The sequence below is a fragment of the Bradyrhizobium denitrificans genome (assembly GCF_013179005.1).
GTDB lineage: Bacteria > Pseudomonadota > Alphaproteobacteria > Rhizobiales > Xanthobacteraceae > Bradyrhizobium > Bradyrhizobium denitrificans.
In genome coordinates this window covers 1-57671 of the sequence record NZ_JABFDP010000040.1, presented here as the reverse complement: position 1 = coordinate 57671, position 57671 = coordinate 1, and the positions used below count along the sequence as shown (strand labels likewise).

Annotated in this window: 47 protein-coding genes and 2 pseudogenes (1 of these 49 running past the window's edge); 27 read left to right on the top strand and 22 right to left on the bottom strand. The window is 65.3% G+C overall.

Annotated elements, in window-relative coordinates:
* From HL671_RS33610 to HL671_RS33600, 3 genes are all read left to right on the top strand, one after another.
* Positions 1-352: the final stretch of a LysR family transcriptional regulator gene (locus tag HL671_RS33610; RefSeq protein WP_172242564.1), read on the top strand. Its footprint begins 611 nt before the window's first position; only the last 352 of its 963 coding nucleotides appear in the window; the start codon falls outside the window, past its left edge; it ends in the stop codon at positions 350-352.
* Positions 349-1599: a Zn-dependent hydrolase gene (locus tag HL671_RS33605; protein ID WP_012043029.1), complete on the top strand. Its 1251-nt coding sequence runs from the start codon at positions 349-351 to the stop codon at positions 1597-1599. Before HL671_RS33610 ends, HL671_RS33605 begins: the two co-directional genes overlap by 4 nt.
* Positions 1600-1821: 222 nt before the next feature.
* Complete coding sequence (locus tag HL671_RS33600) at positions 1822-2733, top strand: NAD(P)-dependent oxidoreductase (RefSeq protein WP_172242561.1); 912 nt, start codon at positions 1822-1824, stop codon at positions 2731-2733.
* A gap of 259 nt (positions 2734-2992) precedes the next feature.
* On the opposite strand, the gene HL671_RS33595 is transcribed toward HL671_RS33600, so the two are convergent.
* The gene (locus HL671_RS33595; RefSeq protein WP_041750617.1) at positions 2993-4066 is read right to left on the bottom strand and encodes a tartrate dehydrogenase; all 1074 of its coding nucleotides are present in this window, start codon (positions 4064-4066) and stop codon (positions 2993-2995) included.
* Positions 4067-4223: 157 nt separating this feature from the next.
* Here HL671_RS33595 and HL671_RS33590 point away from each other — a divergent pair, with 157 nt between their 5' ends.
* From HL671_RS33590 to HL671_RS33565, 6 genes and pseudogenes are all read left to right on the top strand, one after another.
* Positions 4224-5000, top strand: coding sequence for an SDR family oxidoreductase (locus HL671_RS33590; protein WP_172242558.1), 777 nt, complete (start codon positions 4224-4226; stop codon positions 4998-5000).
* Between the two features lie 79 nt (positions 5001-5079).
* Complete coding sequence (locus HL671_RS33585) at positions 5080-6501, top strand: amidase (RefSeq protein ID WP_172242555.1); 1422 nt, start codon at positions 5080-5082, stop codon at positions 6499-6501.
* A 446-nt stretch (positions 6502-6947) separates the two neighbouring features.
* A complete protein-coding gene (locus HL671_RS33580) occupies positions 6948-8270 on the top strand; it encodes an MFS transporter (protein WP_172242552.1) in 1323 nt (440 codons plus the stop codon).
* A gap of 41 nt (positions 8271-8311) precedes the next feature.
* Positions 8312-8975: pseudogene (locus tag HL671_RS33575) on the top strand (sulfite oxidase-like oxidoreductase).
* A gap of 444 nt (positions 8976-9419) precedes the next feature.
* Positions 9420-9785 carry a hypothetical protein gene (locus HL671_RS33570; RefSeq protein ID WP_012043022.1) on the top strand — a complete coding sequence of 122 codons (366 nt, stop codon included), beginning with the start codon at positions 9420-9422 and terminating at the stop codon, positions 9783-9785.
* A gap of 308 nt (positions 9786-10093) precedes the next feature.
* Entirely contained in the window at positions 10094-11311 is a 1218-nt protein-coding gene (locus tag HL671_RS33565; RefSeq protein ID WP_172242549.1) for a bifunctional alpha/beta hydrolase/OsmC family protein, read from the top strand.
* Positions 11312-11423: 112 nt separating this feature from the next.
* On the opposite strand, the gene HL671_RS33560 is transcribed toward HL671_RS33565, so the two are convergent.
* Positions 11424-12500, bottom strand: a complete 1077-nt coding sequence (locus HL671_RS33560; protein ID WP_172242546.1) for a YeeE/YedE family protein — start codon at positions 12498-12500, stop codon at positions 11424-11426.
* Between the two features lie 206 nt (positions 12501-12706).
* Here HL671_RS33560 and paaI point away from each other — a divergent pair, with 206 nt between their 5' ends.
* Positions 12707-13165, top strand: a complete 459-nt coding sequence (paaI, locus tag HL671_RS33555; RefSeq protein WP_172242543.1) for a hydroxyphenylacetyl-CoA thioesterase PaaI — start codon at positions 12707-12709, stop codon at positions 13163-13165.
* A gap of 44 nt (positions 13166-13209) precedes the next feature.
* Positions 13210-14538: a phenylacetate--CoA ligase PaaK gene (paaK, locus tag HL671_RS33550; RefSeq protein ID WP_172242540.1), complete on the top strand. Its 1329-nt coding sequence runs from the start codon at positions 13210-13212 to the stop codon at positions 14536-14538.
* A gap of 180 nt (positions 14539-14718) precedes the next feature.
* On the opposite strand, the gene paaE is transcribed toward paaK, so the two are convergent.
* The 8 genes from paaE to HL671_RS33510 all read right to left on the bottom strand — a co-directional run bounded on the left by paaE (position 14719) and on the right by HL671_RS33510 (position 21070).
* The gene (paaE, locus tag HL671_RS33545) at positions 14719-15798 is read right to left on the bottom strand and encodes a 1,2-phenylacetyl-CoA epoxidase subunit PaaE (RefSeq protein ID WP_172242537.1); all 1080 of its coding nucleotides are present in this window, start codon (positions 15796-15798) and stop codon (positions 14719-14721) included.
* Positions 15799-15903: 105 nt separating this feature from the next.
* Positions 15904-16407, bottom strand: a complete 504-nt coding sequence (gene paaD, locus HL671_RS33540) for a 1,2-phenylacetyl-CoA epoxidase subunit PaaD (RefSeq protein WP_172242534.1) — start codon at positions 16405-16407, stop codon at positions 15904-15906.
* Complete coding sequence (gene paaC, locus HL671_RS33535) at positions 16401-17177, bottom strand: 1,2-phenylacetyl-CoA epoxidase subunit PaaC (protein WP_172242531.1); 777 nt, start codon at positions 17175-17177, stop codon at positions 16401-16403. The genes paaD and paaC overlap by 7 nt, the downstream gene beginning before the upstream one ends.
* Positions 17178-17311: 134 nt before the next feature.
* Positions 17312-17599 (bottom strand): 1,2-phenylacetyl-CoA epoxidase subunit PaaB, encoded by a 288-nt coding sequence (gene paaB, locus HL671_RS33530; protein WP_012043014.1) that lies wholly within the window; start codon positions 17597-17599, stop codon positions 17312-17314.
* A gap of 16 nt (positions 17600-17615) precedes the next feature.
* On the bottom strand, positions 17616-18605 hold the full coding sequence (gene paaA, locus HL671_RS33525; RefSeq protein WP_012043013.1) for a 1,2-phenylacetyl-CoA epoxidase subunit PaaA: 990 nt from the start codon (positions 18603-18605) through the stop codon (positions 17616-17618).
* A 72-nt stretch (positions 18606-18677) separates the two neighbouring features.
* Positions 18678-19559, bottom strand: a complete 882-nt coding sequence (gene paaX, locus HL671_RS33520) for a phenylacetic acid degradation operon negative regulatory protein PaaX (protein WP_012043012.1) — start codon at positions 19557-19559, stop codon at positions 18678-18680.
* Between the two features lie 93 nt (positions 19560-19652).
* Positions 19653-20126 (bottom strand): phasin, encoded by a 474-nt coding sequence (locus HL671_RS33515; RefSeq protein ID WP_012043011.1) that lies wholly within the window; start codon positions 20124-20126, stop codon positions 19653-19655.
* Positions 20127-20278: 152 nt separating this feature from the next.
* Positions 20279-21070, bottom strand: a complete 792-nt coding sequence (locus tag HL671_RS33510; RefSeq protein WP_172242528.1) for a hypothetical protein — start codon at positions 21068-21070, stop codon at positions 20279-20281.
* Between the two features lie 147 nt (positions 21071-21217).
* Between HL671_RS33510 and HL671_RS33505 the strand changes: the two genes are divergently transcribed.
* Positions 21218-22138: an alpha/beta fold hydrolase gene (locus HL671_RS33505; RefSeq protein WP_172242525.1), complete on the top strand. Its 921-nt coding sequence runs from the start codon at positions 21218-21220 to the stop codon at positions 22136-22138.
* Between the two features lie 71 nt (positions 22139-22209).
* On the opposite strand, the gene HL671_RS33500 is transcribed toward HL671_RS33505, so the two are convergent.
* Both HL671_RS33500 and HL671_RS33495 read right to left on the bottom strand, forming a co-directional pair.
* On the bottom strand, positions 22210-23214 hold the full coding sequence (locus tag HL671_RS33500; protein ID WP_012043008.1) for an alpha/beta fold hydrolase: 1005 nt from the start codon (positions 23212-23214) through the stop codon (positions 22210-22212).
* 171 nt (positions 23215-23385) lie between these two features.
* A complete protein-coding gene (locus HL671_RS33495; RefSeq protein WP_012043007.1) occupies positions 23386-23646 on the bottom strand; it encodes a DUF6489 family protein in 261 nt (86 codons plus the stop codon).
* Positions 23647-24172: 526 nt separating this feature from the next.
* On the opposite strand from HL671_RS33495, the gene HL671_RS33490 reads away from it, so the two are divergent.
* From HL671_RS33490 to HL671_RS33445, 10 genes are all read left to right on the top strand, one after another.
* Positions 24173-25771, top strand: a complete 1599-nt coding sequence (locus HL671_RS33490) for an ABC transporter substrate-binding protein (protein ID WP_012043006.1) — start codon at positions 24173-24175, stop codon at positions 25769-25771.
* A 106-nt stretch (positions 25772-25877) separates the two neighbouring features.
* Positions 25878-26858 (top strand): ABC transporter permease, encoded by a 981-nt coding sequence (locus tag HL671_RS33485; RefSeq protein ID WP_012043005.1) that lies wholly within the window; start codon positions 25878-25880, stop codon positions 26856-26858.
* A 2-nt stretch (positions 26859-26860) separates the two neighbouring features.
* Entirely contained in the window at positions 26861-27829 is a 969-nt protein-coding gene (locus HL671_RS33480; protein ID WP_172242522.1) for an ABC transporter permease, read from the top strand.
* Between the two features lie 30 nt (positions 27830-27859).
* Positions 27860-28843 (top strand): ABC transporter ATP-binding protein, encoded by a 984-nt coding sequence (locus HL671_RS33475; RefSeq protein WP_172242519.1) that lies wholly within the window; start codon positions 27860-27862, stop codon positions 28841-28843.
* On the top strand, positions 28840-29847 hold the full coding sequence (locus HL671_RS33470; protein WP_172242516.1) for an ABC transporter ATP-binding protein: 1008 nt from the start codon (positions 28840-28842) through the stop codon (positions 29845-29847). The genes HL671_RS33475 and HL671_RS33470 overlap by 4 nt, the downstream gene beginning before the upstream one ends.
* A gap of 175 nt (positions 29848-30022) precedes the next feature.
* Positions 30023-31825: a gamma-glutamyltransferase family protein gene (locus HL671_RS33465; RefSeq protein WP_172242513.1), complete on the top strand. Its 1803-nt coding sequence runs from the start codon at positions 30023-30025 to the stop codon at positions 31823-31825.
* A gap of 13 nt (positions 31826-31838) precedes the next feature.
* Positions 31839-32549: a DUF1028 domain-containing protein gene (locus HL671_RS33460; protein WP_172242510.1), complete on the top strand. Its 711-nt coding sequence runs from the start codon at positions 31839-31841 to the stop codon at positions 32547-32549.
* 121 nt (positions 32550-32670) lie between these two features.
* Positions 32671-34143: an ABC transporter substrate-binding protein gene (locus HL671_RS33455; protein WP_172242582.1), complete on the top strand. Its 1473-nt coding sequence runs from the start codon at positions 32671-32673 to the stop codon at positions 34141-34143.
* 280 nt (positions 34144-34423) lie between these two features.
* The gene (locus tag HL671_RS33450; protein WP_172242579.1) at positions 34424-35365 is read left to right on the top strand and encodes an ABC transporter permease; all 942 of its coding nucleotides are present in this window, start codon (positions 34424-34426) and stop codon (positions 35363-35365) included.
* Positions 35366-35429: 64 nt separating this feature from the next.
* Positions 35430-36260, top strand: a complete 831-nt coding sequence (locus tag HL671_RS33445; protein ID WP_012042997.1) for an ABC transporter permease — start codon at positions 35430-35432, stop codon at positions 36258-36260.
* Positions 36261-36340: 80 nt separating this feature from the next.
* Here HL671_RS33445 and HL671_RS33440 read toward each other — a convergent pair whose 3' ends face one another.
* From HL671_RS33440 to HL671_RS33430, 3 genes are all read right to left on the bottom strand, one after another.
* Positions 36341-39439 carry a MexW/MexI family multidrug efflux RND transporter permease subunit gene (locus HL671_RS33440; protein WP_012042996.1) on the bottom strand — a complete coding sequence of 1033 codons (3099 nt, stop codon included), beginning with the start codon at positions 39437-39439 and terminating at the stop codon, positions 36341-36343.
* Between the two features lie 79 nt (positions 39440-39518).
* The gene (locus HL671_RS33435; protein ID WP_012042995.1) at positions 39519-40709 is read right to left on the bottom strand and encodes an efflux RND transporter periplasmic adaptor subunit; all 1191 of its coding nucleotides are present in this window, start codon (positions 40707-40709) and stop codon (positions 39519-39521) included.
* Between the two features lies 1 nt (position 40710).
* Positions 40711-41397, bottom strand: coding sequence for a TetR/AcrR family transcriptional regulator (locus HL671_RS33430; protein WP_172242576.1), 687 nt, complete (start codon positions 41395-41397; stop codon positions 40711-40713).
* A gap of 279 nt (positions 41398-41676) precedes the next feature.
* Here HL671_RS33430 and HL671_RS33425 point away from each other — a divergent pair, with 279 nt between their 5' ends.
* A complete protein-coding gene (locus tag HL671_RS33425; protein WP_172242507.1) occupies positions 41677-42906 on the top strand; it encodes a cytochrome P450 in 1230 nt (409 codons plus the stop codon).
* Between the two features lie 212 nt (positions 42907-43118).
* Here HL671_RS33425 and HL671_RS39035 read toward each other — a convergent pair whose 3' ends face one another.
* From HL671_RS39035 to HL671_RS33405, 4 genes are all read right to left on the bottom strand, one after another.
* A complete protein-coding gene (locus HL671_RS39035) occupies positions 43119-45014 on the bottom strand; it encodes a methyl-accepting chemotaxis protein (protein WP_172242504.1) in 1896 nt (631 codons plus the stop codon).
* A 1283-nt stretch (positions 45015-46297) separates the two neighbouring features.
* The gene (locus HL671_RS33415; protein WP_172242501.1) at positions 46298-47245 is read right to left on the bottom strand and encodes an NAD(P)H-binding protein; all 948 of its coding nucleotides are present in this window, start codon (positions 47243-47245) and stop codon (positions 46298-46300) included.
* Between the two features lie 344 nt (positions 47246-47589).
* Positions 47590-48438, bottom strand: a complete 849-nt coding sequence (locus HL671_RS33410) for a VOC family protein (RefSeq protein WP_012042990.1) — start codon at positions 48436-48438, stop codon at positions 47590-47592.
* Positions 48435-49694, bottom strand: a complete 1260-nt coding sequence (locus HL671_RS33405; protein ID WP_012042989.1) for a Glu/Leu/Phe/Val family dehydrogenase — start codon at positions 49692-49694, stop codon at positions 48435-48437. The genes HL671_RS33410 and HL671_RS33405 overlap by 4 nt, the downstream gene beginning before the upstream one ends.
* A gap of 205 nt (positions 49695-49899) precedes the next feature.
* Between HL671_RS33405 and HL671_RS33400 the strand changes: the two genes are divergently transcribed.
* A complete protein-coding gene (locus tag HL671_RS33400) occupies positions 49900-50793 on the top strand; it encodes a sugar kinase (protein WP_041750613.1) in 894 nt (297 codons plus the stop codon).
* A gap of 29 nt (positions 50794-50822) precedes the next feature.
* Positions 50823-51731 carry a ribokinase gene (rbsK, locus tag HL671_RS33395; protein WP_012042987.1) on the top strand — a complete coding sequence of 303 codons (909 nt, stop codon included), beginning with the start codon at positions 50823-50825 and terminating at the stop codon, positions 51729-51731.
* Here the strand turns inward: rbsK and HL671_RS33390 are convergent.
* Positions 51728-52963: an NAD(P)/FAD-dependent oxidoreductase gene (locus HL671_RS33390; protein WP_172242573.1), complete on the bottom strand. Its 1236-nt coding sequence runs from the start codon at positions 52961-52963 to the stop codon at positions 51728-51730. The genes rbsK and HL671_RS33390 overlap by 4 nt on opposite strands.
* A 113-nt stretch (positions 52964-53076) precedes the next feature.
* On the opposite strand from HL671_RS33390, the gene HL671_RS33385 reads away from it, so the two are divergent.
* Positions 53077-53862, top strand: coding sequence for an enoyl-CoA hydratase/isomerase family protein (locus tag HL671_RS33385; protein WP_012042985.1), 786 nt, complete (start codon positions 53077-53079; stop codon positions 53860-53862).
* Between the two features lie 8 nt (positions 53863-53870).
* Here HL671_RS33385 and HL671_RS33380 read toward each other — a convergent pair whose 3' ends face one another.
* Together HL671_RS33380 and HL671_RS33375 are read right to left on the bottom strand one after the other, a co-directional pair.
* A complete protein-coding gene (locus tag HL671_RS33380; RefSeq protein WP_012042984.1) occupies positions 53871-55577 on the bottom strand; it encodes an IlvD/Edd family dehydratase in 1707 nt (568 codons plus the stop codon).
* An 87-nt stretch (positions 55578-55664) separates the two neighbouring features.
* Positions 55665-56483: an NAD-dependent epimerase/dehydratase family protein gene (locus tag HL671_RS33375; protein ID WP_041750612.1), complete on the bottom strand. Its 819-nt coding sequence runs from the start codon at positions 56481-56483 to the stop codon at positions 55665-55667.
* A gap of 88 nt (positions 56484-56571) precedes the next feature.
* Here HL671_RS33375 and HL671_RS33370 point away from each other — a divergent pair.
* Positions 56572-57537 (top strand): annotated as a pseudogene (locus HL671_RS33370) (SMP-30/gluconolactonase/LRE family protein); the annotation flags it as partial.
* Positions 57538-57671 lie beyond the last annotated feature (134 nt).

The window sequence follows — 57671 nt, the reverse complement described above, 5'->3', positions numbered from 1 at the left end:
CTCTCTGTTCAACCGGCCGCATTTGCCGCCGATGCGGCTGCACGCCAGCGCCTCGCTGGCGACCGTCATCCACATGGCAATCGAGGGCCTCGGTGTCGCCGTGATTCCCGCAGCGATCGTCGCCAACGAGATCGAGAGCGGACGCTTGCAGGAGCTAAAAACGGATCTGCGGATTCCGCCGCTGACCTTCACCGCAAGCTGGCTGTCGTCGCCCGAGATGGTCGCGATCGAGCGCGTTGCCGAGCTCGCAGCCAGGACGGCGCAGACGGCCAGCCATCCGGCCGCATCGGTTGACGGGATCGTCGCGGCGCGCGATGGACAGGATGCCGGAGTACAGGAAATTCAAGCATGAGCCGCGCCGTCACCAATCTGCAGATCGATTCCGCCCGCCTCTGGGACAGTATCCACGAGACCGCCAAGTTCGGTGCCACGCCGAAGGGCGGCGTACGCCGGCTGACCCTGAGCCAGGAGGACAGGCAGGTCCGCGACTGGTTCCGCAAAGCCTGCGAGGACGCGGGGCTCGAGGTTCACGTCGACACGCTCGGCTCGATGTTCGGCTTACGCAAGGGACGCGACATGTCGAAGCCGCCGGTCGGGCTCGGCTCGCATCTCGACACCCAGCCGACCGGCGGCAAGTTCGATGGCATCCTGGGAACGCTCGGCGCGCTCGAGGTGATCCGCACGCTGAACGATGCCGGCATCGAGACCGACGCGCCGCTGTGCATCGTCAACTGGACCAATGAGGAAGGCTCGCGCTTCGCACCGGCGATGATGGCGTCCGCGGCCTATGTCGGCGACTTCACTGTCGAGGACATCCTGTCGCGCAAGGATGCGGACGGCGTCACGGTCGGCGAGGCGCTGGACGGCATCGGCTATCGCGGCGAGAGCAAGGTCGGCACGCAGAAATTCTCCGGCTTCGTCGAGCTGCATATCGAGCAGGGCCCGATCCTGGAGGCCGAGAACAAGACCATCGGCGTGGTCGATCACGGCCAGGGCGTGTTCTGGTATGACGGCAAGGTCACCGGCTTCGAGAGCCATGCCGGCTCGACGCCGATGCCGCTGCGCCGCGACGCGCTGCTGGCACTGTCCGAATTCGCGCTCACTTTGGAGCAGATCGCGCTCAAGCTCGGGCCGAATGCGGTGGCGACGATCGGCGAGGCCGTGATCGCCAATCCCTCGCGCAACGTCATCCCCGGCGAGATCGCCTTCACCATCGACTGCCGCAGCGCCAATGCCGACACGCTTGAAGCGCTCGACGCCAGCCTGCGCGCGGCGGCGAGCGAAATTGCGAAGAAGCGGAAGGTCGAGATCGCGATCGATCAGGTCTGGCGCAAGCCGCCGACGCATTTCGACCCCAAGCTGGTCGACGCCGTCGAGCGCGCCGCCGGCGCGCTCGGCTACGCGCACCGCCGCATCACCTCGGGCGCCGGCCACGACGCCTGCAATCTGAACACCATCATGCCGGCGGCGATGGTGTTCGTCCCCTGCAAGGACGGCATCAGCCACAACGAGCTGGAGGATGCGACCCAGTCCGACTGCGCCGCCGGCGCCAACGTGCTGCTGCACACGGTGCTGTCGCTGGCCGGCGTGGCGTCGTGATGGGCTGACGATTGTGGCCGCATTCTTTTGGGGCCTCATCCTTCGAGACGCCGCTGCGCGGCTCCTCAGGATGAGGGGAAAGTGTGCGGTGAAAGAGTTTCCCCTCATGGTGAGGAGCGCCGAAGGCGCGTCTCGAACCATGAGGCCCGAGACGCTTCAGGCTAAACCACATCCAATCGCCCTGCCCCGCATGGTCCAATAGGGGCTCATCAGGAGGTATCCGTGCGCGGAGTTTTCATCGACGCCAACTCGTCGCTTGCCGAGATCTTCGAGCGGCAGCGCCAACCCGGCGATCCCGAGATGCGCGTGCATCTCAACCCGGACATCAAGCCGGAGGACTGGCCGGCCATTCTCGACGGCGCCGAGATCGGCGTGGTCGATCACACCGCGCTGCCGACGGATGTCGCCAAGCAGTGCAAGGGTCTCAAGCACGTCGTGTTTCTCGGCACCGGCGCGCGCAGCTACATGAACCCGGAGGAGCTCGCCGAGCTCGGCATCACCGTCCACCTGATCAAGGGCTATGGCGACACCGCCGTGGCCGAAGCCGCCATTGCGCTGATGTGGGCCGCGGCCCGCGGCATCGCGCAGATGGATCGCGAGATGCGCGCCGGCAATTGGCTGCGTGACGACGGCATGCAGCTGACCGGCAAGACGCTCGGCCTGATCGGCTTCGGCGGCATCGCCGCCGAGGTGGCGCGCATCGCGTCCGGCAGCGGCATGAAGGTGATCGCCTGGAACCGCTCGCCGAAGAGCCATCCTGGCGTGGCGTTCACCGATCTCGACACGTTGCTGAAAGAGAGCCACGTCGTCTCGCTGCATCTGCTGCTCAACGACGAGACCCGCGGCTTCCTGTCGCGCCAGCGCATCGCGCAGATGCGCAAGGGCGTGATCTTCGTCAACACCGCCCGCGCCGCCATCGTCGACGAGGCCGCGATGATCGACGCGCTGCGCTCCGGCCACATCCGCCACGCCGGCCTGGACGTCTTCAACACCGAGCCACTGCCGGCCAATCACGTCCTGACGACAATCCCGAACGTGACGCTGTCGGCGCATTCCGCGTTCCGGACGCCGGAGGCGAGCGAGAACCTGATCCACGCAGCGTGGGAGCATTGCCGAAGGGTGGCGCGCACCTAACAACCCTCCCCTTCGTCATTGCGAGCGAAGCGAAGCAATCCAGAGTCTCGCGACGGCCCTGGATTGCTTCGTCGCTGCGCTCCTGGCAATGACGCCGTTGTCCGAGCTGTCGCCTAAACCACCCCTGTCGTCCCGGCGAATGCCGGGACCCATACCGCGTGATGTCACGAGAGCAGACGGTGGTCGATACCGGTGCGAAAAATGTCTGCCGGTGGTTATGGGCCCCCGCGTTCGCCGGGGCGACAACACACCGTCGTTCCTAATCCACCATCTCCGCGACGGCCTTGCCGCACGCCTCGGTGTCCGCATTGCCGCCGAGGTCGCGCGTGCGCAACGTCCGCTCGGCCAAGGTGCGCTCGATCGCGCCGACGATCGCCTGCGCCGCGGTCTTCTCGCCCAGATGCTCCAGCATCATCGCGCCCGACCAGATCATGCCGATCGGGTTGGCGATGCCCTGCCCGGCGATGTCGGGCGCGGAGCCGTGCACCGGCTCGAACACCGACGGGAAATTGCGCTCGGGGTTGATATTGCCCGAGGGCGCGATGCCGATAGTACCGGTGCAGGCGGGGCCGAGATCGGACAGGATGTCGCCGAACAGGTTGGACCCGACCACGACATCAAACCAATCCGGATGCAGCACGAAATTCGCGGTGAGGATGTCGATGTGGTACTTGTCCCACTTCACGCCCGGATAGTTCTTGGCCATCGCCTCGACCCGCTCGTCCCAATACGGCATCGTGATCGAGATGCCGTTCGACTTGGTCGCCGACGTCAGGTGCTTCTTTGGCCGGGACTGCGCCAGCTCGAACGCGAACTTCAGGATACGATCGACGCCGGTGCGCGTCATCACCGTCTGCTGGGTGACGAATTCGCGGTCGGTGTCCGGAAACATGCGGCCGCCGACGGACGAATACTCGCCTTCGGTGTTCTCGCGCACCACCCAGAAATCGATGTCGCCCGGCTTGCGGCCCGCCAGTGGGGACGGGACGCCGGGCATCAGCCGCACAGGCCGCAAATTGACGTATTGGTCGAACTCGCGGCGGAACTTGATCAGCGAGCCCCACAGCGAGACATGGTCGGCGATCTTGGCCGGCCAGCCGACGGCGCCGAAATAGATCGCGTCATGGCTGCCGATCTGCGCCTTCCAGTCGTCCGGCATCATCTGGCCGTGCTTCTCGTAATAATCGTAGCTCGAGAAGTCGAAATGATCGAACTGCACGGCGACGCCATGCTTCTTGGCCGCGGCCTCGATCACGCGCAGCCCCTCGGGCATGACCTCCTTGCCGATGCCGTCGCCGGGGATGACTGCGATGCGATAGGGCTTCTTGCTCATCGAGCGGATCCTCAGATGGGGCGCCGGCTGTCCCGGCTCAAATGGTCGATCGCCTGAATGGACCAAATGGAGGACCGACGCAACGCTGCGGTGCAAGATTGACCGCATGGCTGACGCGCCCGACAATCGGGTCTCCTCCCCTTCAGCGAGAACCTCCATGGATCTTCATCTGCGCGGCAAGCGCGTTCTCATCACCGGCGCCTCCAAGGGCATCGGCGCCGCAGCAGCGGAAGTGTTCGCCGAGGAAGGCTGCCACGTCCGCCTCGCGGCGCGCAGCGCCGACCGGCTCTCCGCGCTGGTCGAGCAGCTCAGGTCGAAGCATCAGATCGATGCGGCGGCGCATGTGGTGGATCTGCGCAAATCCGAGGACGTCACCCGGCTGGCCCAAGAGGCCGCCGACATCGACATCCTCGTCAACAATGCGGGCGACATTCCGAGCGGGCCGATCGACAAGATCGACGAGACGACCTGGCGGCACGCCTGGGACTTGAAGGTGTTCGGCTTCATCAACCTCACCAGGCTGGTCTACGCACAGATGAAGGCACGCGGATCGGGCGTGATCATCAACGACATCGGCGCGGCCGGCGAGAAGTTCGACGCCAACTACATCTGCGGCAGCGCCGGCAATGCGGCGCTGATGGCGTTCACCAGGGCGCTCGGCTCCAAGAGCCTCGCCGACAACATCCGCGTCGTCGGCATCAATCCGGGGCCGGTGGGCACCGACCGCCACGTCACCCTGCTGAAGACCCGCGCGCGACAGCAATTCGGTGACGAGAGCCGCTACACGGAATTCCAGAAGGGCCTGCCGCTCGGCCGCCCCGCGCATGTCAGGGAGATCGCCGACCTGATGGCCTTCCTGGCATCCGACCGTGCCGGCTACACGTCGGGCGTGATCTATACCGTCGATGGCGGCATCAGCGCAGGGTGGGGTTGATCGCCGCAACCTTTCCACGCCGACCGAAACGTGATCTACCAGCTTTCGCCGGGACGCTTCCAATCAGGAGAACTGCACTTTGGCCGACCAGGGATTGATCCGTGAGACCGCCTGCGCCGTCGTCGACAAGTTGAAGGCCGGCGTCATCACGCCGCTCGATTGCCTCGACGCGCTGGAAGCCCGCATCACAGCTGTCGACGACAAGGTCAACGCGCTTCCGACCCTCTGCTTCGACCGCGCCCGCGCTCACGCCAAGGCGCTGATGCAGAAGCCGGTCGCCGAGCGCGGGGTGCTCGCCGGGCTTCCCGTTCCGATCAAGGATCTCACCGATGTTCAGGGCGTGCTGACGACGCAGGGCTCGCCGATCTTCAAGGACCGGATTCCGGAACAGTCCGATCTCCTGGTGACGCATCTCGAAGCCAATGGCGGCGTGATCTACGCCAAGTCGAACACGCCGGAATTCGGCGCCGGCGCCAACACCTTCAACGAAGTGTTCGGCGCGACGCGCAATCCCTGGGACACGTCCCGCTCGGCGGCGGGCTCCTCGGGCGGCGCCGCGGTCGCGCTCGCGACCGGCATGGCGTGGCTGGCGCACGGCTCGGACATGGGCGGCTCGCTGCGGAATCCCGCGAGCTTCTGCGGCATCGTCGGCCTGCGCCCGAGCTTCGGCCGCGTCGCGCATACGCCGGCTGTCGCCGTCGACCGCAATCTCGGCGTCCAGGGTCCGATGGCCCGCAATGTCGAGGACCTCGCGCTGCTGCTCGACGCGATGAGCGGCGAGTACGCCGCCGACCCGATCTCGCTGCCCTCGCCCACGACCTCGTTCCTGGCCGCGGCCCGCTCCGGCAAGAGGCCGGTGCGCGTCGCCTACTCGCCCGATCTTGGGATCACGCCGGTCGACCCCGAAGTCGCCGCGGTCACCCGCAAGGCGGCGCAGCGCTTCACTGAACTCGGCGTGATCGTCGAGGAGGCGCATCCCGATTTCAGCGAGGCGCATGAATGCTTCCACGTGCTGCGCGCGCTCGACTTCGCGATGAGCAAGGCCGAGCTATTGCGCACCAAGCGTGACCTGTTGAAGCCCGAGGTGATCTGGAACATCGAGGAAGGGCTGAAGCTCACGGTGGCGCAGATCGCGCGCGCCGAGGCGCAGCGCGTCGCGATCACGGCGCGCGCGGTGAAGTTCTTCGAGACCTATGATCTGCTGCTGGCGCCTGCGACCATCGTGCCGCCCTTCCCGGTCGAGAACCGCTACGTCGCCGAATGCGCCGGGCACAAATTCGACAACTACGTGCAATGGCTCGGCATCGTCTACGCGATCACGCTGGCCTGCTGTCCGGCGCTGTCGTTGCCCTGCGGCTTCACCGCGTCGGGGCTTCCGGTCGGCCTGCAGGTGATCGCGGCGCCGCGCGCCGATGCCCAACTGCTCGCCGGCGCCAAGGTGCTGGAGGACATTCTCGGTGTTGCGGCCTCCACGCCGATCGATCCACGCGCGCCGAAGTGATGAACCTTCCCCTCACCCTGAGGAGCCGCGCAGCGGCGTCTCGAAGGGTGAGGCCCGGACGGTGGCCTCATGGTTCGAGACGCGCCTTCGGCGCTCCTCACCATGAGGGACAAAAGCCGAGGCACTGCACACCGGACCATGAACACGCCGAGAGGCGTGTTCATGGAGAGGTTCGAGTTCGACGTCGACGCTGCGGATTGCAGTAAGCAGCGCCCGTAGAGAGAGTCGCGCGACCGGCGGCGCCCCCTGCGTTTCGCGCTGTTCTCGCAACGACTCTCCCCCCTCACCCTGAGGAGCCCGCCGAAGGCGGGCGTCTCGAAGGGCGAGGCCCGGACGTTGCCGGTTCCCCACGTCCTTGAACATGGGACCCCTGCCCTTTCTCCATATTGGCAATACCGCCGGCTCCCGTAGAAGGGCCGCAAATCATGCTTGCCCGGAGACCGGATATGACAGACCAGGCGATCGAGCCTGCCACCGAAGCCACGACGTTCACCGACGTCGAGCGTCGCATCAAGGCTATCCTGATCGGCTCGGCCGGTAACCTGGTCGAATGGTACGACTTCTACGCCTACACCGCGTTTGCGCTGTATTTCGCGCCGGCGTTCTTCCCGTCAAAAGACCCGGTCGTCGAGCAGTTGAACGCCGCCGTGGTGTTCGCCGCCACCTTCCTGATGCGCCCGCTCGGCGGCTGGTTGTTCGGCTATATCGCCGACCATTATGGCCGGCGGCTGTCGCTGACGGTCTCCGTGCTCTGCATGTGCTTCGGCTCGCTGATCATCGCGGTGACGCCGACCTATGCCACGATCGGGATCGCCGCACCGATCATCCTGGCGCTTGCCCGCGTGATCGAGGGCCTGAGCCTCGGCGGTGAGTATGGCGCCAGCGCCACCTATCTGTCCGAGGTCGCCGACGCCAAGCACCGCGGCTTCTATTCGAGCTTCCAATATGTCACGCTGATCGGCGGCCAGCTCACCGCGATCATCGTGCTCCTCCTGCTGCAGAAAGTGTTTCTGACGACCGATGAGCTGAAGGCCTGGGGCTGGCGCATCCCCTTCCTTATCGGCGCCGGCCTCGCGATCTTCGTCGCGGTGATGCGGCGGAATCTGCACGAGACCGAAGCCTTCGTGGAGGCCAAGAAGACAGTCGGCCCGTCCGGCTCGATCGCCGCGCTGTTCAGATATCCGCGCGAGCTCTTGCTGGTCGTCGGCCTCACCGCCGGCGGCACCGCCGCGTTCTACACCTTCACGACCTATATGCAGACCTTCGTGAAGCTGTCGGTCGGCCTCACCGAGGATCAGACAACCATGGTGATCTTCGGCTCGCTGCTGTTCGCCTGCGTGCTGCAGCCGGTCTATGGCGCGATCTCCGACCGTATCGGCCGCAAGCCGCTGTTGATCTTCTTCGGCGTCGTCGGCACCTTGGCAACGATCCCGATCCTGACCGCGCTGAAGGCCACCAAGGAGCCATTCATGGCGTTCCTGCTGATCTGCGGCGCCTGGATCTTCACGGCCGGCTATACGTCGATCAACGCGGTCGTCAAGGCGGAGCTATTCCCGACCAATGTGCGCGCGCTGGGCGTCGGCCTGCCCTACGCGATCACCGTGTCGCTGTTCGGCGGCACCGCGCCGGCGATCGCGCTCTACTTCAAAAGCATTGGGCATGAGACCTGGTTCTATTATTATCTCTCGGGCGTGATCTTCCTGTCTTTGCTCATCTATGCGACCATGCGCGACACCAAGCATGCGTCCGCGATGCACAGGCACGAATAAGCCTGCACGAATGAGCCCGCACGAACCGACGAGGTGCTGAGATGGCTGACGAGTCCGGGCTGCCGCCCGAGAACAAGCTGACCCGCAGCAAGGAACGCTGGGCGCGCGAGGGCAAGTTCCTGACTGGCCGCATCGCGCGGCCTGAGGACCAGCGCCTGCCGCCGGGTCAGCATCTGACCCGTGACTGGCCGGTGCTGGACCTCGGCCTGACGCCGTCGGTCACATCAGAGCGCTGGCGGCTCGACGTCTATGGCGCGGTCGAAAATCCGCTGTTCTGGGACATGCCGACCTTCCTGGCCCAGGAGCAGCGCCAGTTCGTCTCCGACATCCATTGCGTGACGACCTGGTCGCGCTACGACAATCAATGGGAGGGGCTGGCGACGCGCGATCTGCTCGCCGCCTGCCGGCCGCGCGACACGGCGGACTTCGTCGTGCTGCATTCCTATGACGGCTACACGACCAATCTGGCACTGGCGGATTTCGCTGCTGAGGATGCGCTGCTCGCGCACAGCTGGTCCGGCGCGCCGTTGACGCAGGAGCATGCGTGGCCCGGTGCGCGTCGTCGTGCCGCATCTGTATTTCTGGAAGAGCGCGAAATGGCTGAAGGCGATCGAATTCCTCGATCACGATGCCCCCGGCTATTGGGAAGTGCGCGGCTATCACAACCGCGGAGATCCCTGGGCCGAGCAGCGCTATTCGGACTGACCGGCTTCGCTCAACGCCAAGCCAACGCAGTCGCAGGTTGGGCAAAGACGCGGAGCGTCGTGCCCACCGTCTTTCGCCGAAAAGCAAAGAAGGGTGGGCACGCTTCGCTTTGCTCCCGTATCAATCGAGTTCGTTGCAAAGGTCCAAGAGCGACTGCGCGATACAGCGCCCTCTCCCCTTGCGGAAGAGGGCATCTCCGGCCTATCCAGGCACTCGGTTGGGTGAGGGGTCGCTCTCGGCGGACAGCGCTCGTGGCGACATCCCCCTCCCCCAAGGGAGCTTGCGGCTCTGTCCTCCATGCCCTCTCCCGCAAGGGGAGAGGGCGCAGCCATGACCCGCGTGCTGATGATCTCAGTGGTTGCTACGGACTGAGTTTCTATGAGCTTCTGAGCTGGGGTCCAACACGGTTATGGTCGTATCCGAGCGTGACAGAGAAGATCAACCATGGAGTTCACCTCAGAGACGGGCAAGATACCGAAGGGCTATGGGTATCTTCTGAAGCCGTCCGTCATCCTCGCCGCACTGACCGCAAGAGATCTCGGCGGCATTCGCGTCCACCTCGTTCGCAGCCACGGCAGGCGTCTGTTCGATGCACGATATCGGCCTCCGGACGGCGACATTCCTTATGAGCGTCTCAACATCAAAGTCGGCACCGCGCACGAGCGGGACTTGCCCCCACTTCGCCGGCAGGCGAAGGACGAAGCCCTTCCCGCGCTCGTCCGATGGATTTCCGATCTTGTCGCGCAAGACCTGCCGACGGCGATCCGGCACGGTGAACAGGAGATCGAGCTGTTGCCGCCGCGGGAGTGATCGTGGCTTGCTCCCGAGAGCTATTGCGGGTCCGGGCTGACCTCCGTCCAATCGCATACAGATGTCCTCAGCCAAACCTGTGGTTCTGCCGCCTGCATTTTTTTCGCAGGCGGACCGTGGGGGCGGCAGGCTCCCGACCTTCCCTGCGCCCTCTCGATGTCAGAGGGGCCAATAACCGCAAAGCTCGGGCCGAGCAGGCCGCGAGAATGCGCCATCATACCTGCGTACAGACGCTATCTGGTGTATCCTGATGCCAGACGGTGCGGCGTCATTGCCGCCAGCGGACGTAGCGATTGGGGACCCACATCATGCCCACCGAACGTTTCCAATTCGAAGGCGCAGGCGGCGACAGACTGTCCGCAGCGCTCGACCTTCCTGACGGCGCGCCGCGCGCCTATGCGCTGTTCGCGCATTGCTTCTCCTGCGGCAAGGACACGCATGCGGCGCGCCGCATCGCGATGGCGCTGACGGCCCATGGCATCGCGGTGCTCAGGTTCGACTTCACCGGCCTCGGCTCCAGCGAAGGCGACTTCGCCAACACGACATTCTCCTCCAACATCGCCGACCTCGTCCGCGCCGCCGATCATTTGCGCAAAGCGCGACAGGCGCCCGCCATCCTGATCGGCCACAGCCTCGGCGGCGCCGCGGTGCTGGCCGCGGCGGCCGACATTCCGGACGCGAAAGCCGTGGTGACGATCGCGGCGCCCTCAGATCCCGCCCATGTCACCGCGATGTTCAAGGACCGTCTCGCCGCGATCCGCCGCGACGGCACGGCCGAGGTCTCGCTCGCGGGCCGCCCGTTCCGCATCAGCAGTTCGTTCCTCGACGACATCGCCGAGCAGCGCCTGCTCGACAAGGTTAGGCATCTGCACAAGGCGCTGCTGGTGATGCACTCGCCCGTCGACGACACGGTCGGGATCGACAACGCCACCCACATCTTCGTCGCCGCCAAGCATCCGAAAAGCTTCATCTCGCTCGATCATGCCGATCATCTCATCAGCAGCAAGACCGACGCCGCCCATATCGCCGAGGTGATCGCAAGCTGGGCCGGCCGCTATGTCGCGCCGGCGGCCGCGGAGCCGGCCGCCAAGGACGGACCGCGCGATGTGGTGGTGCGCGAGACCCGGTCGAGCAAGCTGCAGCAAAGCATCGCGCTCGGCCCGCATCATCTCACCGCCGACGAGCCGCTCTCCGTCGGCGGCCAGGATTCCGGCCCCGGCCCCTACGACCTGCTGCTCGCCGCGCTCGGCGCCTGCACCTCGATGACGCTGCGGCTCTATGCCGATCGCAAAGTCCTGCCGCTCGAACGCATCACCGTCACCCTGCGTCACAGCAAAATCCATGCGGAGGACTGCGCCGAGTGCGAGACCAAGGTCGGGCTGATCGATCAGCTCGAGCGCGAGATCCACCTCGACGGTGCGCTCGACGACGAGCAGCGCAGGAAGCTGATGGAGATCGCCGACAAATGCCCGGTGCACCGGACACTGACATCGGAGATCCGCATCGTCACGCGTGCCACGGAGTGAACAACGTGCGACCCGACTTGATCGAGGTCGCGCGTCCAGGGACGTCCACCTCTCCCCGGTGGGGGAGGTGAATGAGCGGCCAGCATCTCATTCAAGCCAAAGGCGTCGAGACCTAATAAAGCCCCGCCTTCGGCTCGACCTGCAACGGCCGCACGCGCAAGCCGCCGCGCAGGCCCATGGCCGCGCCGATCATGATCCCGGCAATGGCCACGAACGACGGCAAGGCCAGGGTCGACAGGCCTGTGAGCCCCTGTCCGACCGAGCAGCCCAGCGCCATCACGCCGCCGATCCCCATCAGCGCGGCGCCGCCGGCCGAGCGCAGCATGTGCTGCGGCGAGTGAAAACCTTCGAGCTTGAAGCGGCGCGTGGCGACGGCCGTCAGGAGGCTGCCGAGGAGCACACCCGCCACTGTCACGATGCCGAAATTCACCGTCGAGCCGGTCGATAGCATCACATATTGCAGGCCATCGGCGATCGGCGCGACAAAGGTCAGCGACGCCACCGGCACCGGGTTGAAATCGTCGGCACCGAGATGACCGGTCGCAAACCAGCCCGCCGCGATCAGCAGGCCGACGATAAGCCCCGCGAGCATCTGCCCGGGCGTGCGCCGGAATGGTGCATGCGCGAAGGCAAAGATCATCAAGCCGCCACCGAGCACGAGCGCCGGCAACAGCCGTGCCGGTACGCCATGCAGGCCGCCAATCGACAGCAACGCCGGCAGAGAGGTCACGGTCGCCGTGGTCTGCGAGCCCTGCATCAGCGCGATACGCAACGGTGCGATCAGACCCTTCAACGTCATCTCGGCCGCGATCGCCAGCACCATGACGACGACAAACGAGCGCAGATTGCCGCGGCCGAGCAGCACCAGCGCGCGCGAGCCGCAGCCATTGGCGAGCACCATGCCATAGCCGAACAGCACGCCACCTGCGAGCATCAGCGGCAGCGAGAATGTCGGCTGCAGATAGATCGACTTGCCGAGATCGACGACACCATTGGCCGCGAGAAGCTGGGTGGCCAGAATGGCGATCCCCATCGCCAGCGCGTAAGTTCGTACCAGACGATCGTCGCCGTCGGCCCACCAGCCGCGCAGGCTGCTCATCATGCAGAAGCCGCTGACGAGACCGACCACGCCATAGATCACGCCGATCAGGAGACCGGCGAGCACGGCGAGGTTGGCAGCTTCGGGCACGGGTCAAATTCCCTCTGGTTGCGATTGACGGGCGGCGACACGCGGGCACCGCTTTCGCTTGACGCGCACGGAAACTTTGCCACGATGTCGGCCCTAACTAGATGAGAATGCTTGTTCCAACAAGCATCAGCGGGAGAGAACGCCGTGGTTTCACCAGCACGCCTTTTGAGGGGGAAACCGGCCTTTGAAGTCCGGGAGCCGTGGCGATGAGCGACGCCGCGACGCTCTCCCCTGACGCGCTCGCCCGCGCCTGCGCCGACGCGATGTGGCAGGACGATCGCGCCAGCCAGGGGCTTGGCATGCAGATCATCGACATCGGCCCGGGACGCGCCACCTTGCAGATGACGATCCAGCCGCACATGGTGAACGGCCATGGTATCGCCCATGGCGGCTTCATCTTCACGCTCGCCGACTCCGCCTTCGCCTTCGCCTGCAACTCGCACAATGACCGCACCGTTGCCGCGCAGGGCAGCATCAGCTTCATCCGGCCGGGCAAGCTCGGCGATGTCCTGACGGCAAGCGCGAGCGAGATCTCGCGCAGCGGCCGCTCCGGCATTTACGACGTCCGCGTGACCGCGGCCGGCACCGTGATTGCTGAATTCCGCGGCCATTCGCGCAGCATCGGTGGCGCGCTGGTGCCATCCGGTACAGCCAACGCGACCTGAAGCAGCTTCCTTTCGCCCCGCCCCCTGCCGGAGGATCCGACGCCATGACATCGCCCAAGCATCAATCGGCCGGCAGCTACGTGCCCGACATGGACGCCACCGAGCGCGCCTCGCGCGACGAGATCATGGCGCTGCAGACAAAACGCCTCGCCTGGTCGCTGAAGCACGCCTATGACAACGTCGCGCATTACCGCCGCGCCTTCGACACGGCCGGCGTTCATCCGTCGGATTTCCGCGAGCTCGCCGATCTCGCCAAATTTCCGTTCACGGTGAAGACCGACCTGCGCGACAATTATCCGTTCAACATGTTCGCCGTGCCGCGCGAGCAATTGGTGCGGGTGCATGCCTCCTCGGGCACCACCGGCAAACCGATCGTGGTCGGCTACACCCGAAACGACATCGCGACCTGGTCTCACGTGATGGCACGCTCGATCCGCGCCGCCGGCGGCCGCAGCGGCATGATCATTCACAATGCCTATGGCTACGGCCTGTTCACCGGCGGGCTTGGCGTCCATTACGGCGCCGAGGAACTCGGCTGCACCGTGGTGCCGATCTCCGGCGGCATGACCGAGCGGCAGGTGCAGCTGATCAACGATTTCCGGCCCGACATCATCACGGTGACGCCGAGCTACATGCTGGCGATCCTCGACGAGTTCAAGCGCCAGGGGCTGGATCCCCGGCAGAGCTCGCTCAAAATCGGCATCTTCGGCGCAGAGCCCTGGACCAACGCGATGCGCGCCGAAATCGAGGACGCCTTCGCGATGGACGCCACCGACATCTACGGCCTGTCCGAGGTGATCGGCCCTGGCGTGGCGCAGGAATGCCTGGAGACCAAGGACGGCTTGCACATCTGGGAGGATCATTTCTATCCGGAGATTGTCGATCCCGACACCGGCAAGGTGCTGCCCGACGGCGAGATGGGCGAATTGGTGTTCACCTCGCTGACCAAGGAGGCCTTCCCAGTCATCCGCTATCGCACCCGCGATCTGACACGGCTGCTACCGGGCACCGCGCGGCCGGGCATGCGTCGGATGGAGAAGGTCACCGGCCGCTCCGACGACATGATCATCCTGCGCGGCGTCAATCTGTTCCCGTCGCAGATCGAGGAAATCCTGCTCACCACCGAATGGTGCGGCGGCCATTTCATGATCGAGCTCACGCGCGAGGGCCGCATGGACGAGCTGACCATCTACGCGGAATCCCGGCCCGAACATTGGGACGAAACCGGCCTCGGCGCGCACGCCGAACGCATCTCGATCCACATCAAGAACACGATCGGCGTGACGGCAAAGGTGAAGGCGGTCCCGCCCGATACGCTGGAGCGCTCGGCCGGCAAGGCGAAGCGGATCAAGGACAGAAGGCCGGCGGGATAGCGGACCGGAGCGCGGCAAAGCAGCCCCTCTCCATGAGCACGCTGCTCATGGCCAATGTGCAGCGCCGGCATCGGAGCCGGACCCTCTTGGTGAGGAGCGCCGCGCCGATCGGGCCAACGCTAGGCGAAACTCTCGTACGCGGCGCGTCTCGAACCATGAGGCCCGATCACAAGTGCTTCCTCACATATGATCGTAGTCCACCACCACCCGCTCCGTCACCGGCCTCGCTTGGCATGTCAGCACAAATCCCGCCTGCAACTCCCACGGCTCCAGCGAGTAGTTCAGCTCCATCTCCGCTTTACCTTCGACCAGCTTCGCGCGGCAGGTGGAGCACATGCCGCCTTTGCAAGCGAACGGCAGGTCGACACCAGCGCGCAGCGCGGCGTCGAGGATGGCTTCGCCGTCGGCAACCGGCACCTCGCGGCGCTTGCCGTCGATGATCAAGGCGGCAATCGCTTTCGGCGGCGCGGAGTCGGGCACGACCATCTTCGGCCGCGGCTTGCCGCCAGCACCGGAGACGAAACGCTCGATATGCACGCGCTCGTCGGCGATGCCCAGCGCGCGGCAGGCAACCTCGATGTCCTCGCTCATTCCGGTGGGGCCGCAGATGAAGACGTGGTCGACGCTGTCGGCCGGCACCAGCGAGCGCAGCAGCACGCGCACCTTCTCGCCGTCGAGCCGGCCGTGCAGGATCGGCAGATCCTGCTCCTCGCCGGAGATGACGTGGAACACCGAGAAGCGCTCGAGGAAGCGATCCTTCAGCTCCTCGAGTTGCTCGCGGAACAGCATGCCGGCGGTGGTGCGGTTGCCGTAGAACAGGAAGAAGCGGCTGTGCGGCTCGCGCGCCAGCACGGCCTTGACGATCGACAAAATCGGCGTGATGCCCGAGCCCGCCGCAAAACCGACATGCGTCCGCGCAGCCTCGGGCTGCAGCGCCACGCCGAAACGGCCGGTCGGCGTCATCACGTCGATCTCGTCGCCGCGCTTCAATTCGTCGGTGACGAAGCTGGAGAACGCGCCGCCATCGACGCGCTTTACCGCGATGCGGATCTCGTTGTCGTCAGGGCCCGAGCAGATGGAATAGGAGCGCCGGATCTCCTCGCCGCCGAGCATGGTCTTCAGGGTGAGATATTGCCCCGGCGCGAAGCGATAGTCCGCCGCCAGCTCGTTCGGAATGGCAAAGGTCAACGACACCGCATCAGGCGCCTCACGGCGCAAGTCACGAACGGCGAGACGATGGAAGCGTGGCGTTGTCGACATCGATCCTATCCCCGCGTCATTGCGAGGAGCAAAGCGACGGACCAATGCAGAGCTGCACGCGCAGCCCTGGATCGCGTCGCTGCGCTCGCGATGACGGATGTGGCATCAGTGACATTTGAAATAATCAAACGGCTCGCGGCACGATTTGCAACGCCACAGCGCCTTGCAGGAGGTCGAGCCGAACTCCGCGAGTTGCTCGGTGTCGACGGAGCCGCATTGCGGGCATGCCACCTCGGCGACGCCGAACAGCGCGCGCCGGCCGCTTGATGACTGCGGCGGGGCAATGCCGTAGTCGCGCAGCTTGCGGCGTCCCTCTTCGCTCATCCAGTCCGTGGTCCAGGCCGGCGACAGCACGGTCCGCACCCTGGCCTCACGGAAACCGGCGCGCTCCAGCGCGAGCTCGATTTCCAAGGCGATCATGTTCATCGCCGGACAGCCGGAATAGGTTGGCGTGATCGCGACGTCGACGCGATCGCCGACCAGTTCGACCTCGCGCAGCACGCCGAGATCGTCGATCGTCAGCACCGGAATTTCCGGATCGGCCACCGACGCAGCCGCCTCCCAGGCGCGCTGGCGCAGTTCGGCAGGGCTGAGGTCCGCGACTACCATGTCGCACCGGGGAAGCTGCGCTGCATATATTGCAGCTCGCTGAGCAGATGACCGAGATGCTCGCTGTGGCGGCCGTCGCGGCCGCCCTGCTGCATCCAGTCGTTTTCCGGCAGGGTCAGCGTCGCCTCGCGCGCGACATGCGAGACGATCGACAGCCACTCCGGCAGCAGCATCGTCGGATCGATCGCGACACCGGCATCGATCAGGCCGCGCTCAGCATCGTCGGCGCCGAACATCTCGCCAGTATAGGCCCAGAGATCGTCGACCGCGACCTGCGCGCGGGCGTGGCTCTCATCGGTGCCGTCGCCAAGCCGGATCACCCATTCGCTGGCATGGCGCAGATGATAGGCGGATTCCTTCTCCGACTTGGCTGCGATCGCCGCCAGGGTCGCATCCGTCGAGCCCATCATGCCGCGCCAATAGAGATCGGCGAACGCCGCGTAGAACAGCTGCCGCACCATCGTGTGCGCGAAGTCGCCGTTGGGACGCTCGACCAAGAGGAGATTGCGGTACTGCCGGACGTCGCGCAGATAAGCGAGCTTGTCCTCGTCATTACCGCGCCCCTCGACCTTCGCCGCATAGCCATACAGCTCACGCGCCTGGCCGATCAGATCGAGCGCCATGTTGGACAGCGCCATGTCCTCTTCGAGCATCGGGGCATGGCCACACCATTCGGACAGCCGATGCCCCAGGATCAGCGCATCATCAGCCCGGCGCAGCGTGTACAGCACCAGCGGCGTTTCCGAGACGATGATCGAGGGTGCGGTCATAGCTGTAATCCGATCAAGCCCGCCACAGACTCCGTCATTGCGAGCGCAGCGAAGCAATCCAGGAATTCATCCGAGCAGGCAGTCTGGATTGCGCCGCTGCGCTCGCAATGACGACGGCTGACAGCCGCGCACAATCACATATGCCCGACTTCCTCGGGCACTTCATAGAATGTCGGGTGGCGATAGATCTTCGATTCCGCCGGCTCGAACATCATGGCCTTGTCAGCGGGGTCCGACGCGGTGATCGCACTCGACGGCACCACCCAGATCGACAGGCCCTCGCCACGACGGGTGTAGAGGTCGCGCGCGGCCTGCAGCGCCATGGTCGCATCAGGCGCATGCAGCGAACCGCAATGCTTATGCGCGAGCCCGTTGCGGCTGCGGATGAAGACCTCCCACAACGGCGTGTTCGGCGTCGCCATGTCGCTCTCCCCTGTCCTATTCGGCGGCTTGCGCCATCTGGCGGCGCGCGCGCTTCTCGGCATAGGCTGCCGCCGCCTCGCGCACCCAGGCGCCGTCGGCATGCGCCTTGCGGCGCGCCGCCAGCCGGTCACGGTTGCACGGGCCGTTGCCGGCCAGCACCTGCTTGAACTCGTTCCAGTCGATCGGACCGTGCCGCCAGTGGCCCTGCTCGTCCTGCGTCATCTCGGGATCAGGAATGGTCAGCCCGAGATATTGCGCCTGCGGCACGGTGGCATCGATGAACTTCTGGCGCAGCTCGTCATTGGAGAAGCGCTTGATCTTCCATTTGGTCGACGTGTCGCTGTGCTGGCTGGCCTGGTCGGGCGGGCCGAACATCATCAGCACCGGCCACCACCAGCGGTTCAGCGCGTCCTGTGCCATGGCCTTCTGCTCGGCCGTGCCGCGGCACAAGGTCAGCATGATCTCGTAGCCCTGGCGCTGGTGGAACGACTCTTCCTTGCAGACGCGGATCATCGCGCGGGCATAGGGGCCATAGGAGCAGCGGCACAGCGGGATCTGGTTCATGATCGCGGCGCCGTCGACCAGCCAGCCGATCACGCCGATATCCGCCCAGGTCAGGGTCGGGTAGTTGAAGATCGAGGAGTACTTCGCCTTGCCGGCCAGCATCGCGTCGACCAGTTCCTCGCGCGAGGCGCCCAGCGTCTCGGCGGCGGCGTAGAGATACAGCCCATGGCCGCATTCGTCCTGGACCTTGGCGAGCAGCGCCGCCTTGCGGCGCAGGCTCGGCGCGCGCGTGATCCAGTTGCCCTCGGGCAGCATGCCGACGATTTCGGAATGGGCGTGCTGGGAGATCTGCCGGACCAGCGTTTTGCGATAGGCCGCCGGCATCCAGTCGTTCGGCTCGATGCGCTCCTCGGCATCGATACGGGCCTGAAATCGCGAGGCGCGCACGGCGTCCTCGGCGAGGCTGCCCTCCTCGGGCGAATTAAGCGCCTGCGTGTACATGCGGCGGCGTCCTCCCAGGTTGCCGCCAATATATAACGGAATTTTATTCGTGCAATCGAATTTTGTAATATATCAGGGCGCCTCATCAACGTCGGCGAACCGCCGCAGCAGCGCCGCAGCGGCGGCGGGCAGCGGCCCTGCTTCGTTGATCGCATGCGCATCGAGCCAGCGCTCCGAGCCCGGCAGCAGCAGCCGGTAGATCTCGCCACACAGCGCCCGGGCCTGCCGGCCCGGCCAGTTCCCCGGCAGCAGCTCCGCCGGCAGCAGCGGATCGCGCAGCACGATGCGGCGATAGTGATGGATCAGCAGAACCCTCGCGGTGAAGGCCTGCCCGTCCGACAGCGCCTCGCCGCGTTCGATGCTGGATTTGAGGGGGGCAAAAGACGCGCTGAACTTGCGGTAGGCCTCCGCCGTCCGCTCCAGCGCCCAGCTCTCTGCCACCAGCCGTCGCGCCATGTCAGATCCGGCGGAGGCCTGCAGCCGGATCGCGCCTTCCACGGCGTCGGGGACGGCGATGCTGGAGGGGGCCACGAACACCCCGGGCAGCGGGCTGCCGAACCCGGCGTCGCGCAGCACGGTGCGTGCCTGCTCGCGATCATCGGCACTGCCGAGCAAGAGCAGTTCGAAGCTGCCGTTCCATTCGGCCGGCGGGGAGTCGTAGATGTGCCGGGTGGCGCCGGCAAAGGTCTGCTCGCCGCGCCGGGTCAGGCGATAGAAGCTGTGGCGGCCGCTCTTGCTGCGCTCGAACCAGCCCTCCGCCGTCAGCCGCGACATCGCCGTGCGCACCACGCTGCCATCGATGGCCAGCCCCTCGAAGAAGGCGAGCAGGCTGCCGAGCCAGACGCTGCCGCCGCGCGGCACGATGGCGTCGCCGAACACGGTGATGATCAGCGAGCCGGTGCGCGACGGCTCGCTCTTGAGCTGGTTGACGATGCGAGACAGCGGCTGCGGCATGGCCTCCGCTTTAGCCGGTTTCGCCTGATCACAAAAGAAAAGGCCCGCGAGAGGCGGGCCTTGGAGGTCGATCGGCTGACGCGCCGGAGGCGATCAGGCGGTCTTGTTGTAGGCCTTGGCCATGTTCTCCTGGGCGAGCTTGGCCCCCTCGGTGACGAGCTTGCCGACATACTCGCTGGTCGACTTGGCGCGGGCGACGAGCGCCTCGCCGCGGGCACGGGCCAGTTCACCCTGGATCTGAACGGCTTCGCTGAGCGACTTGGCGGACGCCAGCCGATCGATGCCGTCGAAGAACGCTTCGGTGTCCTGGTAGAGCGCCTGCTGGATGTTGCGGCTGATCTTGCCGGCCTCAGTCACGCCGTCGAACACGGCGGTCTCGATCGCCGAGGTCACCTTCTCGGAGCCGGCCAGGGCCTCCGCGGCGCGCTCCTTGGCGGTCGACGCGGTCTTCTTGACGAACTCGCGCGCCGACTCCGGCACTTCCATGGTCTGCAGGTTCTTGAACGCGTCGGTCACCGGCGCAAAGGCATCCTTGACGGTGTCGAACACGGTGTTGGTCTCGCTCATGACTGTCTCCATCCTCAATGCATCTGAGCTATGGGCTCGCTCCGTCCCTCATGAAACCGGAGTAACTCAACTATACCATCAACAATGGTGCATCGCAACATTAATGTTGCAATGCACCATTCCGGAAGCAGAAGGGAGGGAGGAGTGCCCGGTCAGCTGCCGGACGGCACGTCATTGCCTGGACGCGCACCCGGGCCGGCCGGGGCGCCGCCGTGCTTCTTGTTGCGCGACTTGCCAGGCCGCTCCGACGCTCTCGGAACCACCTCGGTTGCTGTGGGCTCGCCCTCGCCTGGCTGCGACACCTTCAGCAACGTGTCCAGCGCCGTCCGGATCTCGCGCAGCTCCGCTTCGAGCGGTGCCGTGTCAGAGGGCCGCGTGGCGTTGAGGAGCTTGTCAAGCAGGCCCCTGATCTCGCCGAGCTGAGGCGTCACATCAACCGCAGGCGCGGTCGGCTCTGGCGGCGCCTTGGACGCGGCAACAAGCCCGTCCAGCAAGGCCTTGATCTCATTGAGCTCCGGCGTGAGGTCGACCGGCGCGCGAGGCTGAACTTTGGATGCGGCGACAAGCGTATCGAGCAAGCCCTTGATCTCATTCAACTGCGGACCAACATCGGCCGCCAGCTGCGGAGCCACTGCGGGCGCCTTTGCTGCCAGGAGTTCCTTCAACAGCGCCCGCGTCTCGGCCAGTTCGCTTTCGATCGACGCCAGCCGATCATTCAACGCGGTGAGCTGACCACGGCTCGGCACATTCATGCCGGCGAAGTAGTTTTCCATGAGATCGGCCATAGGCTTCTGTCCGGTTCCAGAACCAGTTGCGGAATCGTCGGAGGATGGATGAGACGTCGTGCCCATCGGTCGCAGCCGTGTGAAGGCCGTGAAGCTCTTCTGCATCTCGCCGACCATCTGTTGCCAGAACGCGATCGGATCGCCGGATTTATTCACCATCGGCACGCTCCTTCAGGCCACACAAAGACTCAGAGTACAACCTATCATAGCACGCCCTCGCTGCGATGCGGCAGGATCATGCGGCCGCTTCTCTCGGTCCGCGGAAGCATGGCATAGAGGGCTCGTTGGCCTTGAAAGAGGGATCACGTGACTGCAACCGCCCATCAGCCGCCGCACATCACCCGCGCCAACGGTATCGACATCTGCTACGAGGCCTTCGGCGACCCGGCGGCGCCCCCTCTCCTGTTGATCATGGGACTCGGCGCCCAGATGATCATCTGGTACGACGAGTTCTGCGAACAGCTCGCAAGCCGCGGCTTCCGCGTCATCCGATTCGACAACCGCGACATCGGCCAATCGAGCAAGATGCATGGCGGGCGCCGGCTGACGCCGTTCGAGCTGATCAAGCTGCGCTTCTTCAACATCCCGGTCGCGGCGCCCTACAAGCTCATCGACATGGCCAAGGACACGGTCGGCCTGATGGACGCGCTCGACATCAAATCAGCGCATCTGGTCGGCGCCTCGATGGGCGGCATGATCGCGCAGGAGATCGCGCTCAGCTTCCCGCAACGCGTCCGCTCGCTGACCTCGATCATGTCGACGACCGGCAATCCACGGCTTCCGCCGCCGACGCGCGAGGTCGCGATGCTGCTGATGGCGCCGCCGCCGAAAACCAAGGACGAGTACGTCCGACGCTTCCAGAAGACCTGGAAGGTGCTGCGCGCCGGCTCGTTTCCGGAGGACGAGGCCCGCGACGTGGTGCTGGCGGAACGCTGCTTCGCCCGCGGTCCCCATCCGGCCGGTGTCGGCCGCCAGCTCCGCGCGATCCTGGCCTCCGGCAGCCGCAAGCCGCGGCTGCATCAGGTGACGGCGCCCACGCTCGTGATCCACGGCAAGGTCGATCCGCTGGTGCATCATGCCGCCGGCACGGACACCGCGGAGTCGATTCCGAATGCCAAGCTGTTGATGATCGAGAAGATGGGCCACGCCATCCCGACCCCGACCTGGCCGCAGATCATCGACGCCATCGCCAAGCACGCCCACGGCGCAAACGCGCAGGCGGCTTAGAACCGGTACGCGGCTCAGGATCGGTGCTCAGCGGTCTCGGAACCGCGGGCACTCAGCGAGCCGTCCCGTCCCTACCCAAACCTCCGCCGCCGCCATTCGATCAGCTTGGCGCTGACCTCCGCCGGCTGCTCCTGCTGGGTCCAGTGGCCGCTGTCCTTGACGAGATACTTTTCCAGGTCCGGCACCAGTCGCTCCATGCCGTCCGCGGCCGACGGCGGCAGCACGGCATCGTTCTCCGCCATGATCATCAGCGACGGCACGCGGACCGTATGGTCGAGTCCCTCCGAGCGCTGCCAGTTGCGGGTCATGTTGCGGTACCAGTTGATGCCGCCCGTGAAGCCGGTGCGCGTGAACGTCTCGACGAACACCCGCTTCTCCGCCTCCGACAGGATCGGCTGCCGCGTATCCTTGGCGGCATCATAGGCGGCAATCATCTGCGGGAACGCCAGATTGAGCGAGGGCGGCGCGGCGATGCCGCCGGCGGGCGGCTCGGTCGGCGGCGCATCGTGACGCGGCAACGGCTTGCGCATGAAGGCATCGAAGGTCTGCTCGACCCGGTTCGCAAAGATGCGATCCGGCTCGCGCGCCGGATCCTGGAACTGCACGATGTACATCATGTCGCCGAAGCGCTTGCGCATGATCGCAATCGGATCGGCCGGCGCGCGCGGCAGATGCGGCGTGTTGATGCCGACCACGCCGGCGACGCGGTCCGGGTGCCGCAGCGGCATTTGCCAGACGACGAAGCCGCCCCAATCGTGGCCGACGAAGACCGCCTTGTCGATCTTCAGATGATCGAGCAGGCCGACCAGGTCGGCCGTGAGCTGTTCGAGGTCATAGGCCTCGACCGCCTCCGGGCGATCGGTCGCACCATAGCCGCGCTGGTCGGGCGCGATCACGCGGATGCCGGCTTCCGCCAGCGCCCTGATCTGATGCCGCCAGGAAAATGCGAGCTCCGGCCAGCCGTGACACAGGATCAAGGGCGGCCGATCGGACGCAGGGCCGGCCTCGTAATAGCCCATGCGAATGCCGTTCGTCGTGGCGAATTGCAGCGGCGGCATCCAAGCCGAATCGGTCATCGCTCCTCCCCTCAGCTGTCATCGCCGGCTTGCCGCCGGTCGCCAGCGCACGCATGGTGCAGGCCCATGCGCCGATGTAATGGCGCCGATGTAATGGCCTCGCTTCTCGACGCGGCGCCCGCTCCGCTCCGTGCTGATGCCGGAAACCCCGAGGCGAGCCGAGGGCTCGATTCAGGCCGACTTCTTGTCGTTCGAACGGCTGCCGCCGAGCCCCGTCATGGTCAGCATCAGATCCTGGAACCGTTCGGCAAGCCGCGGATCGAAGGTGAACCAGCTCTGCATAATGGCTTCGGGCGTGAGCTTGTCGATGTTGCTCGTCATCTGCTGCTGCAGCCGGTCCATCACGGCGGCCTGCATCGGGCCAAGATCGGGAAGTCCGAAAAACTGCCGGGCCTCGAGCGGTGTACAATCGATCTCGATATTGACTTTCATTTCCGCTCCGCGCTGTTCATGGCTCTCCCCGTCGGCGCTCCGGTCGATTTCCCGCAACACGGCAGAACCGACCCGGTCGCCGAAGGCGAACGGTAGCAGTATCACCGCCCTCGCCCCTCTCTAGCAAGCGGCGCTTTGCTGCAGCCGCGCAATTCCTGCGGCATGCTCAATCCATGGGCCCGCCGGGCCCGAGGACCGCATATCCACGCTTGAGTGCGCTGCACGCGGACGAGCGAGGACTAACCATATCGTTTAGGCTTCAACCAACCGGACTTGTGTGGCGCTGCTGAACTCTGGCAACATGCTGACATCGAGGTGCCGCGGGTCCGAAGGCGCCGCTCGGCGCAGCCCTTGGAAGCAGTTCTTCCGGTGCGGCATCAGACTTGCAAGCACATCGCCCGGCGTCCTGTTGCTTCTTGAAGTTCGTGCAAGAGGCGCTGCAGAACTCACGAACTTCAAACAAGGCAGGCCGGATGTGACCCGTCCTGCCGAGAAAACAAGCGTCAAACGCGGAGAATTTGAACATATGTCGGGACGCAAATCCCTGCTCATTGCGGCGGCCGCCATCCTCGTTGGCCTCGCGGGGCTGCCGGCCTCGGCCCAGACCCTGCGCTATGCCAACCAGGGCACCCTCAAATCGCTCGATCCCTATACTTTCAAGGAATCGACCACGATCGCGCACCACGCCCACGTTTATGAGGGTCTCACCGCCCGTGACAAGGATCTCAAGATCATTCCTGCGCTGGCCGAGAGCTGGGAAACCCCCGAGCCGACCCGCTGGCGTTTCCACCTGCGCAAGGGCGTCAAGTTCCACAATGGCGAACCGTTCACCGCCGATGACGTGATCTTCTCCGCCGACCGCGTTCGCGCCACCGGCTCGAACTTCCTCTCCAACGTTCCGCCCGACGCCAAGTTCGTCAAGATCGACGACTACACCGTCGACGTGAAGCTCGATGCGCCCAATCCCATCCTGATCTCGCAATGGGATACTTGGTACATCATGAGCAAGAAGTGGTGCGAGGAGAACAACTCCGTCGCGCCGACCCCGGTGTCGGCAACGACACCGAGCTACGCGGCACTGCACGAGAACGGCACCGGCCCCTTCATCATCGAGAGCCATCAGCCCGGTGTGAAGACGGTGTTCAAGGTCAATCCGAACTGGTGGCGCAAGCCGGAGCACAACATCAAGGAGATCGTGTTCACCACCATCTCCTCGGACGCCACCCGCGTTGCGGCGCTGCTGTCCGGCGAGGTCGACATCATCGAGCCGGTGCCGGTGCAGGACATCGGCCGCGTCGATTCGAGCCCCAATGCCCAGGTCCTGAAGGGACCCGAGCTGCGCACGATCTTCCTCGGCATGGACGAGAGCCGCGACGAGCTGCTCTATTCGAACGTCAAGGGCAAGAACCCGTTCAAGGATATCCGTGTCCGCGAGGCGTTCTACAAGGCCATTGATGTCGAGCTGATCAAGACCCGCGTGATGCGCGGCCTGTCGACGCCGTCGGCGCTGATGATTGCACCTGAACTGTTCCCGCTGTCCAAGGAGTTCACCAGGCCGAAATACGATCCGGACGGCGCCAAGAAACTGCTGACAGAGGCCGGCTATCCCGACGGCTTCGAAGTCGCTCTGGACTGCCCGAACGACCGCTACGTGAACGACGCCGCCATCTGCCAGGCGGTGGTCGGCATGCTCGCCCGGATCGGGGTCAAGGTGAACCTCAACGCGCAACCGAAGGCGCAGTATTTCGCCAAGGTGCTGAAGCCGGGCGGCTACAACACCTCGTTCTTCCTGCTCGGCTGGACCCCGTCGTCGATGGACGCCCACAATGTGATGCACGACATCATGGGCTGCCGCGAGGATCCCAAGGACCCGACCCGCGGCGAGGCCAATCTCGGCAATTACTGCAACAAGGAGTTCGACGCCCTGACCGACAAGGTCCTGGTCGAGACCGACGCCGCCAAGCGCAATCAGCTGATCAAGCAGGCGTTCGAGATCGGCATCAAGGACTACGGCTATATCCCGGTGCACCAGCAGGCCGTGGCCTGGGGCGTGTCCAAGAAGGTCAAGATTGCGCTGCGCGCCGACAACCTCGTGCTGATGTACTTGGCCACTAAGACCGAGTAGGATTCCGACCATCTCAAGTCCCGGAAAGCAGAACTGCTTTTCGGGACTTTTCATTTCTCGCGACAGGTGCTACCCGCCGCGCGATCGAAGGGACTGAAAGGACCAGATGCTCGCCTTCACGCTTCGCCGAGCAATTCAGGCCATCGGCGTCATGATCGCCGTCGGGATCATCGCGTTCGCCATGTTCCGCTTCGCCGGCGACCCGGTCAGCCAGATCGTGCCGATCGACGCCTCCGCCGCGGAACGCGCCCGCGTCCGTGAATCGCTGGGCCTGGACGATCCTTTCATCGTGCAGTTCGGCCGCTATCTGTTCGACGCCGCGCAGTTCAAATTCGGCGTGTCCTATCAGTTCCGGCAGCCGGTCTCCGATCTGCTCAAGGAGCGCATGCCGGCGACCCTGGAGCTCGCGATCTGCGCGACCATCCTCGCGCTGTTCTTCGGGATCATCATGGGCGTGTTCTCGGCGCTGCGCCGCGACTCGCTGATGGCCAAGCTGTTCCAGATGGTGTCGCTGATCGGCATTTCGCTGCCGACCTTCCTGATCGGTATCCTGCTGATCTATCTGTTCTCGGTCACGCTCGGCTGGCTGCCCTCGTTCGGCCGCGGCGACGTCGTGAAGATCGGTTGGTGGACGACGGGTCTGCTCACCGCCTCCGGATGGAAGGCGCTGATCATGCCCTCGATCACGCTCGGCCTGTTCCAGATGACACTCATCATGCGGCTGGTCCGCGCCGAGATGCTGGAGGTGCTGCGCACCGACTATATCCGCTTTGCCCGCGCCCGCGGGCTGACCACCCGCGCCATCCATTTCGGCCATGCCCTGCGCAACACGCTGGTTCCGGTCATCACCGTGGTCGGCCTGCAATTCGGCTCGGTGATCGCGTTCTCGATCATCACCGAGCAGGTGTTCCAATGGCCGGGCATGGGCCTGTTGTTCGTGCAGGCGGTGCAGAATGTCGACATCCCGATCATGGCGGCCTACCTGATGATGGTGTCGCTGATCTTCGTCACCATCAATCTCGTGGTTGATATCCTCTACACCGTGGTCGATCCGCGCCTGCGCGCGACCATCAGCCGCCCGGCCTGATCATGAGCGACGCCGCCCTTCCCCACCCCACGCCCGTCCAGGCCCCCCACACCGTCAAGAATGGCTGGCTCAAGCGCGCGCTCGCGAGCGACCTGTTCTATTCGTTCCGGCGTTCGAAGCTGACGGTGGTCGCGGCCGCGATCACGCTCATCTTCTTCCTGCTCGCTGTCTTTGCGCCCGTGCTGTCGCCGCAGAATCCGTTCGATCCGGCGCAGCTGCAACTCCTGAACTCGCGCATTTCGCCGCTGTGGACCGCCGACGGCCAGAGCCCGTTCTTGCTTGGCACCGACGAGCAGGGCCGCGACGTGCTCTCGGCCATCCTCTACGGCCTGCGGATCTCGCTGATCGTCGGCATTCTCGGCGTGGTGTTCTCCGGCGCGCTCGGCATCGCGCTCGGCCTGATCGCCGGCTATTTCGGCGGCCGCGTCGACACCGTGATCATGCGCATCGCCGACGTGCAGCTCACCTTCCCGCCGATCCTCATCGCGCTCCTGGTCAACGGCATCGCCAAATCGGTGTCCGGCAATCATCTGGAATGGTTGAGCATGCTGGCTGTCCTCGTGCTGGCGATCGGCCTGTCGTTCTGGGTGCAATATGCGCGCACGGTGCGCAGCTCCGTCATGGTCGAGAAGAACAAGGACTATGTCGCCGCCGCGCAACTGATCGGCCTGCCCGCGCCGGTCATCATGCTGCGTCACGTGCTGCCCAACACCACCGGCCCCGTGCTCGTCATCGCGACCATCAATCTGGCGCTTGCGATCATCACCGAGGCGACCTTGTCGTTTCTCGGCTCCGGCATGCCGGAGACGATGCCCTCGCTCGGAACCCTGATCCGGATCGGCAACAACTACCTGTTCGCCGGCGAATGGTGGATCGTCGCCTTTCCCGGCCTCGCCCTGGCCGGGCTGATCCTCGCCATCAACCTGCTCGGCGACTGGCTGCGCGACGCCCTCAACCCGAAACTGCGATGATCCCGTTCATGCGTATGAAGGTCTGACCTGATGACCGCCCCCGTTCTGTCCGTGCGCAATCTGCAGGTCGAGTTCGAAACAAGGCGCGGCACGCTGCGCGCGATCGACAGCGTCTCCTACGACATCGCCAAAGGCGAGGTGCTCGGCGTGGTCGGCGAATCCGGCGCCGGCAAATCCGTCACCGGCCTCGCCGTGATCGGCCTCATCGATCCACCCGGCCGCATCTCGGGCGGCGAGATCCTGCTGTCCGGCCTGCGGATCGACAACCTCCCGCCGGAGGAGATGCGCAAAGTGCGCGGCAAGCGGATCGGCATGATCTTCCAGGATCCGCTGACCTCGCTCAATCCGCTGTATCGCGTCGGCGACCAGATCATCGAGACCATCAAGACCCACACCAACCTCACCGACCAGCAGGCGCGCAAGCGCGCCATCGACCTGCTCGCCGAGGTCGGAATCCCCGCCCCTGAGAAGCGCATCGACGGCTATCCGCACGAATTCTCCGGCGGCATGCGCCAGCGCGTCGTGATCGCGCTCGCGCTGTGCGCCGAGCCGGAGCTGATCATCGCCGACGAGCCGACCACCGCGCTCGACGTCTCCGTGCAGGCGCAGATCATTTCGCTGATCAAGCGGCTCGGCCGCGACCACGGCACCGCCGTGATGCTGGTGACCCACGACATGGGCGTGATCGCCGAGACCTGCGACCGCGTCGCCGTGATGTATGCCGGTCGCGTCGCCGAGATCGGCCCGGTGCAGGAGGTCATCAAAAACCCGCTGCACCCCTACGCCAAGGGCCTGATGGGTGCGATCCCGACGCTCGCGGGTGAGGACAAGCGCTTGGTGCAGATCCCGGGCGCGATGCCGCGGCTGTCCGCGATCCCGCCCGGCTGCTCGTTCAATCCGCGCTGCAGCTCCGCCTTCGACCGCTGCCGCGTCGACCGGCCGGAGCCGCTGCGCCAGGGCACGCAGGCAGTCGCCTGCCATCTGTATGATCGTGCGACGGAGACCGCGGCATGAGCGATTTTGTCGAGGTCAAGAATCTGCGCCGGGTGTTCGACGTGTCGAAACCCTGGCTGAACCGGGTGATCGAGCGGCAGCCGCAGGAGTTTCTCAAGGCGGTCGACGGCGTCAGCTTCGGCATTCGGAAGGGCGAGACCTTCGCGCTGGTCGGCGAGTCCGGCTCCGGCAAGACCACGGTCGCGCGCATGGTGGTCGGGTTGCTGGCGCCGACCTCCGGCGAAGTCATCATCGACGGCGTGTCGATGAGCGAAGCGCGCCAGGCCCAGGTGCGGCGCAAGCTGCGCCGCCGCATCCAGATGGTGTTCCAGGATCCGTATGCGAGCCTCAATCCGCGCTTCCGCGTCGACAGCATCATCGCCGAGCCGATCCGCGCCTTCAACGTCATCGAGGGCGAGCGCCAGATCAAGGACCGCGTCGGCGAGCTGCTGACCCTGGTCGGCCTGCATCCGGATGACGGGCAGAAATTCCCGCACGAATTCTCCGGCGGCCAGCGCCAGCGCGTCGCGATCGCGCGGGCCCTCGCCTCCGAGGCCGACTTCATCGTCTGCGACGAGCCGACCTCGGCGCTCGACGTGTCCGTGCAGGCGCAGATCCTCAATCTGATGCGCGACCTGCAGGACAAGTTCGGCCTGACCTATCTGTTCATCAGCCACAATCTCGCGGTCGTGCGGCACATGGCGAGCCGCATCGGCGTGATGTATCTCGGCCGCATCGTCGAGATCGCGGAAGGGCGCACGCTCTTCAACGATCCGCGCATGCCCTACACCAAGATGCTGCTCGGCGCGGTGCCGGATCTGTCGATGTCCGGCCGCCAGCGCATTCCGGTCAAGGGCGAGATTCCAAACCCGATCAATCCGCCTTCGGGCTGCACCTTCAACCCGCGTTGTCCGATGGCGTTCGATCTGTGCCGTCAACAGGCCCCGGAGCTGATCGGCGGCGTCGCCTGCCACGTGGTGAACCAGCCGGTCGATAAGGTCGTTGCGACGGCATCAGTTGCGTGACGCGGCGAGACAGAATTTGAATGAAGTCGTCATTGCGAGGAGCGAAGCGACGAAGCAATCCAGGGCGTCGTCCGCAGCCCTGGATTGCTTCGCTGAGCCTGTCATCCGGCCGCGCTTCGCGCGGACCGGGTGGCTCGCAATGACGGCGAATGATTAGGCCAGATCAAAGGGCGCCATGAGCTTCATCAATCCCGATCCCTTCACGACCCGCCCCGAGATCGACGGCACCTTTGGCGTCGTCACCTCCACGCATTGGCTCGCCACTGCGGTCGGCATGGCGATGCTGGAGCGCGGCGGCAATGCCTTCGACGCCGGCGTTGCTGCGGCCTTCACCCTGCAGGTCGTCGAGCCGCATCTCAACGGACCCGGCGGCGACGTGCCGATCATCCTGCACGACGTGAAGCGCGGACGCACCGAGGTGATCTGCGGTCAGGGCCCGGCGCCAGCAGACGCCACCATCGCGCACTACAAGCGCGAAGGCCTCGACATGGTGCCCGGCACCGGGCTGCTGGCGGCCTGCGTGCCCGGCACCTTCGAGTCCTGGATGCTGCTGTTGCGCGACTACGGCACGATGCGGCTGCGCGACGTGCTGGAGCCGGCGATTGGTTACGCGCGCGACGGCTATCCGCTGGTCGAGCGCGTCTCGGCGACCATCCAGACCGTCGAGCAGCTGTTCAAGACACATTGGCCGACTTCAGCGGCGCTCTATCTGCCCCATGGCGAGGTACCGAAGCCAGGCACGCTGTTCACCAATCCGCAGCTCGCCGAGACCTATGCGCGCATCCTCAGCGAAGGCGAGAGCGCGGGCGGCGACCGCGACGCGCAGATCGAGCGGGCGCGCAAAGCGTGGTCGCAGGGCTTCGTCGCCGAGGCGATCGACCGCTTCTGCCGGACGCAGGAGGTCATGGACGTCTCGGGCACGCGCCATAAGGGCGTGCTGACCGCCGACGACATGGCGCGCTGGCAGCCGACCATCGAGGCGCCACTGACCTATGAGTACGGCCGCTACACCGTTTGCAAGGCCGGCGTCTGGAGCCAGGGCCCGGTGCTGCTGCAGCAGCTCGCGCTGCTCAAGGGCTTCGCGCTCGACGGTCTCGACCCGACCGGTCCCGATTTCATCCATTGGCAGATCGAAGCCGCCAAGCTGGCGTTCGCCGATCGCGAGGCGTTCTACGGCGATCCGAACTTCGCCGACATCCCGATCCAGACGCTGCTGTCGGATGCGTACAATGACGAGCGGCGCAAGCTGATCACCGACAAGGCGTCGCTGGAGCTGCGCCCCGGCAAGCTCGACGGCTATGGCGCCAAGGTGCAGTTGCGCGAGGCGCAGGGCCATCGCGAGGCCGTCGGTGCAATGGGCTCGGGCGAACCCACCGTGGGCCGCTTCGGCGAGGTGCGCGGCGACACCGTGCATTTCGACATTATCGACCGCGACGGCAACATGATCTCGGCGACCCCGTCCGGCGGCTGGCTGCAATCCTCGCCCGTGATCCCCGAGCTCGGTTTCTGCCTCGGCACGCGCGCGCAGATGTTCTGGCTCGAGGAGGATCATCCGGCCGCGCTGGTTCCGGGCAAGCGGCCGCGCACCACGCTGTCGCCGACCATGGCGCTGCGCGACGGCGAGCCTTACGTCGCCTGGGGCTCGCCCGGCGGCGACCAGCAGGACCAGTGGAACACGCAGTTCTTCCTGCGCCACGTTCATGCCGGCATGAACCTGCAGGAAGCGATCGACGCGCCGGCCTGGCACTCCGAGCATTTCCCGATCTCGTTCTGGCCACGCACCGCGCGGCCCGGCGTGCTCGTGGTCGAGAACCGCGTCCCCAAGACGACCGTCGAGGAGCTGCGCCGCCGCGGCCATGTCGTCGAGGTCGGGCCCGACTGGTCGGAGGGCCGCCTCACCGCGGCCTCGCGTGTCAGCCGACGCCGTCGCGCCGCCGCCAATCCGCGTGGCATGCAGGGCTACGCCGCCGGACGATGACAGCGAGACGCCGATGACCTGGTCGATCATTGCCAAGGACGACACAACCGGCCAGATCGGCATCGCCGTCGCCACGCGCTTCTTCGCCGTCGGCGCGCGCGTTCCGTTCATCGTCGCGGGCCACGGCGGCATCGCCACGCAGGCGCTGGTCAATCCGTATTACGGTATCGACGGCGCGGCGCTGCTGCGCGATGGCCGGCATCCGCGCGAGATCGTGCAGCTGCTGACGGCGGCCGATCCCGGCCGCGAGAGCCGGCAAGTCCACATCCTCGACCGCAACGGCCAGATCGCCGCCCACACGGGCCACGACTGCATCGACTGGTGTGGCCATCTCGAAGGCCAGGGCTTCTCCATCGCGGGCAACATGCTGGCTGGTCCGCAGGTGCTGAACGAGACCGCGAACGCCTTTCTCGCGAACAGCACTCTCCCCTTCGCCCGGCGCCTGATCGCGGCGATGCAGGCTGGCGAGGCCGCCGGCGGCGACAAGCGCGGCAGACAGTCGGCGGCGCTCGTCATCCACGGCAAAGAGGAATGGGCCGAGCTCGATCTGCGCGTCGATGACCATGCCGATCCGCTCGCCGAGCTCGAACGGCTGGAGAGCGTGAGCCGCAAGCATTGGGCGGTGTTCCGGCAGTTCATGCCGACGCGCGAGAATCCAGCCGGCATCACCGATCGCGCGACGATCGACGCCGGCATCGCGGCTGCGCTCGCGAACCAGACATGAGCGGCCGGAAGGACGGCGCATCACCGGGGTTGGTATGAATGGTGCAACAACGCAGGCGGCATGGCCGAGGGGTAATCGGATGATGAGGAACTGGTGCTTGGCCGCAACCGCGGCTGTTGTCATGGCCTCGTGCGGGGCGACCGCGCAGGCACAGACCACGTTGCGCATCGGGCTCGCCGAGGATGCCGACATTCTCGATCCGACCATGGCGCGGACCTATGTCGGCCGCATCGTCTTCGCCGCTGTCTGCGACAAGCTGTTCGACATCGACGAGAAGCTGAATATCGTGCCGCAGCTGGCGCTGTCGCACGAGACCTCCGCCGACGGCAAGGACGTCACGATCAAGCTCCGCCCCGGCGTGAAATTTCACGACGGCGAGCCGTTCGATGCCGAGGCGGCAAAATTCTCGCTCGACCGCCACCTCAGCATGCCCGGCTCGTTCCGCAAGCCCGAGATCGCCTCGCTCGATCATGTCGACGTGGTCGATCCCCTGACGATCAAGCTCGTTTTAAAGACGCCGTTCTCGCCGCTGCTCGCCCAGCTCACCGACCGAGCCGGGATGATGGTGTCGCCGAAGGCGGCCAAGGAGGCCGGCGACAAGTTCGGCCTGCGCCCGGTCTGCGCCGGCCCCTACAAGTTCGTCGAGCGCGTCCAGCAGGACCGCATCGTGTTCGAGAAGTTCGCCGACTACTGGAACAAGGACAACGTCTTCATCGACAAGATCGTCTATCAGCCGATCGTCGACGCCACGGTGCGGCTCGCCAATCTGAAATCCGGCAGCCTCGACATGATCGAACGGCTGCTCGCCACCGACATCAAGGATGTCACGAGCGACAAGCGGCTGAAGCTGTCGACCGCAACCAGCCTCGGCTATCGCGGCCTCACAATCAACATCGGCAAGGACAAATCCAAGGGGGCGCTGAGTCAGTCCGCCAAGGTCCGCCAGGCGCTGGACCTGGCGATCGACCGCGAGGCACTCAACCAGGTGATCTTCAACGGCGAGTTCAAGCCCGGCAACCAGTTCGTCAATCCCGAGAATCCGTACTACCAGACCGCCTTCCCGGTGCGCGGCCGCGACGTCGAGAAGGCCAAGGCGCTGCTGAAGGAAGCCGGCGTGACGCCGCCGGTCGCGGTCGACTTCATGGTGTCGAAGGAGAGCGAGAGCGAGGCTGCGGCCCAGGTGCTGCAGGCGATGGCCGCCGAGGCCGGCTTCGATCTGAAGATCCGCGTCACCGAGTTCGCGACCTCGCTGAAGCAGGCGGAAGCCGGCGAGTACCAGGCCTTCATGCTCGAATGGAGCGGCCGCAGCGATCCCGACGGCAACGCGTTCAACCACCTGCATTCAGGCGCGGCGCTGAACTACAGCGCCTGGAGCAATGCCGCGGCCGACAAGGCGCTTGAGGATGCGCGGCTCGTGTCCGACATGGCCAAGCGCAAGGCGATTTACGAGACCTTGGTGCGCGAGCAGCAGGCGGATGAGCCGATCCTCTACCTCTATCACCGCAAGTTCCTGTTCGCGCAGACCACCAGGCTCGAAGGCTTCAAGCCGATGCCGGACGGCCTGCTGCGCGTGGTCGGACTGAAGCTGAAGTGAGCGGTCGGGCGGCTCCTGTTCGTTCGAACGCGCAACCGGCGCGGCAAGCTCGCTCTGCTCCCTCCCCCCTTGTGGGGGAGGGCTGGGGTGGGGAGTGCCACGCATTCCGACCTCGCTTGCACAAAAAGATGCAGAGCCGTCACGACCAAAGATCCTGGCGATTAGTGACTCCGTCATGCCCGGGCACGTCCCGGGCATCCGCGTCGTTCCCAGCGTGCCGAACGACGTGGATGGCCGGGACAGGCCCGGCCATGACGACCTGCAGACAGGCGAGCGCATCATGTTGACCTTCCTCGTCCGCCGCCTCGCCCAGATCATCCCGACGCTGATCTTCGTCTCGATCCTGATTTTCTCGCTGCAGCAATTGCTGCCCGGCGATCCTGCCCTCGTGATGGCCGGCGAGGAGCGCGATCCGGCTGTGATCGAGCAGATCCGTAAGCAATATCGCCTGGATCAGCCGCTGCCCGTCCAATATGGCTACTGGATCAAGGGCGTGCTCTCAGGCGATTTCGGCGAGTCGCTGCGCATCAAGATGCCGGTGCGCGACCTCATCCTGCAGAAGCTGCCGGTGACGCTGCAGCTCGCATCGATGGCGATCGTGATCGCGTTCCTGATCGGCATTCCCGCCGGCATCATCTCCGCGGTAAAGCGCGGGACCGCGTGGGACTATGCCGCCAACCTGTTTGCGCTGTGGGGCATCTCGACGCCGAATTTCTGGCTCGGCATCATGCTGATCTTCGTGTTCTCGATCCAGCTCGGCTGGCTGCCCGCCTCCGGCTATGTCCCGCTGGCCGAGGACTGGCGCGCCAGCCTCGCCGCCACCATCATGCCAGCCTTCGTGCTCGGCAATGCCATCGCCGCGATCCTGATGCGTCACACCCGCAGCGCGATGCTGCAGGTCCTGGGCAGCGACTACATCCGCACCGCGCGCGCCAAGGGCATCTCCGAGCGCCAGGTCATCCTGCGTCACGCGCTGCGCAATGCCTTGACGCCGGTGATCACGCTGGGGGCGCTCGAGCTCGGCACGCTGCTGTCCGGCGCCGTGCTGACCGAACAGATCTTCTCGATCCCCGGCTTCGGCAAGCTGATCGTCGATGCCGTGTTCAATCGCGACTACGCCGTCGTGCAGGGCGTCGTGCTGGTCACCGCCACCGTCTACATCATGCTGAACCTGATTGCCGATCTCGCCTACGTCCTCGTCAACCCGCGGCTGAGGAGCTGAGATGGCCGAGACGATGCTGTCAGCACCGCAAGGCGCCCGCGCCCTCGCCCCGCTCGAACGGCCAATGCAGCGCGCCTGGCGCCAGCTCGTCAAGCGCAAGGGGGCCATGGTCGGGCTCGGCCTGATCGCAGCCTTCATCCTGCTCGCCGTAGCAGCGCCGCTGGTGGCGCCCTACGATCCCCTCAAGACGAGCTGGACGCTGGTCCGCAAGGCGCCGTCGGCGGCGCATTGGTTCGGCACCGACGATCTCGGCCGCGACGTCCTGGCCCGCGTCCTCTACGGCGCGCGCGCCTCGCTGCTCGCCGGCGCCATCTCGGTCGTCATCGCGCTGTCGATCGGCGTGCCGATCGGCATGATCGCAGGCTACCGCGGCGGCTTCGTCGACGCCCTGATCAGCCGCATCACCGACGCGATGCTGGCCTGCCCGTTCCTGATCCTGGCGATCGCGCTGGCCGCGTTCCTCGGTCCGAGCCTCGGCAACGCCATGATCGCGATCGGCATCTCCGCGACCCCGATCTTCGTCCGACTGACCCGCGGCGAGGTGCTGAACGTCAAGGTCGAGGAGTATGTCGAGGCCGCGCGCAGCGTCGGCGACACCGACCTGCAGATCGCGGTCAGGCACATCCTGCCGAACATCATGCCGGCGCTCTTGGTGCAGGCGACCTTGTCGGTCGCCGCCGCCATCATCGCCGAGGCGGCGCTGTCGTTCCTCGGCCTCGGACAGCAGCCGCCGGCGCCGTCCTGGGGCAGCATGCTCAACGCCGCCCAACGCTTCCTTACCAACGCGCCCTGGATGGCGATCTGGCCGGGACTTGCGATCTTCCTCGTCGTGCTGTCGCTCAACCTGCTGGGTGACGGCCTGCGCGACGCGCTCGACCCGCAGCAGGAGCAGTAGGACGGCCCTCTTTGCCCCAAAACAAAACGGCGGCTGCCGAGGCTGCCGCCGTTGATGTCGCGGAACCAGGACTCGCCGTCTCAGCTCGCCTTCAGCGCATGCTCCGGCTCGGCGTCGAACTGGGCGATCTCGCGGGCGCGCTTCGACTTGGCGGCGGCCTGGTGATCGGTGGCGATGACGGTGTAGACGGCCGGCAGCACGAACAGCGTGAACAGCGTGCCAATCGACATGCCGGCGACGACGACGAGGCCGATCGAGAACCGGCTGGCCGCGCCGGCGCCGGACGCCGTCAGCAGCGGGATCAGGCCGGTGACCATCGCCGCCGTGGTCATCAGGATCGGCCGCAGGCGGATGCGCGCGGAGGTTTCGATCGCGGTCCGGCGGTCCACGCCTTCCTTGAGCTGCAGCTCATTGGCGAACTCCACCATCAGGATGCCGTGCTTGGTGATCAGTCCGACCAGCGTCAGCAGACCGACCTGGGTGTAGATGTTCATCGTCGCAAGTCCGAAGAACAGCGGGATCAGCGCGCCGACGATCGCCATGGGCACGCTGATCATGATCACCAGCGGATCGCGCAGGCTCTCGAACTGCGCCGCCAGCACCAGGAAGATGATGATCAATGCGAAGCCGAAGGTGATCGCGAGCTGATTGCCTTCCTGGACGTATTGACGGGCGTCGGCGAGGTAATCGTGGCTGAAGCCCGACGGCAGGTTCTTGGCCTGCTTCTCCAGGAAGTCGACCGCCTGGCCGACGGTGACGCCCGGCATCGGCACGGCCGAGAAGGTCGCCGAGTTGAGCTGGTTGAAATGCGTCAGCGAGTTCGGATCGGTCGCGGTCTCGATGGTGACCACCGTCGACAGCGGCACCTGCTGGCCCGCGGCGGTCGCCACATAATAACCCGACAGCGAGTCCGGCGACAGCCGCTTGTCGCGCGGCACCTGCGGGATCACCTGGTAAGAGCGGCCTTCGAGATTGAAGCGGTTGATGTAGTTGCCGCCGAGCAGCACCGCCAGCGTGTTGCCGATCGACTGCATGGTGATGCCGAGATCGGAGGCCTTGCTGCGGTTGATCCAGACCTTGACGACGGGCTGGTTGAATTCGAGATCGCTGTCGGAGACGATGAAGATGCCGCTCTTGCGCGCGGCGTCCTTCAGCTTGGCCATCTGCTCATAGACCGCCTGGAAGCCGCTGGTCGAGCTGATCACCATCTGCACCGGCAGGCCGCCCGGGCCGCCCGGCAGCGCCGGCAGGTTGAAGGCGAAGGCGTTGATGCCCTCGATCTTGGACAGCTCCGCCTGCACCAGCGGTTTCAGCTTGATCGAGGAGCGCGTGCGCTCGTCCCACGGCTTCAGCAGCATGCCGGCGAAGCCGCCCTGCGGGCCGTTGATGCCGTTCAGCACGAAGCGCAAATCGGTCTCGGGGAACTTCTGGAACACCTTGTCGAGCTTGTCGGTGTAGAAGTTGATGTAGTCGATATTGGCGTATTTCGGCGCCTTGGTGATCGAGAACACGATGCCCTGATCCTCCTCCGGCGCCAGCTCCTTGGACGTGTGCATATAGAGGAAGCCGACGAGGCCGAGGATCGTGACCGCGAACAGCGCCGTCACCGGCCGGTAGTCGAGCGAACGGTCGAGCTGCCGGCCGTACCAGCGGGTCATCGCGCCGAACACGCGGTTGACGATCCGCGCGAAGCGGCCCTCCTCGGCGCTGCGCAGCAGCACCGAGCACATCATCGGCGACAGGGTCAGCGCGATGACGCCCGACACGATGACGGAGCCCGCGAGCGTGAAGGCGAATTCGCGGAACAGCGAGCCGGTGAGGCCGCCGAGAAAGCCGATCGGTGCGTACACTGCGGCCAAGGTGATCGTCATCGAGATGACCGGGCCGACGATCTCGCGCGCGCCCTGCAGTGCCGCCTGGACGGGCGCTCTGCCCTCCTCCAGATGGCGGTGGATGTTCTCGACCACCACGATGGCGTCGTCGACCACGAGACCGATCGCCAGCACCATGGCCAGCAAGGTCAGCAGATTGATGCTGAAGCCGAGCGCCAGCATCATCGTGCAGACGCCGATCAAGGACAGCGGGATCGTCACCACGGGAATGATGACCGAGCGCAGCGAGGCCAGGAACAGGAAGATCACGACGATGACGATGAGCACGGCCTCGCCGAGCGTGTGCTCGACCTCGTCGATCGACGACTGGATGAACTTGGTGGAATCGTAGGCCACCTTCATCTTCATCGACGGCGGCAGGTTGCGCTCGAGATCGGGGAACAGCGCACGCACGCCCTTGACGATGTTGAGCGGGTTGCCCTGCGGCGTCGCGTCGACGCCGATGAAGATGGCGCGCTCGCCGTTGAAGGCGACGCTGGCATCGGTGCTCTGCGCCGCGAGCTCGACGGTGGCGATGTCCTCCATGCGGACGAAGCCGCCGTCCTTGGCCTTGACGATCATCCGCTTGAACTGGTTGACGTCGGTCAGGCCGGTATTGGTCGTGACGTTGGAGACGATGAAATAGCCCTTCGCCTGTCCGGCGGCGGATTGGAAGTTGTTGGCGGAGATCGCGGCGGCGACATCGGCCGGCGACACGTTACGGCCGGCCATCTTTTCCGGGTTGAGCCAGATCCGCATCGCGAAGGTCTGGCCGCCGAGAATGTTGGCCGCGGCGACGCCGTCGACGGTCGACAGCACCGGCTGCACCACGCGCGTCAGATAGTCCGAGATCGCCGAGCCCGACAGCTCCTCGCTGGAGAAGCCGAGATACATCACCGACGTCGTCTGCCCCGTGCTCTTGGTGACGATCGGGTCGTTGGATTCCCTGGGGATCAGATAGCGGACCGAGTTCACCTTGGCGAGCACCTCGGTGAGCGCCTGGTTCGGATCGAAATTGAGCTTGATGAAGACCTGGATCGTGCTGGTGCCCTGCACCGAGGACGAGGTGATGTAGTCGACGCCTTCGGCCGACGCGACCGCCTGCTCCAGCGGCGTCGTGATGAAGCCCTGGATCAGATCGGCGGAGGCGCCGGGATAGACGGTCGTGACGTTCACGACCGTGTTCGACAGCTTCGGATATTGCCGGATCGGCAGCTCGAACGCGGCACGCAGGCCGAGCAGCAGGATGAGCATGCTGACCACGAGCGACAGCACTGGCCGCTTGATGAAGATATCGGTGAAACGCATCGCGGCAATCTCGTCAGCGGGAGGCAGATGATGCCCGCGCGGGCCGCTTCACAGCGGCCTCGGCGGGCATTTGGTTCGATCAATAGCGCGGCGGCTTGGCGGGCACCGGCGGCGGCGGATCGGTCGAGATCGCGACCGCGGCACCGGACTGGATCTTGAGCTGGCCGACGGCAACCACGCGGTCACCCTCCTTGAGCCCCTTCAGGATCACGGCGCGACCGTTGATGCGGTCGCCGGTCTGCACATAGGTCCGATCGGCCGTCAGCGTGGTCTTGCCGTCGTCGGTCTTCTTCTCGTTGATCACGAAGACCGAGTCGCCATAGAGCGTATAATCGACCGCCGTCTCCGGAACCGTCAGCACCGGCGGCTTGTCCGGCAGCACCACGGTGGTGGTCGCGAACATGCCGGGCTTGAGGATGTGATCCGGATTCGCGATCGTCGCCTGCACCCGGATGTTGCGCGTGTCGGTCGCGATCTGCGGCTCGATGGTGGTGATCTTGCCCTCGAACACCTTGCCCGGATAGGCGTCGACGCCGACGCGCACGGTCTGGCCGACCTTCAACTGACCGCTGTCCTTTTCGGTCACCGTGAAGTTGACCCACAGCTCCGACAGATCGGTCAGCGACACGATCTGGGTGCCGGCGCTGAGATATTGGCCGACCTCAACCTTGCGGACGCCGAGGTCGCCATCGAACGGCGCGCGCACCAGCTTCTGCGCGATCAGCGCCTCGGTCTTGGCGATGCCGGCCTGGGCCTGGTCATAGGCGGCCTGGGCCTGATCGACGGTCGCCTGCGGTCCGAACTGGCGCGAGGCGAGCTGCTTGGCGCGATCGAGCGACAGCTGCGCCACGGTCACCTGGGCCTTGAAATTGGCGAGGTCGCCCTGCTCCGGCGCATCATAAAGCTGCACCAGCGGGGTCCCCTGCTTCACGGTTGTGCCCGGCGTGAACATGATGTCGGTGATGCGGCCCGAGGCATCCGAGGTTACGTTGACTTGATGCACGGCGGCGAGATCGCCGACGGCGGTCAGGAGGTTCGGCACAACCTCTGCGGTCGCGGTGGCCATGCTGACATTGATCGGCGGCGGCTTCATGTTCGCGAAGAACTGCGCGATCATCTTGTCGCGGAACATGTTGAACCACACGAAGCCGCCGACCAGCGCCGCGAGCAGGATGGCGACGATGGTGAACCAGAGCACCGGGCGGGTGCGCTTGCGCGGCTTGTCGTCGATCGGCTTGCCAGAGAGCTTGGGTTCCGTCGCGATGTTCATGTCATGCACTTTCTGCCGTCGCCGGCCGGGCCGGAGGTTGCGACAATTCGTGGTCGAGATAGCACGCAATCGCGGCGTCGGTCAGTCCGATGCCGCGCAGAATGAACTCACTGAGCTGGCGCTCCAGGCTCGCCGCGGTTCCATAGGATAGACACGGGGTCGATGGAAGCCGCGTCAACGCCGCCGTCAACACAGTGTGATGCGCGAACCAGAATAGATCGCGCGGTGCAGCCGCAAGTCGTACGGCATCACCTGACGCCACGGCGCTGTCCAGGGAGTCAACGAACTTCGCGCCGATCAGATCATCGATTTTCGTATAAAGCAGCCTGGCGAATTCGCCATCGTCGAGATGGCTGGTGATCATCAGCCGCAGCCGCTGTTCCTCTTCCTCATTGGCGCCGTCGGCCGTGCTGAGAAAGTGCCGGACCATGCCGGCCATCAGCTTGACCAGCGTGACCGTCGAAGGCTCCTGTCCCAGCAGCAGCTCGAAATCGGGATCGGCCTCGCACTCTTCGGCCAGGATCTCTGCATAGAGCGCAGCCTTCGAAGAGAAGTGCTTGAACAGCAAGGCTTCCGAGATCGCGGCAGCGGCGGCGACGCTCTTCGTCGTGGTGCCGGCATAACCATGCCGCGCGAAGCAACGCTTCGCCGCGCCAAGGATCAACTGCCGCCGCAGGTCGCTGGTCATGCGCAGAGTGGACATTACGCGTGAGTAAATACTCACTTGATCTATGTCAAGAAACACGCCGCAACGCAGCAGCAGTCCTGGGCCAAGTCCCTGACATTTCGAGACATATCTCGGCGCCACCGAAGGCAATAAAATACCTTCAATCAAGGCGGTTGTGCGGCAAGGCCTGCGACGCCTACCCAGCTCGGCTGTGCAGACCCCGCGCCGCGCGTTTTCTTCTGTGGCGGACCGTGCGACGGTCGCAGCGACAAGAGCAAGAACCGGCCGGGAGGACCATCGATGAATGACGCCGCTGCGCTCGCTGCCGATTTCGATCTGGAGAGCCTGACGCCCGCCTTCTATGCCGATCCCTACCCCACCTATCGCGCGCTGCGGCAATATGCGCCGGTCAAGCGCCTGCGCAACGGCTCCTATGTTCTCACCCGTTACGACGATCTGGTCACAGCCTACAAGGCAACGAAGACGTTCTCCTCGGACAAGACGCGCGAATTCGCGCCCAAATACGGCGCATCGCTGCTGTATGAGCATCACACCACGAGTCTCGTCTTCAACGATCCTCCGGCGCATACGCGCGTCCGCCGCCTGATCATGGGAGCGCTGTCGCCGCGGGCGATCGCCGAGATGGAGCCCGCTCTGATCGCGCTGGTCGACGGACTGCTGGACCGGATCGCCGCCGAGGACCGGTGCGAGTTGATCGAGGATTTCGCCGCGGCGATCCCCATCGAGGTGATCGGCAATCTGCTCGGCGTCCCGCACGAAGAGCGCGGACCCTTGCGCGACTGGTCGCTGGCCATTCTCGGCGCGCTGGAGCCGGTGGTGTCGGAGGCGCAATTGTCGCGCGGCAATCGGGCGGTGAAGGCGTTTCTCGCCTATCTCGAAGGCCTCGTAGCGCGCCGCCGCGCGGCGCCTGGCAATCCCGAGCGCGACGTTCTGACGCGGCTGATCCTGGGCGAAGCGGATGGCGAGCGCCTGAGCGAGAAGGAGCTGTTGCACAACTGCATCTTCCTGCTCAATGCCGGCCACGAAACCACGACCAACCTGATCGGCAACGGCCTCGTGCTGCTCTGCGAGCATCCTGCCGAGCGGCAAAGGTTGATCGATGCTCCCAGCCTGATCCGCACCGCCGTCGAGGAGATCCTGCGCTATGAGAGCTCGAACCAGCTCGGCAATCGCATGACGACCGAGCCGGTCGAGCTCGGCGGCGCGAAGCTGGAGGCCGGCACCTCGGTCACGCTGTGCATCGGCGCCGCCAACCGCGATCCCGCGCAATTCGAGGACCCCGAACGCTTCGACATCGGCCGCCTCGCCAACCGCCACCTCGCCTTCGGCACCGGCGCACATCAATGCGCGGGCATGGCGCTGGCGAGACTGGAGGGCGCGGTGGCGATCTCGCGGTTTTTGGCGCGGTTTCCGAACTATCAGCTCGACGGCGCGCCGGTGCGGGGTGGACGGGTGAGGTTTCGAGGGTTTGCGAGCGTGCCGTGCAGGATTGGCGTCGGAGGCGGATGAGACTGCCGCTGAGCCGCGTGAGCGCTCGCAAAATTGAGTCCGCAGGGCGGATTATTTTGGTGCGAACGAGATCAGGAGCAGGCGCGTCATTGCCTCGCTTCCGCTCGTCAAAAGACGACTTGCGGGCGATGGAGGCTTGACTTCAAGACCACCGACGTCCCGGGGATGCGGCAAGGAACCCCACCCCGGGGGCTTTGATGGCTTGACACGGGTCAGAGCGCCCGGACACCGCGGAGAAAACCGGACACCGCCATTTCCAGCGTCGCGGACTCCGTCTGCAGCGTATTTGCAGCCTGAAACACTTCCTGCGCCATGGCGCCGGTCTTGGTTGCCGAGGACGTTACCCCCGTGATGTTGTCAGCCACGAGCGTAATACCACCCGCAGCCTGATCCACGTTGCGAGCAATCTCGGCTGTCGCAGACCCCTGCTCCTCCACGGCGCTCGCTACGGCAGCGGTCAGTTCGTTCACTTTCGTGATGGTGGCGGTGATTCCGCGGATCGCCGCAACTGTATCCGTGGTTTCGCTCTGCATCGCCGTGATCTGGCTCGAAATTTCCTCCGTCGCCTTGGCGGTCTGGCTCGCGAGGTTCTTGACCTCTGCTGCGACCACGGCGAAGCCGCGTCCAGCCTCGCCGACCCGTGCCGCCTCGATGGTAGCGTTCAGCGCCAGCAGATTGGTCTGCGAGGCGATGCCATTGATCAGGGTGACGATTTCACCGATCCGGTCGGCAGCCTCCGCAAGGCGGTTGATCTTGGTGTTGCACTCCTCCGCCTCTGCGGTTGCGCCCTGCACGAAGGAGGCCGTCTGGGCGACCTGGCGCGATATTTCCTGGATGGACGACGACAATTCGTTGCCGGCTGCCGCAACGGACTGCACGTTGGTGCGGGCCTGCTCGGCCGCGGACGCCGCAGCCTGACTTTGCCCGCTGGTGGCCTCCGCGGTGCCCGACATCGACTGCGACGATCCATGCAACCCGCCGACGCCGCGCTTGAGGTTTTCGAGCACGGTCACGACTGTGCCATCGAATTCCGACGTCAGTTGCTCCATCCGGTTCTGACGCTCCTGGCGGCGGGTCGTGTCGCCTTTTTCCCGCGCTTCCATAGCGATGCGTGCGATCGCACTGTCCTTGAAGATCTGGACCGCGCGCGCCATGGTGCCGATCTCTTCCTTCTGCTCGATGCTGGGAATGGCGACCGACGTGTCCCCATTGGCAAGCGCCGACATGGCGCCGGTGAGCGCGGCGACCGGCTTGGTGATCGCACTGGACACCACGACGCCAAGGACGATGCCGAGGATCGAAATTCCGCCGCCGATGATCGCCAGCCACATCAGAATGGTCTGACGTGAGGTAATCATCGACTGCGACGTCTCCTGCGCGGCGTCAAAAGCCAGCTTGATGACATTGTCACCCAGCGTCTTCATGTTCGGAAGAATATCCTTGAACAGCAGGTCGCTGCGTTCGACCCACTGATAGGCGTCCTTCTCGTAGCCCTTGGCGGCATCACTGAACTTCTTGACCGCCTGCAATTCCTTGTCGCCTTCGGCGGTCTTTTCAAGCGTCGCCAGACGCTCCATCATGGACGCAAAATTCGCCTTCATCTTGCCGAACGTCTCCGCCCGCTGGTTCAACATGTAGCGCTTTTCGTCGGCACGGATGAGATAGGTGTATTCCAGAATATCGCTCGCCGTGGCGGCTTTCTTAGCATCGCCTACGCTGCGGATATAGTCCTTGGCGACCTGCGACGCGGTCTCGCCGTTCTTCTCCAGCAGATCAGTCAGCTTGTCGAGTTCGACAAGGGCTGCGACACCCTTTCGATACAGCTCCGCGTAGGCGGTCGTGCCCTTGCGAGCAGAACGCGAGCGTTCAACGATCGCAGGCCCCCCGGTGCGGTCAATGCTGTCCAGCGTCTTGAGGATGGTGGCGACGTCTTTTTCGGCCGTCTCGAATGCCTCCGCGGCAAGCTTCTTGTTGGAGGTCGATGCGTTGGCATTCAGCAGATAGTTCTTCTCTTGCAGGATCGTTTCGTACGCATAGCGCTCAACATTGGTGGCCTGAACAAGCTCATCGAGTGAGGACTTGATGTTGGAGAGACCGATCGCCGCCACGACGAACATCAAGGCGCCAGTGACCAGCGCCATGGCGACCAGAACGCCTGCCTTGTACTTGATTTTCAGGTCTCTCACGCTCGACATGATCTCTCCAGAATTGGGCATCGACCTTGTTCGGTCACATGCCCGTTGCCACGAGGATGGGCGCAATCCACGTGGATATGAACGGGAGAAACAGCCGCGTACTTAGCCCCAGCATCACACAAATACGGGAATCACGATACTAACCGCTTAAATTTTCCAGCCGTAGCTTTACCGGCTGTTAGTCGATCGGGTGCCGGACGGCAGCTGAAGAACTGCGGCGTCAACCCTTCGAAACGTTGCGGCGCGGCGCGATCCGCCCCCCCCCCGGACCGATTGGCCACGTTATGAGCCGATGCATCGTCAGCTTTGCGAATTTCGTTCAAGGCCTTTCGGTTGACCCGTTCTGCAGTTCTCAGCCGACAGTCGGAAAAAGGTAAAAGTGGCACATTCAACGATGCCTGCCTGCTCAGCCCGGCGGGCAAATCGCCAGACGCAGATCGCCTACATCGACCGCGCGATCTGCTGCCCTCACACGCTGATCGCGTGATGATTGCCGCCACATCGGCCTGCACTGAAAGACGTATTTCTCCAGCGGGCTCAAACGGATGCCCCGATACGGCTCCGTTGCGCAAGATTTTTCGCTTTCGTTTTACACGAAATCATGATTGTATATCCCCGTTCCGCCTCACCAGAGGGGCGCTTCGCGGTCGTCACGAACGTCGAGTGCGGGATGCGGTGGGCGTGTCGGTGCTGCGCGTGAGGTCTCCTTGCGCGGACGAACGGCAGCGATGCGCACGGTCAAGTCGCGTGGTCCTGGCACCCCGAAGCTGGTGTCACGCCTGTGTCGGCGCTCACGCGCCGCGCGGGCAACGGTGGCCAGAAAGCCCGGCGCACCGAGGAGAGCGCGAAGCAGCCGTCAAAACCATCGCGCGGGGAATGCCGGGTTGCTCTCGGCTGAACCTGTGGTACCTGCCGCCTGCATTTTTTTCCGCAGGCGGGCCATGGGTGCGGCCAGCGCCCGGCATTCCCCGTGCCCTCTTCAAAGAGAGGGCAGGACAGCAGCAAAGCTCGGACGCGACAGCGCGCCGCGAGATCGGGCACTCATGTCTCATCACCATGATTGCGAGATTCACCACCGTGACCACAAATCTCACATCGTCATTGCGAGCGAAGCGACGCAATCCAGGGCTGCACGCGCGACTCTGGATTGCGTCGTCGCTTACGCTCCTCGCAATGACAGGGAGAGAGATCGAGGCTCAGAACACCGCATGATCGCCACGCTCGGCCATGGCCTCGCCGCGGATCAGCTGTGCGTAGTAGTCGAACAGCGTCTCCGAGCCGGTCGAGGGCGTGGCGTCGGCGTCGTAGCGGCCGGTGACGGGGTCGAGCACCAACATGGATTCGGTGGCGTAGTAGCGACCGATGCGGGCGAGCTCGGCCTTGTCGGCGAGCGATGGCGCGATCCGCCCGGCGATGCCGAGTCCTGCGATGATGACGTCCAACAGCGCCACCGGGACGCGCCGGATGTTCGGCTTGCGTCCGAGCAGCGCGAACAGATGCTCCGCCTGCTCGATCGGCGTGATGGCCGGGCCGGGACCGCCGATCGGCAGCACCTTGTTCCAGCGGCGCTCGTCATCGAGGCATCCGGCCAGATAATCGCCGAGGTCGGCGTCGCTGATCGGCTTGCACGCGGTCAGACGGCCGTCGCCGAACACGAGGTAAGGCCGGCCCTGCTTCACCCGCGCCACCTGCCCCGACAGCGATTTGAAGAACGCGGTGGGGCGGACGATCGAATAGGTCAGCCTCTCCCCCTGCCCGATCAGCCGCGCCTCGAACGCCAGCTTGGCCTGCTGGAACGCCAGCAGCGGCTTCTGCACACAGATGGCGGACAGCAGCACGAAGTGCGTGATGCCTGCACGGCATGCCGCGTCCAGCACATTCACATGAGCCTGGTCATCGATCGCCTGGGCATCCCCGGGCACGCCGGTCCGCGACGCCATGCAGGACACCACGGCGTCGAAAGGCTCACCGCGAAAGCCGTCGCGCGCCAGCGAGACGGGGTCGGTCACGTCGCCGATTCTAAGGGCAGCACCCGGGACCTCCACCACGTCGCGGTGCGGACGAATGAAGCAAACCACCTCGTGCCCGCGCGCGACCAGCGCACGCACGGTGGCGCGGCCAATGGTTCCGGTCGCGCCGAGCATGAAGACGCGACGCCGATCAGACGAGGGGACGACAACAGGAGAGATCATCGGCTTGGGCGAGAGGCTGAAACCGCCTCAGTCTATATCATGGCTCGCACATGCGCGGCGTCGAGACTGCCAATGAGAGTCTCGTCATGCCCGGGCTTGTCCTGCCTGCGCGGCCGAAGCCGCTTCGGCGCGGCGAAGGCCCGGGCATCCACGTCGTCCGGCGTGTGCGGTGCAACGTGGATGGCAGGGACGAGCCCGGCCATGACGAGCTGGAGATAGCTGTGCACAGGCCGAGATCTTTGCCTGCAGCCCTCGCGGCATCGGCGCAAGACAGCGCCAATCGCCGTTCGAAGCCATCACTCCGCTGCGCGCGGCGTCTTCTCCAAAATCAGCGTGTGGATGCCACAGGTGCCGCTGTAGAGGCTCATCACCCGCGTGCCCGGCTTGCGGCCGGCGCGCGGCTCGGAGACCTGCAGGCCGGCGGCGAGCAGGCGCGCCCTCGTGGCTTCGATGTCCGCCACGCGCCAGCTCAGGCCCCACAGCTTGTCGTTGGCCTTGTCGTTGCCGGCCACCGGACGCTTGACGACCTCGACGATGAGGTCGCCGCAGCGGAAGAACATCAGCTGGCCCCATTCCTGATGGCTGCGGTCGAGCGCCATGTCGAGGCCGAGCCGCGCGCCGTAGAGCGCGGCGGCCCGCTCGGGGTCCTCGGTCGAGACCACGATGTGGTCGAGACCGAGCACCGCAGAATCGGCGGTCTTCTCCGACATCGGCCGCGGCCCGGCAAGCTCAAGGAAGAACATGCGCACGCCGCGGGTGAGATCGGTCATCGCACGCGTGCGTTTCCAGTGCAGCGTCTGGCCCGAGATACGGTCGGTGTTGTCGACCTCGGCGATCGGCTCCGGCTTCAGCGCCACGCGTTCCAGCCGCCGATGCATCTTGCCGATGTCATCGGTTGCGAAACAAATGCTGGCGAGCCCCTCGCCCCAGATCTTGATGACATTGCGGATACGGTCGGCGGCGGGGCTCTGCCCTGCCGGCGCCATCAGCTCCAGGCTCATATTGTCGAGCGTGAACAGCACGCGGTCGGCGCCCTCGCCCGAGTTCTGCCAGGACGGCTTGCGCGCCAGCAGCGTCTCGAACGCGGCGCTGCCGGCCTGGATGTCCTCGAGCAGGACGACGACGTGGTCGAGGCCGGTGATCACGGAAACAGCCCTCGCGTGTTCTTGGCGTTGCGCACCTTCTCGACGCCGATCGCCATGGCCGCGGTTCGGTGCGAGATGTCGTCGGCCTTGGCCCGCGTCACCATCCGCTCGAAGGCGCGGTCGAGGATCTGGTACTCGCGCCGCATCACCTCTTCTTCTTCCCAGAACAGCTGCTGCAGATCCTGCACCCATTCGAAATAGCTGACGATGACGCCGCCGGAATTGCAGAGAATGTCTGGAATGAGGAAGATCTCCTTGCGGCGCTGGTCGAGCACGAGGTCGGCATCCGGCGTGGTCGGGCCATTGGCAGCTTCCGCGATGACCCGGCATTTCAAGTTCGCCGCCACCTTGGCATCGATGACCCGCTCGACCGCCGCCGGCACCAGGATGTCGCAGGCGAGTGTCAGGATCTCCTTCGGATCGAAGGCAAGCTCGGTGGAGAAGCCGGCGATGCTGCCGTGCTTGCTCGCATGCGCCATCAGCGCGGGAATATCGAGGCCCCTGGCATCGTGGAGTGCCCCGGTATGATCGCTAACCGCAATCACCTTCATGCCCATCTGGTGGAAGCCGAGCGCGGCATAGGAGCCGACATTGCCAAAGCCCTGCACGACCACGGTGGACTTGGCGGGATCGATGCCCAGCACATCCATCACCCGGCGCGAGACGTGGGCAACGCCACGGCCGGTCGCCTCGCGGCGGCCGAGCGTGCCACCGGAGAACACCGGCTTGCCGGTGACGATCTCGGTCACGGTCTGGCCCTGGTACATCGAATATGTATCCATGAACCAGGCCATCACCTGCTCATTGGTGCCCATGTCGGGCGCCATCACGTCGGTGTGCGGGCCGACGAAGGGGATCATCTCCTGCATGTAGCGGCGCGACAGCGATTCGAGCTCGCGCCGCGACAGCTTGGACAGGTCGACGGTCACGCCGCCCTTGGCTCCGCCATAGGGCAGGCCGACGAGCGCGCATTTCCAGCTCATCCAGATCGCGAGAGCCGCGACCTCGCCGATGTCGACGGTCGGGGCAAAGCGGGTGCCGCCCTTGGTCGGCCCCATGGTCAACAGATGCTGGACGCGGTAGCCCTCATAGACGGCAATGGTGCCATCGTCCTTGTGGATCGGACACGAGACGGTGATCGCGCGCTTCGGCAGCAGCAGGCGATCGCGCTCATCGGCTGGGATGCCAAGGTGATCGGCGATCACGTTGAACTGATTGGCGGCCATCTCGAAGACCGGACCCGCATAGACAGTCATCTTCCACTCCCGAATCTGCGCTCCTGCAGGTCGGCAACCATAGCGCGACCCGGCTGCCGGTGGCAGGGGGCCGGCGGTTGCAAGGAGGTGATCTCAACCACCATGGTGACGATTTGACGAAGAATTTCAGCGTTGATCCGCCTTAACCGCTTGCTAATCTGCGGCGCCGGGGCCGCGATCACCCCTTAGTGAGACAGAAATGGCAATGCAGGCCCTTTTCATCGGACAGACCTACATCGACGTTACGTTCATCACCGACCACATGCCGACCGGAGACGAGAAGCACGTCGCCTCCGACTACGCCGTGTCGTTCGGCGGCAATGCAGTCACTGCGGCATTTTGCTGCGCCAAGCTGGGGATCGTTCCGGACCTGATCGCCACCGTGGCGAATGACTGGCTCGGGCGGATGTTCCAGGACATGACGGCGAAATACGGCATCTCCGTACATCCACGGAAGGTCAATGCCTCGTCGCTGTCCTTCATCATGCCGAAGGACGGCAAGCGCGCCATCGTGCGCTGCCGCGACGATGCCCACATCCACCCTTTCCCGCTGCTCAATCTCGGCAATTGCCGGGCGCTGCATGTCGATGGTCACCAGCCTGATGCAGCCATCCATTACGCCAAGCTATGCCGCGAGGCCGGTATTCTGACCTCGCTCGACGGCGGCGGCCTGCGCACCAACACGCATGAGCTTCTGGAATATATCGACGTCGCGATCGTGGCCGAGCGGCTGTGCGAGCAGATGGATCTCACGCCGGAAAAGATGCTCGATTATCTGAAAGGCCGCGGCTGCCGCATCGGCGGCGTGACCCAGGGCGAGAAGGGCCTCTTGTGGTATGATGAGGTCGGCGCGGTGCATACGTTGCCGGCCTACCCGATTCCGCGCGAGCGCGTCATCGATACCAACGGCGCCGGCGACGTGTTCCACGGCGCCTATGTGTATTCGTATCTGGCCAATCCGGCGAAGGGCTGGAAGGAGCATTTCGAGTTCGCCCGCGCGGCCTCGACGTTCAAGATCCAGAAGCTGGGCAACGAGGCCGGCCTGCCGACGCTCGCCGACATCGATCTTGTCAGGCAGGAATTCGAGGCCCGCGTTTAGCGGCTGATCAGATACAAGGGAGAACACCGATGGGGCGCGTCGTCGTCGCCGGCAGCATCAACATGGATGTGGTGGCGACAGCCGAGCGGCATCCCCGCATCGGTGAGACCGTCGCCGGTCATTCGGTGATGTATTTTCCAGGCGGCAAGGGCGCCAACCAGGCGGTATCAGCCGCCAAGCTGGGCGCGCCGACATCGCTGATCGGCCGGCTCGGCCGTGACGCCTTCGGCGAGCAACTGCGCGCGTTTCTCGCCAGCCAAGGCATCGATCTCACCGCGGTGAAGGACAGCGCCGGCGCGGCGACCGGCACGGCGCTCATCACGCTGGCGAAGGCCGACAACACGATCGTGGTCATCCCGGGCGCCAATGCCGAGGTCTCCCCTGAGGATGTCGCGCAGGTCGCGTTGACTGCAAGCGACGTGGCGGTCAGCCAGTTCGAGATTCCCCAAGCGACGATCGTCGCCTTCTTTCGGCAGGCACGCGCGGCGGGCGCGACCACGATCCTCAATCCGGCCCCTGCAAGTGCATTCGACAGCGCGCTGTTCGCACTCATCGATGTGCTCGTGCTGAACGAGACCGAGCTCGGCTTCCTGACCGGCATCGCGCTCGGCGACACACCCACGCTGCCGCAGGTGAGCGACGCGGTTCGCGCGCTGGACCCGCGCGACGATCAGACGGTCTGCGTGACGCTCGGCGCGCGCGGCGCGGTGGCCGTCACGGGCAGCAAAGCGAGGCTGGTCGAGGGCCGCGCCGTGACGGCCGTCGACACCACCGGCGCCGGCGACTGTTTCGTCGGCGCGCTGGCCGCGCGGCTCTCGCAGGGCGCGCCGATCGCCGATGCGATCGGCTACGCCAACATCGCGGCCTCGATCTCGGTGCAGCGGATGGGCGCCGGGCCGTCGATGCCGACAGCAGAGGAGGTCGGCGCGCTGCTCTAGACGAGAGCGCTCTTCAGGTCGAAGCTGGGATCGGCGGCCTTGGCTGCATCCACCGTGCCGCCTGCCGCGAGCAGCTTGCGGCCGAACATGTGATCGCCGGCGCGGTTGACGGATTCGATGCCGACCAGCCGGCCCTCTTTGTAGCAGAATGCGGAGAATGCCTTTTGCGCCGGATCCCCGCGCAGCACGACCTGGTCATAGCCCGTGGTGAGCCCAGCGATCTGCAGCTTGTCGTTGCCTTGGTCGCTCCAGAACCACGGCTGGCCGTCATACGGCTTGACGTCGCCCGTCAGCCGCGCCGCGACGCAGCGGGCATGATCGGTCGCGTTCTGCACCGACTCCAGCCGCAAGGTGCCGCCAAAGCGCGGGCTGGCGAACAGCGCACAGTCGCCGATCGCGGAGATGTGCGGATCGCTGGTCAGCAGGTACTCGTCGACCACGATGCCCGAGGCGACGACCAGTCCCGCGTCAGCGGCGAGCTCAATATTCGGCAGCACGCCGACGCCGACCACAACCAGATCGGCCGGAATATGCCGGCCGTCGCTCAGGCTGACGCCGGTGACCTTGTTGCCGTCGGCCTCGATGCTGGTGGCCTGCACGCCGAGATGGATGCGCACGCCGGCTTCAGCATGCTGCTTCTGGAAATAGTCGGAAATCTCGGCCGTAACGGCCCGCGCCATCACCCGCGCCCCGAGTTCGAGCACATCGACCTCGAGACCCTTGATGCGCGCGGTCGCCGCGAATTCGAGGCCGATGAAGCCGGCGCCGATGACGACCACCCGCTTGGCCTCGCCGAGCAGACCGCGCAGCGCCTCGCTGTCGTCGAGGATGCGCAGGTAACGCACCGCGGGAAGATTGGCATTGGGGATGTCGAGCAGGCGATTGCGCGCCCCCGTGGCGAACACCAGGTGCCCGTAGCCGAGCGCCTTACCCGACGCGAGCAGCACCTTGCGCTGGTCGCGCTGCACCGAAACGACGCGGTCATGGACCAGGTCGATGGTCTGGTCGGCATAGAATTTCTGCGGCCGGAACATCAGGGTCTCGGGACCGCCGGTGCCCTTGAGATAGGCCTTGGACAGCGGTGGGCGCTGATACGGCAGATGCGCCTCGTCGTTGATCAGATGAATCGGATCGGCAAAGCCTGCCTGACGCAGCGAGGTCGCGAGCTGGAAGCCCGCATGCCCCGCGCCCACGATCACAACCGGTCCGTTCGTCACTGTCCCCTGCCCCATTCTGTCATCGTCCATGCCGACGGAACCGGGTTGTCGCAGACTTCCCCGGCATTGTCACCGTTCCCGGCCTACGGTTTAAATGCGGCAACACCAGCCATACCCGGGAGGAATGAATGTCGGACGCAGTAGCGGAACCTGCCCGCCTCAGCATCAATGGCGCGATCGCGACCATCACACTCGATCGGCCGGCGGCGTTCAACGCCATCAACCTTGCCATCGCCCAGCGCCTGGAGCAGCTTGCGGCGCAGGTCGAGGCTGATCCGTCCATCCGGGTGCTGGTCCTGAAGGGCGAAGGCCGCGCCTTCTGTGCCGGTGGCGACCTGCAGACGATCGGCGCCGCGGCCGAGGCCGACACCATCACGCCGGTGGTGAGCGAGCTGCTGCATCACTACCACGCCTTCATCGCGAGCCTTCGCCGCATGCCCAAGATCGTGCTGGCGAGCGTGCACGGCTCCGCCGCGGGCGCCGGGATGTCGCTCGCTTTTGCCGCCGATCTGTGCATCGCCGCCGATGAAGCGCGCTTCACCCCCGCTTATGCCAAGCTCGGCGTCTCGCCCGACGGCGGCGGCACGGTTGGCGTCGTCGCGACGGCAGGCGTAAGGCGGGCGCTGCAGATCTTCTTGGCCGAGGACAGCTTCACAGCTGCGCAAGCCTATGAATGGGGCCTTGTCGCCAAGGTCGTCTCGGCATCCGAGCTGGCCGCGGCCACCGAGGCGCTGGCGCAGCGTTTGGCGCAGAACATGCCCGCCGGCATCGCCGCCACCAAGGCGCTGATCCATCGCGCGCCGACCAGCACGGTCGAAGACCAGCTCGCCGCAGAACGCGATGCCATCATCAATTGCATGCACACCGGCGAATTCCGCGCCGCCGTGAAGCGATTCACCAGCAAAGGAAAGTAGGACAGCGCTCACCCCTTCCCTTTCCGGCGCATGAAGTCGAAATCGCAGCCGTCGTCGGCTTGCAGGATCGTTTCATGAAACAGATGCGCATAGCCGCGTTCCGCCCAGTCCGGTGTCGTCGCAGGCTTGAGCGCCGCCCGACGCCGATCCAGCTCGGATTGATCGACCAGCAGGTCGATGCTGCGCCTTTCGACATCGAGCCGGATCATGTCGCCGGTCTGCACCAGCGCCAGCGGACCGCCGACCGCGGATTCCGGCGTGATGTGCAGCACGATGGTGCCGAAGGCGGTGCCGCTCATGCGCGCATCGGAGATGCGCACCATGTCCTTGGTGCCGCCGCGTGCGAGCTTCTTCGGGATCGGCAGATAGCCGGCCTCCGGCATGCCGGGCGCCCCCTTGGGCCCCGCATTGCGCAGCACCAGGACGTCATCGGCAGAGACGTCGAGATCGGGGTCATCGACCCGCCTCGTCATGTCCTCGACCGACTCGAACACGACGGCGCGCCCCGTATGCTGCAGCAGCTTTGGGCTCGCCGCGGAATGCTTGATGACGGCGCCGCGCGGCGCGAGATTGCCGCGCAGCACGGCCAAGCCGCCCTCCGGCTTGATCGCGTCGTCGCGCGCGCGGATCACGTCCTGCCCTGGCACATCCTCGGCGGCGGCGACGATCTCGCGCAGCGACTGGCCGGTGATCGACCGGCAATCGAGATCGATGAGATCGCCGAGTTGCTTCATGAGCTTCGGCACACCGCCGGCGTGGTGGAAGTGCTCCATGTAGTGCTCGCCGGACGGCTTGAGATCGACCAGCACCGGAACCTCGTGGCCGATGCGGTCGAACGCATCGAGGTCGATCTTGTGGGGGGTCCGGCCGGCGATCGCGGTCAGGTGCACCAGACCGTTGGTGGAGCCGCCGATGGCTTGCAGCACCACCTGCGCATTCTTGAAGGCCGCCGGCGTCAACAGCTCGCTCGGCTTCGGCCCCTTGGCCTTGGCCAGTTCAGCCGCGACCCGACCGCTCGCTTCGGCCGATCGGAAACGCTCGGCATGGGGCGCCGGGATCGTCGCGCTCATCGGCAAGGACAGACCGAGCGCCTCGGTGATACAGGCCATGGTCGAGGCCGTGCCCATCACCATGCAGGTGCCGACAGACGGCGCGAGCCGGCCGTTGACCGCCTCGATCTCGCTGTCGTCCATCTCGCCGGCACGATATTTGGCCCACAGGCGCCGGCAGTCGGTGCAGGCGCCGAGCACCTCGCCCTTGTGATGCCCGACGACCATCGGCCCCACGGGAATGACGACCGTGGGCAGGTCGGCAGACACTGCCGCCATGATCTGCGCTGGCAGCGTCTTGTCGCAGCCGCCGATGACGACCACGGCATCCATCGGCTGGGCGCGGATCATCTCCTCGGTTTCCATCGCCATCAGGTTGCGCAGATACATCGAGGTCGGATGCGCAAAGCTCTCCGCGATCGAGATGGTCGGAAACACGAAGGGCATCGCGCCCGAGAGCATGACGCCGCGCTTCACCGCCTCGAGGATCTGCGGCACGTTGCCGTGGCAGGGATTGTAGTCGCTATAGGTGTTGGTGATGCCGACGATGGGTCGATCGAGCGCGTCGTCGGAATAGCCGGCCGCCTTGATGAAGGCCTTGCGCAGGAACAGCGAGAATCCGGCATCGCCGTAAGCGGTCAGTCCCTTGCGCAGGCCGTCGGTCATGTCAGTCTCGTGTCGGTGTCTGTTCTTGTTGTTCTTGGTCGTAGGAGCCATTCCGGGGCGCGGTTGCCCCGGAACGCCAAAAAAGGATCAACCCCAGTCGATGATCCGGCTGGTATCGCCATCGAACTCGGTGGTGCAGAACGTGCCCCCCTGGAAGTAGTCGCCGATCGGATCGGCGGGCAGCTTGGCCTGCTCGGCAAGGGCATGTTCGCGGAAATCCTCGGCCCGACCGGTCGGACGGTAGCCGAGATCATAGGCGCGCTGATTGTCCCACCAGGCGCGCTCATTCAGCGAGGCACCATAGAGCACCTCAAAATGAATATCCGGATGCTCGAGCCCGATGCGGCAAAGCTGGACCAGATCGTCCGGCTTCAGCCAAATCGACAGACGCCGCCGATCGAGCGGCTTGTCGCCGAAATTGCCGATGCGGATGCAGGTCACTTTCAGCCCGTGCTTGTCGGCATACAGCGAACCGAGCGCCTCGCCGAACACCTTGCTGACGCCATAGCGACCGTCGGGGCGCGGCTGCACGTCGTTGTCGATCTTGCGATGTCGCGGATAAAAGCCGACCGCGTGGTTCGACGATGCGAACACAATCCGCTTGACTCCCTTGCGGCGGGCGGCCTCGAACAGGTTGTAGCCGCCGATAATATTGGCCTGCAGTATGTCGTTCCACGGGCCTTCGACCGAGTAGCCGCCGAAATGGATGATGCCATCGACGCCCTCGCACAACGCCTCGACCTGCGAGAGGTCGGCAAGATCGGCCGCCTTGAAGGTTTCCTGGCTGGAGAGGTCGGCCGGCGGCCGGAGGTCGCTGAGCAAAAGGTCCGGATAGATCGGCGGCAGCAGCTTCCGCAAGGAACTGCCGATTCCACCGCTCGCACCGGTCATCAAGATACGTGGCATTTCATCCCTCGTTTTCGGCCCGCAGGTTTGCGGCCGTGGCGGTCCAATGATAGCAGAGATCGCAAAGGCGCAATAACGGGACGGGACAATGTCCGACGGAAACGCTCATGCCCAGGGCTGGCGCCCTGCGACCTTCTATCCTGACCCGGCGATCCAGGCGCTGGACCCACGCTTCGAAAAATACTGGCTGAAGCTCTCGGCGGTCGAACGGCTGGCCACCGGGCTGCGCTGGGCCGAGGGGCCGGTGTGGTTCGGCGACGGACGCTACCTTTTGTGCAGCGACATCCCCAACCAGCGCATCCTCAAATGGGAGGAGGAGACCGGCGCGGTCTCGGTCTTCCGCAAGCCCTCCAATTTCGCCAATGGCAATACCCGCGATCGGCAGGGCCGGCTCGTCACCTGCGAGCATGGCGGGCGCCGCGTCACCCGCACCGAATATGACGGATCCATCACCGTGCTGATCGACAGTTTCGACGGCAAGCGGCTGAATTCGCCGAACGATGTTGTCGTGAAATCCGACGGTTCGATCTGGTTCACCGATCCGACCTTCGGCCTGCTGGGCAATTACGAGGGCTACAAGGCCGAGCCCGAAATCGACGCTAACGTGTACCGGATCGACGGCGCCACCGGCAAAGCGACGGTTGTCGCCGACGGCGTACTGGGGCCGAATGGGCTGTGCTTCTCGCCCGACGAGCGCATCCTCTACGTCGTCGAATCCCGCGGCGTGCCCAACCGGAAGATCCTCGCTTATGACGTCTCCGCCGACGGCACGACGCTCGCCAACAAACGCGTCCACATCGATGCCGGGCCTGGCACGCCGGACGGCATGCGCTGCGACGTCGACGGCAATCTCTGGTGCGGCTGGGGAATGGGCAGCCCCGAGCTCGACGGCGTCATGGTGTTCGCTCCCGACGGCGGCCCGATCGGCCGCATCGCCTTGCCCGAACGCTGCGCCAACCTGTGCTTCGGCGGCCTCAAGCGCAACCGCCTGTTCATGGCGGCCAGCCAGTCGATCTACGCGCTCTACGTGAACACGCAGGGGGCGCTGGGGGGGATGACTGGCCGTCCTTGCGAGGAGCCCCCGGGGTCTCGCCTCCGGCGAGCCCAAGGGCGGGCTCCGCGAAACAATCCAGACTTTCTTTTGGCCCTGGATTGCTTCGCTGCTGTTCAGCCCGGGGACATAGCTTA

What these genes read in the sequence shown, in the direction of transcription:
- HL671_RS33605 (WP_012043029.1), top strand. Translation starts at nt 349, where the DNA reads ATGAGCCGCGCCGTCACCAATCTGCAGATCGATTCCGCCCGCCTCTGG.
- HL671_RS33595 (WP_041750617.1), bottom strand. Translation starts at nt 4,066, where the DNA reads ATGAGCAAGAAGCCCTATCGCATCGCAGTCATCCCCGGCGACGGCATC.
- HL671_RS33590 (WP_172242558.1), top strand. Translation starts at nt 4,224, where the DNA reads ATGGATCTTCATCTGCGCGGCAAGCGCGTTCTCATCACCGGCGCCTCC.
- HL671_RS33580 (WP_172242552.1), top strand. Translation starts at nt 6,948, where the DNA reads ATGACAGACCAGGCGATCGAGCCTGCCACCGAAGCCACGACGTTCACC.
- HL671_RS33570 (WP_012043022.1), top strand. Translation starts at nt 9,420, where the DNA reads ATGGAGTTCACCTCAGAGACGGGCAAGATACCGAAGGGCTATGGGTAT.
- HL671_RS33565 (WP_172242549.1), top strand. Translation starts at nt 10,094, where the DNA reads ATGCCCACCGAACGTTTCCAATTCGAAGGCGCAGGCGGCGACAGACTG.
- paaI (WP_172242543.1), top strand. Translation starts at nt 12,707, where the DNA reads ATGAGCGACGCCGCGACGCTCTCCCCTGACGCGCTCGCCCGCGCCTGC.
- paaK (WP_172242540.1), top strand. Translation starts at nt 13,210, where the DNA reads ATGACATCGCCCAAGCATCAATCGGCCGGCAGCTACGTGCCCGACATG.
- paaE (WP_172242537.1), bottom strand. Translation starts at nt 15,798, where the DNA reads ATGTCGACAACGCCACGCTTCCATCGTCTCGCCGTTCGTGACTTGCGC.
- paaD (WP_172242534.1), bottom strand. Translation starts at nt 16,407, where the DNA reads ATGGTAGTCGCGGACCTCAGCCCTGCCGAACTGCGCCAGCGCGCCTGG.
- paaC (WP_172242531.1), bottom strand. Translation starts at nt 17,177, where the DNA reads ATGACCGCACCCTCGATCATCGTCTCGGAAACGCCGCTGGTGCTGTAC.
- paaB (WP_012043014.1), bottom strand. Translation starts at nt 17,599, where the DNA reads ATGGCGACGCCGAACACGCCGTTGTGGGAGGTCTTCATCCGCAGCCGC.
- paaA (WP_012043013.1), bottom strand. Translation starts at nt 18,605, where the DNA reads ATGTACACGCAGGCGCTTAATTCGCCCGAGGAGGGCAGCCTCGCCGAG.
- paaX (WP_012043012.1), bottom strand. Translation starts at nt 19,559, where the DNA reads ATGCCGCAGCCGCTGTCTCGCATCGTCAACCAGCTCAAGAGCGAGCCG.
- HL671_RS33515 (WP_012043011.1), bottom strand. Translation starts at nt 20,126, where the DNA reads ATGAGCGAGACCAACACCGTGTTCGACACCGTCAAGGATGCCTTTGCG.
- HL671_RS33510 (WP_172242528.1), bottom strand. Translation starts at nt 21,070, where the DNA reads ATGGTGAATAAATCCGGCGATCCGATCGCGTTCTGGCAACAGATGGTC.
- HL671_RS33500 (WP_012043008.1), bottom strand. Translation starts at nt 23,214, where the DNA reads ATGACCGATTCGGCTTGGATGCCGCCGCTGCAATTCGCCACGACGAAC.
- HL671_RS33495 (WP_012043007.1), bottom strand. Translation starts at nt 23,646, where the DNA reads ATGAAAGTCAATATCGAGATCGATTGTACACCGCTCGAGGCCCGGCAG.
- HL671_RS33490 (WP_012043006.1), top strand. Translation starts at nt 24,173, where the DNA reads ATGTCGGGACGCAAATCCCTGCTCATTGCGGCGGCCGCCATCCTCGTT.
- HL671_RS33485 (WP_012043005.1), top strand. Translation starts at nt 25,878, where the DNA reads ATGCTCGCCTTCACGCTTCGCCGAGCAATTCAGGCCATCGGCGTCATG.
- HL671_RS33480 (WP_172242522.1), top strand. Translation starts at nt 26,861, where the DNA reads ATGAGCGACGCCGCCCTTCCCCACCCCACGCCCGTCCAGGCCCCCCAC.
- HL671_RS33475 (WP_172242519.1), top strand. Translation starts at nt 27,860, where the DNA reads ATGACCGCCCCCGTTCTGTCCGTGCGCAATCTGCAGGTCGAGTTCGAA.
- HL671_RS33470 (WP_172242516.1), top strand. Translation starts at nt 28,840, where the DNA reads ATGAGCGATTTTGTCGAGGTCAAGAATCTGCGCCGGGTGTTCGACGTG.
- HL671_RS33465 (WP_172242513.1), top strand. Translation starts at nt 30,023, where the DNA reads ATGAGCTTCATCAATCCCGATCCCTTCACGACCCGCCCCGAGATCGAC.
- HL671_RS33460 (WP_172242510.1), top strand. Translation starts at nt 31,839, where the DNA reads ATGACCTGGTCGATCATTGCCAAGGACGACACAACCGGCCAGATCGGC.
- HL671_RS33455 (WP_172242582.1), top strand. Translation starts at nt 32,671, where the DNA reads ATGGCCTCGTGCGGGGCGACCGCGCAGGCACAGACCACGTTGCGCATC.
- HL671_RS33450 (WP_172242579.1), top strand. Translation starts at nt 34,424, where the DNA reads ATGTTGACCTTCCTCGTCCGCCGCCTCGCCCAGATCATCCCGACGCTG.
- HL671_RS33445 (WP_012042997.1), top strand. Translation starts at nt 35,430, where the DNA reads ATGCAGCGCGCCTGGCGCCAGCTCGTCAAGCGCAAGGGGGCCATGGTC.
- HL671_RS33440 (WP_012042996.1), bottom strand. Translation starts at nt 39,439, where the DNA reads ATGCGTTTCACCGATATCTTCATCAAGCGGCCAGTGCTGTCGCTCGTG.
- HL671_RS33435 (WP_012042995.1), bottom strand. Translation starts at nt 40,709, where the DNA reads ATGAACATCGCGACGGAACCCAAGCTCTCTGGCAAGCCGATCGACGAC.
- HL671_RS33430 (WP_172242576.1), bottom strand. Translation starts at nt 41,397, where the DNA reads ATGACCAGCGACCTGCGGCGGCAGTTGATCCTTGGCGCGGCGAAGCGT.
- HL671_RS33425 (WP_172242507.1), top strand. Translation starts at nt 41,677, where the DNA reads ATGAATGACGCCGCTGCGCTCGCTGCCGATTTCGATCTGGAGAGCCTG.
- HL671_RS33415 (WP_172242501.1), bottom strand. Translation starts at nt 47,245, where the DNA reads ATGCTCGGCGCGACCGGAACCATTGGCCGCGCCACCGTGCGTGCGCTG.
- HL671_RS33405 (WP_012042989.1), bottom strand. Translation starts at nt 49,694, where the DNA reads ATGACTGTCTATGCGGGTCCGGTCTTCGAGATGGCCGCCAATCAGTTC.
- HL671_RS33400 (WP_041750613.1), top strand. Translation starts at nt 49,900, where the DNA reads ATGCAGGCCCTTTTCATCGGACAGACCTACATCGACGTTACGTTCATC.
- rbsK (WP_012042987.1), top strand. Translation starts at nt 50,823, where the DNA reads ATGGGGCGCGTCGTCGTCGCCGGCAGCATCAACATGGATGTGGTGGCG.
- HL671_RS33390 (WP_172242573.1), bottom strand. Translation starts at nt 52,963, where the DNA reads ATGGGGCAGGGGACAGTGACGAACGGACCGGTTGTGATCGTGGGCGCG.
- HL671_RS33385 (WP_012042985.1), top strand. Translation starts at nt 53,077, where the DNA reads ATGTCGGACGCAGTAGCGGAACCTGCCCGCCTCAGCATCAATGGCGCG.
- HL671_RS33380 (WP_012042984.1), bottom strand. Translation starts at nt 55,577, where the DNA reads ATGACCGACGGCCTGCGCAAGGGACTGACCGCTTACGGCGATGCCGGA.
- HL671_RS33375 (WP_041750612.1), bottom strand. Translation starts at nt 56,483, where the DNA reads ATGCCACGTATCTTGATGACCGGTGCGAGCGGTGGAATCGGCAGTTCC.